Source organism: Arthrobacter sp. TMT4-20 (genome assembly GCF_054510775.1).
Genome location: NZ_JBTNDW010000005.1, coordinates 57,672 through 115,342, shown reverse-complemented (window position 1 = coordinate 115,342; position 57,671 = coordinate 57,672). Strand labels below are relative to the sequence as shown.

At 64.1% G+C, this 57,671-nt stretch carries 46 protein-coding genes and 1 tRNA gene (1 of these 47 only partly in view); 30 read left to right on the top strand and 17 right to left on the bottom strand.

What is annotated here, in order from left to right; all coding sequences use genetic code 11:
• Positions 1 to 183 carry the beginning of a TIGR03089 family protein gene (locus ACX80Z_RS06810; protein WP_459315365.1) on the bottom strand. 546 nt of this gene lie to the left of the window's left edge, so the window shows 183 of its 729 coding nt (coding positions 1-183); it begins with the start codon at positions 181 to 183; its stop codon lies off the left edge, out of view.
• A 331-nt stretch (positions 184 to 514) separates the two neighbouring features.
• Between ACX80Z_RS06810 and ACX80Z_RS06805 the strand changes: the two genes are divergently transcribed.
• From ACX80Z_RS06805 to ACX80Z_RS06795, 3 genes are read left to right on the top strand one after another with little or no spacing between them, the layout of a single operon-like run.
• Complete coding sequence (locus ACX80Z_RS06805) at positions 515 to 1,099, top strand: WhiB family transcriptional regulator (protein WP_459315364.1); 585 nt, start codon at positions 515 to 517, stop codon at positions 1,097 to 1,099.
• Complete coding sequence (locus ACX80Z_RS06800) at positions 1,045 to 4,728, top strand: glycosyltransferase (RefSeq protein WP_459315412.1); 3,684 nt, start codon at positions 1,045 to 1,047, stop codon at positions 4,726 to 4,728. Before ACX80Z_RS06805 ends, ACX80Z_RS06800 begins: the two co-directional genes overlap by 55 nt.
• Complete coding sequence (locus ACX80Z_RS06795; RefSeq protein WP_459315363.1) at positions 4,725 to 6,386, top strand: DUF5719 family protein; 1,662 nt, start codon at positions 4,725 to 4,727, stop codon at positions 6,384 to 6,386. Before ACX80Z_RS06800 ends, ACX80Z_RS06795 begins: the two co-directional genes overlap by 4 nt.
• Positions 6,387 to 6,419: 33 nt before the next feature.
• Here ACX80Z_RS06795 and ACX80Z_RS06790 read toward each other — a convergent pair whose 3' ends face one another.
• Entirely contained in the window at positions 6,420 to 6,734 is a 315-nt protein-coding gene (locus ACX80Z_RS06790; protein ID WP_051317646.1) for a metallopeptidase family protein, read from the bottom strand.
• A gap of 373 nt (positions 6,735 to 7,107) precedes the next feature.
• Between ACX80Z_RS06790 and ACX80Z_RS06785 the strand changes: the two genes are divergently transcribed.
• The 4 genes from ACX80Z_RS06785 (at position 7,108) to ACX80Z_RS06770 (ending at position 10,717) form a co-directional block, all read left to right on the top strand.
• A complete protein-coding gene (locus ACX80Z_RS06785; protein ID WP_024476376.1) occupies positions 7,108 to 7,491 on the top strand; it encodes a DUF3499 domain-containing protein in 384 nt (127 codons plus the stop codon).
• A gap of 80 nt (positions 7,492 to 7,571) precedes the next feature.
• Positions 7,572 to 7,796, top strand: a complete 225-nt coding sequence (locus ACX80Z_RS06780; protein ID WP_019483636.1) for a Trm112 family protein — start codon at positions 7,572 to 7,574, stop codon at positions 7,794 to 7,796.
• Between the two features lie 38 nt (positions 7,797 to 7,834).
• Positions 7,835 to 9,325, top strand: a complete 1,491-nt coding sequence (gene ahcY / locus ACX80Z_RS06775) for an adenosylhomocysteinase (protein ID WP_019483635.1) — start codon at positions 7,835 to 7,837, stop codon at positions 9,323 to 9,325.
• 132 nt (positions 9,326 to 9,457) lie between these two features.
• Complete coding sequence (locus ACX80Z_RS06770) at positions 9,458 to 10,717, top strand: L,D-transpeptidase (RefSeq protein ID WP_459315361.1); 1,260 nt, start codon at positions 9,458 to 9,460, stop codon at positions 10,715 to 10,717.
• A 28-nt stretch (positions 10,718 to 10,745) separates the two neighbouring features.
• On the opposite strand, the gene ACX80Z_RS06765 is transcribed toward ACX80Z_RS06770, so the two are convergent.
• Entirely contained in the window at positions 10,746 to 11,549 is an 804-nt protein-coding gene (locus ACX80Z_RS06765; RefSeq protein WP_459315360.1) for an RDD family protein, read from the bottom strand.
• An 81-nt stretch (positions 11,550 to 11,630) separates the two neighbouring features.
• Here ACX80Z_RS06765 and ACX80Z_RS06760 point away from each other — a divergent pair, with 81 nt between their 5' ends.
• A complete protein-coding gene (locus ACX80Z_RS06760; protein WP_459315359.1) occupies positions 11,631 to 12,623 on the top strand; it encodes a stage II sporulation protein M in 993 nt (330 codons plus the stop codon).
• Positions 12,624 to 12,863: 240 nt separating this feature from the next.
• Here the strand turns inward: ACX80Z_RS06760 and ACX80Z_RS06755 are convergent, their stop codons facing one another.
• Positions 12,864 to 13,172, bottom strand: a complete 309-nt coding sequence (locus tag ACX80Z_RS06755) for a hypothetical protein (RefSeq protein ID WP_459315358.1) — start codon at positions 13,170 to 13,172, stop codon at positions 12,864 to 12,866.
• 85 nt (positions 13,173 to 13,257) lie between these two features.
• Here ACX80Z_RS06755 and ACX80Z_RS06750 point away from each other — a divergent pair, with 85 nt between their 5' ends.
• Positions 13,258 to 13,971: a TIGR01906 family membrane protein gene (locus tag ACX80Z_RS06750; protein ID WP_459315357.1), complete on the top strand. Its 714-nt coding sequence runs from the start codon at positions 13,258 to 13,260 to the stop codon at positions 13,969 to 13,971.
• A 153-nt stretch (positions 13,972 to 14,124) separates the two neighbouring features.
• On the opposite strand, the gene ACX80Z_RS06745 is transcribed toward ACX80Z_RS06750, so the two are convergent.
• Positions 14,125 to 15,645 (bottom strand): dolichyl-phosphate-mannose--protein mannosyltransferase, encoded by a 1,521-nt coding sequence (locus ACX80Z_RS06745; RefSeq protein ID WP_459315411.1) that lies wholly within the window; start codon positions 15,643 to 15,645, stop codon positions 14,125 to 14,127.
• A gap of 251 nt (positions 15,646 to 15,896) precedes the next feature.
• Between ACX80Z_RS06745 and rsmI the strand changes: the two genes are divergently transcribed.
• Positions 15,897 to 16,799 carry a 16S rRNA (cytidine(1402)-2'-O)-methyltransferase gene (gene rsmI, locus ACX80Z_RS06740; RefSeq protein WP_459315410.1) on the top strand — a complete coding sequence of 301 codons (903 nt, stop codon included), beginning with the start codon at positions 15,897 to 15,899 and terminating at the stop codon, positions 16,797 to 16,799.
• A 191-nt stretch (positions 16,800 to 16,990) separates the two neighbouring features.
• Positions 16,991 to 18,472, top strand: a complete 1,482-nt coding sequence (locus ACX80Z_RS06735; protein WP_019483628.1) for an NAD-dependent succinate-semialdehyde dehydrogenase — start codon at positions 16,991 to 16,993, stop codon at positions 18,470 to 18,472.
• Positions 18,473 to 18,491: 19 nt separating this feature from the next.
• Here the strand turns inward: ACX80Z_RS06735 and ACX80Z_RS06730 are convergent, their stop codons facing one another.
• The 3 genes from ACX80Z_RS06730 to ACX80Z_RS06720 are packed head-to-tail and all read right to left on the bottom strand — an operon-like array spanning position 18,492 to position 23,331.
• Positions 18,492 to 20,828, bottom strand: coding sequence for a transglutaminase TgpA family protein (locus tag ACX80Z_RS06730; RefSeq protein WP_459315356.1), 2,337 nt, complete (start codon positions 20,826 to 20,828; stop codon positions 18,492 to 18,494).
• Positions 20,825 to 22,354 (bottom strand): DUF58 domain-containing protein, encoded by a 1,530-nt coding sequence (locus tag ACX80Z_RS06725; RefSeq protein WP_459315355.1) that lies wholly within the window; start codon positions 22,352 to 22,354, stop codon positions 20,825 to 20,827. Before ACX80Z_RS06725 ends, ACX80Z_RS06730 begins: the two co-directional genes overlap by 4 nt.
• Positions 22,355 to 22,362: 8 nt before the next feature.
• Positions 22,363 to 23,331, bottom strand: a complete 969-nt coding sequence (locus tag ACX80Z_RS06720) for an AAA family ATPase (protein ID WP_459304464.1) — start codon at positions 23,329 to 23,331, stop codon at positions 22,363 to 22,365.
• 262 nt (positions 23,332 to 23,593) lie between these two features.
• Between ACX80Z_RS06720 and ACX80Z_RS06715 the strand changes: the two genes are divergently transcribed.
• The 3 genes from ACX80Z_RS06715 (at position 23,594) to rsmA (ending at position 26,957) form a co-directional block, all read left to right on the top strand.
• Positions 23,594 to 24,523, top strand: coding sequence for a TatD family hydrolase (locus ACX80Z_RS06715; protein WP_459315354.1), 930 nt, complete (start codon positions 23,594 to 23,596; stop codon positions 24,521 to 24,523).
• A gap of 252 nt (positions 24,524 to 24,775) precedes the next feature.
• Complete coding sequence (locus ACX80Z_RS06710; RefSeq protein WP_459315353.1) at positions 24,776 to 25,978, top strand: transglycosylase family protein; 1,203 nt, start codon at positions 24,776 to 24,778, stop codon at positions 25,976 to 25,978.
• A gap of 94 nt (positions 25,979 to 26,072) precedes the next feature.
• The gene (rsmA, locus tag ACX80Z_RS06705) at positions 26,073 to 26,957 is read left to right on the top strand and encodes a 16S rRNA (adenine(1518)-N(6)/adenine(1519)-N(6))-dimethyltransferase RsmA (protein WP_026041189.1); all 885 of its coding nucleotides are present in this window, start codon (positions 26,073 to 26,075) and stop codon (positions 26,955 to 26,957) included.
• 148 nt (positions 26,958 to 27,105) lie between these two features.
• On the opposite strand, the gene ACX80Z_RS06700 is transcribed toward rsmA, so the two are convergent.
• From ACX80Z_RS06700 to ACX80Z_RS06690, 3 genes are read right to left on the bottom strand one after another with little or no spacing between them, the layout of a single operon-like run.
• Positions 27,106 to 27,693 (bottom strand): DUF3618 domain-containing protein, encoded by a 588-nt coding sequence (locus tag ACX80Z_RS06700; RefSeq protein WP_019483621.1) that lies wholly within the window; start codon positions 27,691 to 27,693, stop codon positions 27,106 to 27,108.
• Entirely contained in the window at positions 27,690 to 28,139 is a 450-nt protein-coding gene (locus ACX80Z_RS06695; RefSeq protein WP_019483620.1) for a phage holin family protein, read from the bottom strand. Before ACX80Z_RS06695 ends, ACX80Z_RS06700 begins: the two co-directional genes overlap by 4 nt.
• Entirely contained in the window at positions 28,139 to 28,969 is an 831-nt protein-coding gene (locus ACX80Z_RS06690; RefSeq protein ID WP_019483619.1) for a hypothetical protein, read from the bottom strand. Before ACX80Z_RS06690 ends, ACX80Z_RS06695 begins: the two co-directional genes overlap by 1 nt.
• A 144-nt stretch (positions 28,970 to 29,113) precedes the next feature.
• On the opposite strand from ACX80Z_RS06690, the gene ACX80Z_RS06685 reads away from it, so the two are divergent.
• The 3 genes from ACX80Z_RS06685 (at position 29,114) to ACX80Z_RS06675 (ending at position 32,197) form a co-directional block, all read left to right on the top strand.
• Positions 29,114 to 30,088, top strand: coding sequence for a 4-(cytidine 5'-diphospho)-2-C-methyl-D-erythritol kinase (locus ACX80Z_RS06685; RefSeq protein WP_459315352.1), 975 nt, complete (start codon positions 29,114 to 29,116; stop codon positions 30,086 to 30,088).
• A gap of 63 nt (positions 30,089 to 30,151) precedes the next feature.
• Positions 30,152 to 31,960, top strand: coding sequence for an ATP-binding cassette domain-containing protein (locus tag ACX80Z_RS06680; RefSeq protein WP_019483617.1), 1,809 nt, complete (start codon positions 30,152 to 30,154; stop codon positions 31,958 to 31,960).
• A 99-nt stretch (positions 31,961 to 32,059) separates the two neighbouring features.
• Positions 32,060 to 32,197, top strand: a complete 138-nt coding sequence (locus ACX80Z_RS06675) for a hypothetical protein (RefSeq protein ID WP_459315351.1) — start codon at positions 32,060 to 32,062, stop codon at positions 32,195 to 32,197.
• Positions 32,198 to 32,352: 155 nt separating this feature from the next.
• Here ACX80Z_RS06675 and ACX80Z_RS06670 read toward each other — a convergent pair whose 3' ends face one another.
• Positions 32,353 to 33,978: an HNH endonuclease signature motif containing protein gene (locus ACX80Z_RS06670; protein WP_459315350.1), complete on the bottom strand. Its 1,626-nt coding sequence runs from the start codon at positions 33,976 to 33,978 to the stop codon at positions 32,353 to 32,355.
• Between the two features lie 384 nt (positions 33,979 to 34,362).
• On the opposite strand from ACX80Z_RS06670, the gene ACX80Z_RS06665 reads away from it, so the two are divergent.
• The 3 genes from ACX80Z_RS06665 (at position 34,363) to ACX80Z_RS06655 (ending at position 37,053) form a co-directional block, all read left to right on the top strand.
• Positions 34,363 to 34,434 (top strand) — tRNA-Gln (locus ACX80Z_RS06665).
• Between the two features lie 91 nt (positions 34,435 to 34,525).
• Complete coding sequence (glmU, locus tag ACX80Z_RS06660; protein ID WP_019483223.1) at positions 34,526 to 36,076, top strand: bifunctional UDP-N-acetylglucosamine diphosphorylase/glucosamine-1-phosphate N-acetyltransferase GlmU; 1,551 nt, start codon at positions 34,526 to 34,528, stop codon at positions 36,074 to 36,076.
• Positions 36,073 to 37,053 carry a ribose-phosphate diphosphokinase gene (locus ACX80Z_RS06655; protein WP_019483222.1) on the top strand — a complete coding sequence of 327 codons (981 nt, stop codon included), beginning with the start codon at positions 36,073 to 36,075 and terminating at the stop codon, positions 37,051 to 37,053. The genes glmU and ACX80Z_RS06655 overlap by 4 nt, the downstream gene beginning before the upstream one ends.
• Positions 37,054 to 37,083: 30 nt before the next feature.
• On the opposite strand, the gene ACX80Z_RS06650 is transcribed toward ACX80Z_RS06655, so the two are convergent.
• Complete coding sequence (locus tag ACX80Z_RS06650) at positions 37,084 to 38,397, bottom strand: UDP-glucose dehydrogenase family protein (RefSeq protein WP_459315349.1); 1,314 nt, start codon at positions 38,395 to 38,397, stop codon at positions 37,084 to 37,086.
• A gap of 332 nt (positions 38,398 to 38,729) precedes the next feature.
• Between ACX80Z_RS06650 and ACX80Z_RS06645 the strand changes: the two genes are divergently transcribed.
• The 6 genes from ACX80Z_RS06645 to sufU all read left to right on the top strand — a co-directional run bounded on the left by ACX80Z_RS06645 (position 38,730) and on the right by sufU (position 47,641).
• Positions 38,730 to 39,353, top strand: coding sequence for a 50S ribosomal protein L25/general stress protein Ctc (locus ACX80Z_RS06645; protein ID WP_019483220.1), 624 nt, complete (start codon positions 38,730 to 38,732; stop codon positions 39,351 to 39,353).
• A 19-nt stretch (positions 39,354 to 39,372) separates the two neighbouring features.
• Positions 39,373 to 39,960 carry an aminoacyl-tRNA hydrolase gene (gene pth, locus ACX80Z_RS06640; RefSeq protein WP_459315348.1) on the top strand — a complete coding sequence of 196 codons (588 nt, stop codon included), beginning with the start codon at positions 39,373 to 39,375 and terminating at the stop codon, positions 39,958 to 39,960.
• Between the two features lie 365 nt (positions 39,961 to 40,325).
• Positions 40,326 to 42,968: a helix-turn-helix transcriptional regulator gene (locus tag ACX80Z_RS06635; protein ID WP_459315346.1), complete on the top strand. Its 2,643-nt coding sequence runs from the start codon at positions 40,326 to 40,328 to the stop codon at positions 42,966 to 42,968.
• The gene (locus tag ACX80Z_RS06630) at positions 42,961 to 45,651 is read left to right on the top strand and encodes a LuxR C-terminal-related transcriptional regulator (RefSeq protein ID WP_459315345.1); all 2,691 of its coding nucleotides are present in this window, start codon (positions 42,961 to 42,963) and stop codon (positions 45,649 to 45,651) included. The genes ACX80Z_RS06635 and ACX80Z_RS06630 overlap by 8 nt, the downstream gene beginning before the upstream one ends.
• Before the next feature lie 221 nt (positions 45,652 to 45,872).
• A complete protein-coding gene (locus tag ACX80Z_RS06625; protein WP_459304251.1) occupies positions 45,873 to 47,189 on the top strand; it encodes a SufS family cysteine desulfurase in 1,317 nt (438 codons plus the stop codon).
• Positions 47,189 to 47,641: a Fe-S cluster assembly sulfur transfer protein SufU gene (sufU, locus tag ACX80Z_RS06620; RefSeq protein WP_116778597.1), complete on the top strand. Its 453-nt coding sequence runs from the start codon at positions 47,189 to 47,191 to the stop codon at positions 47,639 to 47,641. The genes ACX80Z_RS06625 and sufU overlap by 1 nt, the downstream gene beginning before the upstream one ends.
• A 3-nt stretch (positions 47,642 to 47,644) precedes the next feature.
• Here sufU and nhaA read toward each other — a convergent pair whose 3' ends face one another.
• Genes nhaA through ACX80Z_RS06605 form a run of 3 tightly spaced genes read right to left on the bottom strand, consistent with a single transcriptional unit; the run spans position 47,645 to position 49,758 of the window.
• Positions 47,645 to 49,000 carry a Na+/H+ antiporter NhaA gene (nhaA, locus tag ACX80Z_RS06615; RefSeq protein ID WP_459315344.1) on the bottom strand — a complete coding sequence of 452 codons (1,356 nt, stop codon included), beginning with the start codon at positions 48,998 to 49,000 and terminating at the stop codon, positions 47,645 to 47,647.
• 20 nt (positions 49,001 to 49,020) lie between these two features.
• Positions 49,021 to 49,242: an SCO4848 family membrane protein gene (locus ACX80Z_RS06610; RefSeq protein WP_019483606.1), complete on the bottom strand. Its 222-nt coding sequence runs from the start codon at positions 49,240 to 49,242 to the stop codon at positions 49,021 to 49,023.
• An 18-nt stretch (positions 49,243 to 49,260) separates the two neighbouring features.
• Positions 49,261 to 49,758, bottom strand: coding sequence for a DUF2505 domain-containing protein (locus ACX80Z_RS06605; protein WP_024477523.1), 498 nt, complete (start codon positions 49,756 to 49,758; stop codon positions 49,261 to 49,263).
• Between the two features lie 167 nt (positions 49,759 to 49,925).
• Here ACX80Z_RS06605 and mfd point away from each other — a divergent pair, with 167 nt between their 5' ends.
• From mfd to ACX80Z_RS06585, 4 genes are all read left to right on the top strand, one after another.
• Positions 49,926 to 53,594, top strand: coding sequence for a transcription-repair coupling factor (gene mfd / locus ACX80Z_RS06600; RefSeq protein ID WP_459315343.1), 3,669 nt, complete (start codon positions 49,926 to 49,928; stop codon positions 53,592 to 53,594).
• Positions 53,595 to 53,815: 221 nt separating this feature from the next.
• Positions 53,816 to 54,835 (top strand): deoxyribose-phosphate aldolase, encoded by a 1,020-nt coding sequence (gene deoC, locus ACX80Z_RS06595; protein ID WP_019483603.1) that lies wholly within the window; start codon positions 53,816 to 53,818, stop codon positions 54,833 to 54,835.
• Between the two features lie 9 nt (positions 54,836 to 54,844).
• Positions 54,845 to 56,344 (top strand): aldehyde dehydrogenase family protein, encoded by a 1,500-nt coding sequence (locus tag ACX80Z_RS06590; RefSeq protein WP_024477521.1) that lies wholly within the window; start codon positions 54,845 to 54,847, stop codon positions 56,342 to 56,344.
• Entirely contained in the window at positions 56,341 to 57,219 is an 879-nt protein-coding gene (locus ACX80Z_RS06585; protein ID WP_459315342.1) for an aldehyde dehydrogenase family protein, read from the top strand. The genes ACX80Z_RS06590 and ACX80Z_RS06585 overlap by 4 nt, the downstream gene beginning before the upstream one ends.
• A gap of 107 nt (positions 57,220 to 57,326) precedes the next feature.
• Here the strand turns inward: ACX80Z_RS06585 and ACX80Z_RS06580 are convergent, their stop codons facing one another.
• On the bottom strand, positions 57,327 to 57,602 hold the full coding sequence (locus ACX80Z_RS06580; RefSeq protein WP_019483600.1) for a hypothetical protein: 276 nt from the start codon (positions 57,600 to 57,602) through the stop codon (positions 57,327 to 57,329).
• Positions 57,603 to 57,671: the final 69 nt, after the last annotated feature.

The window sequence follows — 57,671 nt, the reverse complement described above, 5'->3', positions numbered from 1 at the left end:
GCCAGCGGTGGCGTCCAGTTCTTCGACCAGGAGGTTGGAGGTCTTGGCCACCCAGTTGTCCAGTACTCGGCCGGAGAGCTCGATCCGCTCACTGCCCGGCCCATACCAGATCAGGCGCGGAGCCGACGGGTTCACCGTGCGGAGTTGATTCATGAGCTGGGGGACTGGTGTGGCTGAATCCATGACCGGTTGGGGCCTTCCTGGCGAATTTTATTTTTCCGTATTTTCTGGCTGATTTTCCTGGCAGGGACGAATCGCCAGTGCCGCGGGGGACACGCCGCCGCCATCGTGACAAACTCTCAGCGTGGCGTGAACGGGTTCCCGGGAAACAACTCTATAAGATTCCTCCCAGCGCTTGACTGAATACGTATTACACGCGTGTAATTAGGTATCGGAAAGTTCCAGCACATCGGATACTTGGGCCGCATGCCTCTCGCAAAACACCTTTTTGCTCAGCAGTCGTGCCTGAATCCACCACAGTAGCTGCTGGAGCGGCAACACCGGGAGGGCTGACATGGGACAGGCAGAGAAGGTCCACGACCGTACGACCATCGAGGCACAGGCATCGGCTCGTTACGGATCACGTGGGGTGCCGAGCGACTGGTTTGTCGATCCGGCGGACCCTGATGCGGCTGAACGTTACCGGCGTAGCACCGAGAGCTCGCTGGAGGATCAGGCCACTGCCTTCCTGACGGCGCACGAGGCCCTGGCTGATGACCCCAGCGAAGTTGAACTGCCTGATGCGCCAGCCGATCCGATGCCCTCCGATCTATTGGCCCCCGAACGCATCTCGTCGCCGTCGAGGCAGGCACCGGCGCGCGGCGACCAGTCGGTGTGGATTGGGCTCCCCGGGATTGGCCAGGACTTCGACGACGAGGGTGAGCTCGGCTGGCAGGCTGACTCGCTCTGCGCGCAGACAGACCCTGAAGCGTTCTTCCCTGAAAAGGGTGGTTCCACCCGCGACGCCAAGAAGGTTTGCGGTGCCTGCAACGTGCGGTCGCAGTGCCTTGAGTATGCACTCGCCAACGACGAACGTTTCGGCATCTGGGGTGGGCTGTCCGAGCGCGAACGGCGCCGGTTACGAAAGCGAGCGGTCTAATTCTGCAGCACCCCCGCGTCACAGCCGTTGTGGTTACCCACAACGGCTCAGCTTTTCTTCCAGCCACCATCGCGGCACTTAGAGCACAGCGGTACCAGCCCAACTTCGTCGTCGGCGTCGACGCCGGGTCCACTGACGATTCGGCGTCGATCCTGCAGTTGGAGCTTCCGGTCGGCAGCCCAGTGGTCGGCTCGGCGGCGAGAGCCGGTTTTGGTGCAGCAGTCCGGGTAGGTCTCGCCGAGGTTCCCTCGCGATCCACCGCCGACGACACCCACGAGTGGATCTGGCTACTCCATGACGATTCGGCGCCCGAGCCGAACGCCCTTGATGAACTCCTGCTCGCCGTCGAGCGCGCTCCCTCGGTCACGGTGGCCGGTTCGAAACAGGTCGAATGGGACAACCGTCGAAAGATCATCGACGTCGGTCTGTCCATCAGCCGCTGGGCCGAACGGGTGACCTTGATTGACGTCGATGAACTTGATCAGGGCCAATACGATTCGCGGAGCGACGTCTTTGCCGTCAACTCAGCGGGCATGCTGGTCCGCCGTGATGTTTGGGAGGCGCTCGGAGGTTTCGACCCGGCGCTCCCCGGTACCGGCGACGACGTCGACTTCTGCTGGCGTAACCGGCTGGCCGGGCACCGCGTGGTGGTCGTTCCCAGCGCGGTCATGCGCCACGCCGAACCGCGTCTGCATCCCACCGCCGGCCAGCGCGCCGCCCGCAAGGCTGAGGTCTATCTGCGGTTAAAGCACGCGACGCTGTGGAAGATCCCGTTCCTCGCGGTCGGCGCGGTGATCGGTGGGTTCGGCCGGCTCCTCATGGGCCTGTTGGCCAAGGACCCGGGGTATGGGTTCAGCCAGTTGTTCGCGAGCATCGCCGCAGTGCTCCGCCCGGTTGACCTGTTCAGGTCCCGGCGCCGGGTAGCCCTCACGAAGAAGCGCCCTCGCAGTGTGGTGCGGGCGCTGCGCACAAGCCGCCGTGAAGTCTGGTCCCACCGCCGCTCGGTGCTAGAGGCCTTCTCCGCTGAGGGTCATCTCAGCGAGCAGGCCATTGCCGACGAGCAAAGCACCTACATCCCGTCAGGCGACGCCGCCGAAGATTTCAGCTCACTCGTCGCACCTTCCCGCACCTGGGTTGGTGTCGGAGCGGTTGCCGCAGCGCTGGCCCTTGCCGCTGTCTCAGTGGTCGCGCTGTACCGGTTCATCGGTGCTCCCGCGTTGGCCGGGGGAGCACTCCTGCCGGTCTCCACCAGCATGGTCGATATCTGGCAAAACGCCTCGACCTGGTGGATCACCCTGGGTTCAGGCATGTCGGGACACGGTGATCCCTTCGGCTATGTGCTGTGGCTGCTGGCCGCCCTCGGCCTGGGTAACGGAAACGCTGTGCTGGTCACCCTGATGCTGCTGGCCCTGCCACTCGCCGGGCTGTCCGCATGGTTCGCCACCGGAGCGTTGACCTGGAGCAGGGGACTGCGCTTTTGGGCCGCGTTTTTCTGGGCAGCAGCACCAGCGCTTCAGGTGGCGCTGGGCAGTGGCCGGCTGGGTGCGTTGATCGCACACCTGCTCCTGCCACTGGCTGGGCTGGCCCTGCTCCGTGCAGTCGGGGCCGCTCGGGCGCCGCAGCTGGGCGCCCACCTGCAGCCTGGCGACAGGACGCATCCCAGTGCTGTGCCAAGTTTTCCCGCTCACGACGCCGACGACGCGTATGCCCGTCGTCGCCCCGTCGAGGTGATGCTGAAACCAGGCATCAACGGGGTGCCCAGTTGGACCGCCGCGGCTACTGCAGGGCTCCTGCTGGCGGTGATCACAGCTGGCGCGCCTTCGCTGCTCCCACTCCTGGCGGTAGGGGTACTCGGCGCGATGCTGTTGCTGCGTCGCCGGGCGAAAACCCTGTGGTGGTCCTTACTGCCACCCCTGGCTCTGTTCGTTCCGTTCATCGCCTCAACCACAAACCAGCTACGGGCCGTTCTGGGCGATCCGGGTGTGCCGGTTCCCTTCGTCGGGGCTGAACTGTGGCAGCAACTGCTGGGCTACCCGGTTGCCTTCGAACCGCTGGCCCCGATCGCAGCGCTGCCCTTCCTTCCTGACGGTCCGTGGGCGTTGCTGGTAGCACTGCTCGTTGGCGGGCCGGCAATCCTGCTGGCCGTTGCAGCCCTGTTTATCCCCGGCCGCGGGACCGCGATGGCTTTGGGGCTCTGGCTTCTTGGCCTTGGAGCATTGGTGCTCACCACTGTCCTGTCTTTTGTCGCAGTGTCAGTGGGGTCCTCGGCGCTGATCACCCCCTTCACCGGCCCTCTCGTCTCGGTGTTGATGCTCGCCATCGCCGCAGCCGCCGTGATCGGGGGAGACAAGGCGATCTCCGCCCACCAGCTACGGACCGCTCGTCGCGCCCGGGCCGACGCCACCGCACCGCGACGACGGACCGGCCCTGCGCTAGTGGCCGCCGCCGTCCTCCTCGCACTCGGTCCGGCGGTGAGTCTGGCGCTTTGGGCGGTGCCGTCACCAGCCGACAGCGTTGCTGCCGCGACCACGGATCCGGCCGCCGGCGCAAGCGATTCCGACCTGCCGGGTACCCGCTTCGGCGCCGACATGCTGGTCGCACCCAGCACCGAACGCACTCTGCCCGCGACCGCTGCCGACCGTGGGAACAGTTCAGAGCGCACCAAGTCCCTGGTCCTGAACGTCGACGGCAGCAATAACGTCAGCGCCGCCCTGATGCGCAGCGGCGGCACCACCCTCGATCAGCTCTCGCAGCTCTATTCGGCCCGCGGCCTGTACGGCCCACTGGGGTCCGCAGACCTCCGCGAGGACGACGAGGCGACCGCCGCCATCAGAAGCACCGTCGCGGTCATCGTGGCTGGCTCCGGGTACGACCCACGGGAGGAGCTCAGCCAACTGGGGGTGGGGTTCGTGGTGTTGCAGCAATCGGACTCGGCGGCGGAAGTACTTGCGGGTCAGATTGACTCAGTGCCCGGACTCGTCGCGGTAGGAAATACCAACTCCGGTTGGCTCTGGCGCGTGGTACCCCCCTCGAGTGAGGAAAACGTGGCAGCGCCTGTGACCCCCACGGTTGAAGGCTCGACCACCGGAGCGCGCGCGCGGATCGTGGAGGCCGACGGAACCACCTCAGTAGTAGTCGATTCAGGGCCCGCGACTGTCACCTCGATCATTCCGGCTGGCTCGGCGGACCGCACCCTGGTGCTGGCCGAACGCGCCGACGCCGGCTGGCAGGCCACCCTCGATGGGCGTGTCCTTGACTCAGTTGAATCCGGCTGGTCCCAGGCATTCGCCTTACCGGCAGACGGCGGCAGGGTCGAAGTCAGCTACGAGACACCCTGGGAGCCGTGGGCTGCGATTGGCTCTGCCCTCGTGATCGGACTCACCGTTCTGCTGGCGATCCCCATGCCATCGCGGCCACGATTCGTGCGGGCCTACCCCGGGCGTCGCGGCCAGCCGGTCGCACTGGTCCCGCCTTCGGCCGATGAATCTGAGGATGAAGCGGCGGATACCGTGTCCCCGGCGGACGGTGGATCACCTCACCTCGGCGAGTCATCCAGCCCCGGCGAAACAGCCCGGCTCGGCGAAACACCTGACGAAGTATCGATACTCAGCGGAAGGGGACGGTCATGACCGAACCGGGAGCTGAAATCGAGCCGGCGTCACGACCGCGGATCAAGCGGCGGCGGGCCGGTGCCGGTACACTGCGGCGGGCTGTCGGAATAGGCGCGGGAGTTCTCCTGGTCGGTACCAGCGGCGCGCTGGTGGCCGGCGTCGCCGTCCTCGACCCAACGGGTGCTGCGGCCCAATTCCCCATCCCGGTCGCTGAGGTGCCAGCGGGCGAGTACACGGGCGTCTGCCCGGCGCCGCCGCGGCTACTCGAAAGCGATGCGGCGCTCGCTGACCCGGAGTTCAGTCCTGCATCAGAGTCGGCTTCCACTACGGTCAGCGGCATGGTGCTGAGCAGCCTCGGCGGGAACCTGCCTGGCAGCATGCTAAGCCCGCTGGGCTCAGGTGAGGCCCTGGCCACCATCGCGACAGGTGAGTCGGACGAATCCGGGGCAGGCGCGGTCCCGGAGGCCGTGACCAACGAGGACGGGCTGACCAACCGGACGGCGGGGGTCCTTACCGACCAGACAGCCGACGGGGTCAGCGTCTTTTCGGCGCAACCGGTGGGCAGCCAGCCTGCCACCGCCGGGGCGGTCACGAGTTACACCGCCACTGACGGTGATTTGGGTGGCCTGGCGATTGCCCACTGTAGAGCGCCCAGCAGCGACTTCTGGATTCTTGGCGCGTCCACCACGGTGGGCGCCACCGCAGTCCTGAATCTCTCGAACCCGTCGGGCACCCCTGCCACGGTCGACCTTGAGCTGTACGGGACCGATGGGCCGGTCGAGTCGGGGGGTACCCGCGGGTTACTCATCGCTCCCGGCGCCACCGAGTCGATCGTGCTCGCTGGTCTCGCCACCGATCAGGACCAGCTGGCGGTCCGCGTGCTGAGCGACGGCGGTCGAGTGACCGGCAGCATCCAGCAGAGTGTCTTGCGGGAACTCATCCCCGGCGGTGTGGAGCTTCTCCAGCCAGCGGCTCCTGCAAGCAATACCCAGGTCATCCCGGGGGTGCGGGTCCAGGATGAGGATATTGCCGACGAGATCAGCGCCCAGGACGGCTATGAGGCTGCCACCCCAGCAGTCCAGATCGTTGTCCCGGGCAGCACCGACGCGGTTCTGAATGTCAGGGTCTACGGTTCGGGGGGCGAGGTTGAGCTTCCGGACGGGGGAGTGCTCACCGCAACTGCCGGTGCCGTCACTGGTGTGTCGCTCGAAAGTCTTCCGTCCGGTGACTACACGGTCGAGGTCACCTCCGACGTGTTGATTTCCGCCTCAGCCAGAGTAAATCGGGGTGTGGAGGCCGGGGAACCCGTCGATTTCGGGTTCGCCCCATCCGGAGCACGCCTCGGCAACACCCAGGTGGCAGTGTTCCCCAGCGGGTCCCGAGGCGCGCTCGCGTTCGGTGCACCCTCGGGTCGGTCTGAGGTTCAGCTCACTCCGGTAAACGAAGACGGAACTCTGCAGGCCGAGCAGACAGTCAGCGTGGCTGGCGGCACCACAGTGAGCGTGGAAGCAGCGGATCTCGGGGACGACGTGGTGGCGGTCCTGATTGGGGCGTCGGGTGATCCGGTGTACGGCGCCCAGATGCACCAGATGGATGGCGAAGCAGGGATCTCGGTGACATCGCTACCTCCCGGCAGCGCCGGGCAGCTCAGTGTGCCGGTCAACCTGGGATACTGAGTTCTACACTGGCTCGGATCAGGCGCCTCAGGATCAGGCGCGGGAACGCCCGTAGGCTGGGTCCACGGCTTCGGGCGTCATCCCCAATAACTCTGCGGTCTGCTCCACTACCACGTCGTGGACCAACTCGTTGGGAGCAATGAAGCCACCCGCGGCCAACTCAACCGGGTGCCGGTAGATGATGATGGTCGGCGGCCGGTTTGGGGCGGCGGGTATGGCGGTGCCGAGCAGGCCGCGCAGCGATTGCGCGGTCATCGTTTCGAGATTCGCCGGAATGTCCTGGACCACCATTTGCAGATCGAGGATGCGCTCTCCCCATAGTCGTTCCAACCGCTGGGCCGATTCCATCACCCATTCGTCGAACCGTTCAGATCGGCTGCGCGAGCCGGGAAGGTGCGGTGGGATCATCGGCCCGCGAAGGCCCCGGCCGTGTCTGTTTCTCCGACGTCGGCTGAAACTCGGGCCGCGATGGGCGGACCCTCTGGCATCGTCTGGGTCGGTCAACTGCACAGAGAATGTTGAACTGTCCCGCATGTACTGACTGTAAACCCATTGGGCCCCAATGTAAGGTTTTGATGGGCCAACCGGGCCCTTAAATTCGAGCGGTGCCTAAAACAGGATCGGAATGGGACGCAGCGGGTCCGGTGAGCCGAATCAACGCCGCGCTGACCTGTGCCATGATCCCCGCCTTTGAAAGGCCGAGCGGGTAGGCTCACTAGTCGTGGGATCCCTTCGAACTTGTTCACGCTCTGCCTGTGAGCGCGCCGCCGTCGCGACGCTCACCTTCGTGTACTCCGATTCCACTGCGGTCCTTGGTCCACTGGCCACCTACGCTGAACCCCATTGTTACGATCTGTGTACCTCCCACGCCGAACGACTGACCGTTCCCCGGGGCTGGGAAGTAGTCAGACTCGCCCTGCCATCGACGCCGCAGGAACCCCACCCCGACGACCTCGTTGCCCTCGTCAACGCCGTCCGTGAAGCTGCCACCGACCGCAACCAGGACACTGGCCCCGTGATCCGCGGCAACAAGGGAACCCTTGAACCACCCGCTGGTGCAGCCGGCGCACGACGCGGGCACCTGCGCATCCTCCGCGAACAGTAGAATCCTCGCGGACAGAAGCCGAGGCGGTCCCGGGGCAAATCACGGTTCTGCCTCCGCCACGCCCGCGATAAGCTTGGTTCATGAGCCCCATATCGCCTGATCTGCTTGCTGTGGTCCGCTGTCCCGTCACTGGCTCAGCGCTGGTTGAAGAAGGGGAGTTCCTGGTTTCCTCTGTGACCGACAGCACAGGAAACCCGGTGCAATACAGCATCGACGAGGGCATCCCGGTGCTCCTCCGCCCCGAACTACTAGTAGCAGCCACCGAGGCCGGCTCCGACGAGCACGACGGGCCAGTCGCAAATTAGTCCCAGTGCAGCACCAACGAACAGGAATGCGCCACACCATGACCTTTGACTTCAAAGTTGCCGACCTCTCACTCGCCGAAGCGGGGCGCCACCAGATCCGCCTGGCCGAGCATGAAATGCCAGGACTCATGGCTTTGCGCCGTGAATTCGGTGACAGCCAGCCGCTCAAAGGCGCACGCATCGCCGGCTCCCTGCACATGACGGTTCAGACCGCAGTGCTCATTGAAACCCTCACCGCGCTCGGCGCCGAGGTCCGGTGGGCCTCGTGCAACATTTTCTCCACCCAGGACGAAGCTGCCGCGGCGATAGTCGTTGGCTCGGGCACAGCAGACCAGCCCGCCGGCGTACCGGTCTTCGCCTGGAAAAACGAGACCCTCGAGGAGTACTGGTGGACCACCACCCAGATCCTCAGCTGGCCGGGCGAGCAAGGCCCCAATATGATCCTCGACGACGGCGGCGACGCCACACTGCTGGTGCACAAGGGCGTTGAGTTCGAGGCAGTCGGTGAGGTTCCCGCCGGACCGTCCGAGGATGACATTGACTACTCCCACGAATTCTCGGTCGTCCTGGACGTCCTCCGCGGCACCCTCGCCGATGACCCGCAGAAATGGACCCGGATCGCAGCAGACATCAAGGGTGTGACGGAAGAGACCACCACTGGCGTGATGCGGCTTTACCAGCTGGCACAGCAGGACAAGCTGCTGTTCCCGGCCATCAACGTCAACGACTCGGTCACTAAATCCAAGTTCGACAACAAGTACGGCATTCGGCACTCCCTACCCGACGGTCTCAACCGTGCGACCGACGTCCTCATCGGAGGAAAGGTCGTCGTCGTGTGCGGGTACGGAGACGTTGGAAAGGGTGCCGCTGAGGCACTCCGTGGCCAGGGTGGACGAGTCATCGTCACCGAGATCGACCCGATCTGCGCGCTTCAGGCCGCGATGGACGGATACCAGGTGGCCCGGCTCGAGACGGTGCTGGCACAGGGTGACATTTTCATCACCACGACCGGCAACAAGGACGTCATCATGGCGCACCACATGGCCGGGATGAAGCACCAGGCCATCGTTGGAAACATTGGCCACTTCGACAATGAGATCGACATTGCGGGTCTGGCGAAAACCCCCGGCATCCGCAAGGTCGAGATCAAGCCCCAGGTACACGAATGGGTCTTCCCGGCCGATGAGGCGACCGGCGCGGCCGAGCACACCATCATCATGCTGTCCGAGGGCAGGCTGCTGAATCTGGGCAATGCCACCGGGCATCCCTCCTTCGTGATGAGCAACTCGTTCGCCAACCAGACCATCGCCCAGATCGAACTGTTCACCAAATGGAAGCAAAACGATCTCGAGGGAAACCGCGAGTACGCCAACCAGGTGTATGTCCTGCCCAAGATCCTCGATGAGAAGGTGGCCCGGCTGCACCTCGACGCGATCGGCGTCGAGCTAACCGAGCTCACCAAAAGCCAGGCAGAATACCTCGACATCGAGGCATCGGGTCCTTACAAATCAGATCACTACCGCTACTAGCCGCTGGCTTGACGTGGCTGTGACCTAGAGCTTGGCCAAAAATGGCTGCCCCACACCGTAAAATCGGTGGTGGGGTGGCCATTTTTTCAGCAGGATTGTGGGTAGGACAAGATGACTGAAGGTCAGCAGGGTATGAGCAGGAGCCGAAAAGGGTGGGTCATCGGTGGGGTGGCGGTGACGGCTGTCCTGATCGCGGCCGGCGCCGCAGTAGCTGTCGCCCCCAACTGGGCCGGGACCGAAAACGTGCCAGCCGCAACCTCCTCACCCACCGCAACCTCCTCACCGAACGCCACCGTGCCCGAGGCGACGCCGTCCCCAACAATCACGGTAGCGACAGCATTTGAGTTCGGGGCGATTCCCGCCGACAACGCCGAAGAGGTCAATCCGATCGCGGTGCCCGAAATCCGGGTTGAAGACGCGGTCATCGAAAGCGTGACGCTCCGTTCAGCAGACGGCGGGCAGCCAGTTGAAGGCACACTCAGCGACGGCGATTCGGTGTGGACGGCCAGCGAGCGACTCGAGTTCGCCACCACCTACGACTTCGACTTTGTGCTGGCCGACGCCGCTGGGAATACCGCCACCGAATCGCAAAGCTTCACTACCGTGATGCCCGCCAACGAAGCCGATGCGGGTATCTACCCGTTGGACGGCACCACCGTGGGAACGGGCCAGCCAATCGAGATCAACTTCAGCGAGCCGGTGATTAATCGTGACGATGTGGAGTCAGCGATCACCATTACGAGCTCCAGCGGCCAGGCCGGGGCCTTCCATTGGCTCAGCGACACCATCGTGCGTTACCGCGCCGAAGAGTTCTGGGCACCCAACAGCACCATCACCGTCGACATGAATCTGTTTGGGGTGGACTACGGCAACGGCATGATCGGTAACTTTGATAACCAGATGACCATCAATACCCACAACACCAAACTGGCGGTTGTCGACAACGAGACCAAGATGATGGACGTCTATATTGATGGGGCCCTGACCCGAAGCTTCCCCATCACTCTCGGAACGGAGGACTGGCCGTCGACGATCGGCTACCACGTGGTGATGGAGCAGTATGAATCCACTAAATTCACCGCCGAGTCAATTGGGCTGGAGCCCGGGGACGACGCCTACTATGAGCCCACAGTCGTCAATCATGCAAGCCGGATCTCCAACGGCGGTGCTTTCGTGCACGAAGCGTTGCCTGCCGCCCAGGTTGCACTGGGTAACATCAACGTCTCCCACGGGTGCATCGGAATGTCTCCTGAGGGAGCCAAGTACTTCTACGACACCTTCGGCCCAGGTGACGTTGTTCAGATCAAGAACACCGGCTACGGCCCGATGTTCATCTGGGACGGCTTCGGCGACTGGAACACCCCCTGGAGTGAATACAGCAACCAGCCGTAACCATCGGGGTCCCAGCACGCCTGACGGATTACTGGCTGAACGGCAGCCGGTGTAGCCGCTCGGCAGCCTTGGCGGTGCGTGCACGCTGCCGCATCAGCCTTCCGAGGTCCCGCTCCCGACGTTCGGCGAGGACCGCGTTGAGGAAGTCCTCGGGGTGGGTGCCTGCGGGGGGTAGCGGAGCGACGTAAACGGACACCTCGGTTGCCAGCTCGGTTGCCAGCGTCTGTCGCGCCATCAGGGTCAGGCGGGGCGCCTGGCCGATGAATGCCGCTACCCGCCGTGCCAGGGGATCCGGAAGTTGAAGAAGATCCGCGGTGGCAAGCCAGCCCGTGAGATGCGGGGGAGTCACAGCCCGGGTCCGGGGTTTCTCCACCACCCGTTCATGCATGGAGTAGGTGCCCGCCAGCAGGTCACCCAGCCGCTTCGAGCGCTCATTGAACACCGCTACCAGGAATGCCAGGGAACCCACCAGCAGGTAGATTTCGAGGACGGCGAGCATCCCGCGAATGAAGGCATGCCGGAATCGGATGGCGCCGCCGTCGTCGCGCACTATCCTCAGCCCCATGACCAGTCGGCCCAGCGATTTGCCCCTGGTCAGGGTCTCGACGGTCACCGGGACCACGAGCACGACGAAGATGACCAGGACCAGGACCAGCGCCTGGCTCAACGCTGGGTCAAGCGAACCCCCCAAGGTGCCGCTGACCCCCAGAATGATCGCCAGGGCCAGAAGGGCCTGGGCGATGATGTCGATGAGCAGGCTGATGCTGCGGGCGCCGAAGGACGCGGGACGCAACTCCAGGACTACTGCCTCACCTGTCACCACCGAACTCATTGCACATCTCCCTGGTCGACCGGGCCCCGGTGGGCCCTTCATCCTGAAGCTTATCGGCCGCGGCCCGGCTAAGCTGAAAGGGTGGACGTTGATGCTTTCGTTGAGGTGAACCGCCCGGATTGGGAGCGGCTTGATGAGCTGGTCCGCCGGCGGAAGCTGTCGGGGGCCGAGGCCGATGAACTGCTGGTGCTCTATCAACGCACCTCGACCCACCTGTCGATGATCAGGTCAATCGCCCCCGAGAGTGCCCTGTCGGGCGCCTTGTCAATGCGGCTGTCCCGAGCTCGGACCCGATTCACCGGCGCCCGCTCCAACTTTATGGAAGACGTCGCAGGTTTCTTCGTCGTCTCCCTCCCCGCGGCCTTCTACCGGGTGCGGTGGCTGACCGTCGTCGTCGGCGTGCTCTTCATCGGGGTGGCCTGGCTGTACGGTGCCTGGGTGGTTAATACTCCGGGAGTCATCGCGGCGATGGGCGGCGACGAGTTCGCTGAGCAGTACGTCCAGGAAGATTTCGTCAACTACTACTTCGAGAACCCTGCGGCATCCTTCGCGGGCCTCGTGTGGACCAACAACGCCTGGATTGCGTTGCAGGCGGTGGCCTTCGGGGTGACTGGCGTCTGGGGGCCGTGGATCCTGTATCAGAATGCCCAGGGCGTCGGCATGGCTGGTGGCACCATGGCTGCCTACGGTGAATTGGACACGTTCTTCATCTACATCCTGCCCCACGGCTTTATGGAGCTGACGGCCATCTTCATCGCAGCCGCGGCAGGGTTGCGCATCTTCTGGTCCTGGGTGTCGCCGGGGTCCAGGACCAGGGCCAACGCGCTCGCGGAGGAAGGCCGATCGCTCATCACCGTTGCGCTTGGCCTGGTGCTCGTTCTTTTCATCTCCGGGCTGGTGGAGGGGTTCGTTACGCCCAGCCCGCTCCCCGCCTGGCTGAGGATCAGCATTGGGTTCCTGGTGTTCGCCAGCTACTGGGCCTATACGCTGCTGCTGGGACGCCGGGCGGTGAACGCCGGATATACCGGGGATCTTTCGAGCCTTGACCGGGGCGAAACGGTTCGCACTGCCTGATTTGTTGGTGCTGGCAGGTCCAGGACTTTGGTCAGCCGCCCGACGTCGGACCGGCCTCCACAGGATCCGAGGGGCGCGGCGGTACGCTCGTTCGTAAGTACTTGCGCAATTTCTAGGAGATAACCCAGTGGCTGAAAACGACGAGACCAAGCAGCACACTGAAGCTGACGTGCCAGCCGGGGAGTCCGCCCCGGAGACGACAGCGATTCCGGTGGAACCGGCTGGTGAATCGGGCATTGCTCAACGGAGTTCACTACCGATGCGCAGGGCGAGCACGATGCCGGATCTCAGCCGCTTCGACGACACGGAGCCGGCCAGGGGTGCAGGTGCGACAGGCCCCGCTGCGGCAGCAACTGCCGAACAGAGCGACCCGGAGCCGGCCAGTGATTCTGTCGGTGACAGCCCCGAGCCCAGCAGCCCCGCTACCAGGAGCTCCGTGTCGGACCAGCCTGAGTCCAGCAGCTCCGCTACCAGCAGCCCTGTGTCGGACCAGTCTGAGTCCAGCAGCCCCGCGACCAGCGGTACCGTCGACGATCCCGCGCCTGACACTGCGGCTCTGTCGGCTCGCCCGTCTGAGGCAGAAGCGAAACGTCGGGCCGCCGAACGGGATGAAGCATTCACCAGCAAACCCGTCATGGCGCGGGTATTCCAGGTCCTGATCGCCGTGTTCTTCCCGATCATGCTCCTCGCGGCGGCGATCCGGGCGGTCACCTCACCTCTCTTCCTCTGGGTGGAGTACCACCGGCCGGGCTTCCCGGCCGACAGCTTCGGCTTCAGCACCGACGACCGAATGACCTATGGGTCGTACACCGTCGACTACATCCTCAACTGGGCGTCGCCGCGCTACCTCGGAGAGCTGGTCAATTCCGACGGCGACCAGCTTTTCCTGGACAGCGAGGTGGGGCACATGCTCGACGTCAAGGTGGTCCTGGTGATCAGCTTCGCCGTCGCGCTCGCGATGTTCGTCTTCACCATCGCCGCCTGCTGGTACCTGGCGCGCACCTATCCCGGCGGTGTCCGCAGAGGCCTGTTCGCCGGGGCCCTCACAACCCTGATCCTGATGGTTGCACTTACGGTGACTGCCATCCTCGGCTGGCAGACCTTCTTCACCCAGGTCCACGCCCTGTTCTTCGCCGACGGCACCTGGACCTTCAGGGCCGACGACACCCTTATCCGGCTCTTCCCGGCACAGTTCTGGATGGACGCAGCAATCACTGTCGCGGCGCTCGTCCTCATCGTCACGGTGGTCACCCTCGTGCTCACCTGGCCCACAAAGGGCCGACGCGACAGGTCGCGGCTCGCAGGTGAGGCCGCCCAGCAGCGTCGCCTGGATTCGTTGGCGCTCTAGCGAGCCAGTCACCGCCGAGAAGCGAGATTTGGTGGGCTGGTGGTCCCCCAGGTCGCCAGAGCTAACCCTTCAGCGGGTGTGGTGGAGGTTGACGGGTTCGAGGCCGGAACGGCGCGGGCTGAACGCCACACGCAATCAGCCCCTTGCCGAGGATCAGATCCAGCTGGGCATCCACATGCGAAGCCGCCACTGGTCATAGGGGATGAGCTCGGCCGTCCAGATCGGCAGGAAATAGGCGGAGAGCAGCACGGCCGCCGCCACGAACCCGCCGACCACCATCAGGCCCGTCCGGCGGCGCGCGGGAGGGGCCCAGGAACGGCCGAGGATCAGGCCCAGGCAGTAGACGAGGGCCAGGATGAGGAAGGGCTGAAAGGCGATGGCGTAGAAAAAGAAGGTGGTCCGTTCCGGGTAGAGGAACCACGGCAGATACCCTGCCGCGACACCGGCGAGGATGGCGCCAGCGCGCCAATCCCGCCGTCCCACCCAGAAGAAGATCAGCACGATGAGGGCGATTGCCGCGGACCACCAGATCAGTGGGTTGCCTACTGAAGTTACCGCACGGGAGCAGGCCTCGACTGCGCACCCCTGGTCGGGACCCAAATCACCCTTGTAGTAGAAGGACACTGGTCGGCCCATCACCAACCAGGACCAGGGAGTGGACTCGTACGGGTGTTCGGAGCCGAGACCCTCGTGGAAGGTATACGCCGCCCGGTGGTAGTCGGCGAGCGACCGGATCGACGCCGGGAGCCACTCCCACGCTGGGGCTGGGTGGTCTGCTGCCCACTGGCGGTTGTACGCGTCGGTGGACAGGAACCAACCCGTCCACGTGGCCAGGTAGGTCAGGGCAGCGAGCGGTACGAGTGAGGTAAAAGCCTGAACCCCGTCCCTTAGGACAGCGCCGGTAATCCACCGCTGCACCCCGACAACCCTGCGGGCGTTCATGTCCCAGAGCACGGTCATCAGGCCGAACACCGCGATATACGGAATTGCTGACCACTTGGTGCCCAGAGCCAGGCCAAGACTGAGACCAGCCACAATCCGCCAGGGTCGCAGCCCGAGCCACGGACCGTACAGCAAGTCGGCGGCCGACGGTCGAGCGCCGCCCGGGGCCGCAGCCGCCAGCACCGACAGCTTCGCCGCTAGTTTCCGGCGTGCGTGGTCCCGGTCCAGCAGCAGCGCGCCAAACGCTACCACCAGCCAGAACATCAGGAACACATCAAGGAGTGACGTCCGGGAATGCACCAGGTGATGCCCGTCGACGGCGGTGAGCAAGCCGGCAGCTGCACCGAGGATCGGGGAACCGAAAAGCCGCTGAGCGATGAGAGCGATGAAAAGTATGGACAGCGTGCCCACCACAGCGGCGGAGAAACGCCAGCCAAACGGGTTATCACTACCGAAAAGGAGCATCCCCATGGCGATCATCCACTTGCCCACCGGTGGATGCACCACATAGTCGGGGGTGCCCAGGATGACCCCGGTATTGCCGCTGTTGAAGTCGGCGTCGGGGTCCTCGGGCCATTCCCGCTCGTACCCGGACAGCAGGTAGGAGTAGGCGTCCTTGACGTAGTACGTTTCGTCGAAGACCAGGGTCTCCGGTTCGCCAAGTCTGACGAACCGGAGCAACCCACCGATCACCATGACGGTCAGCGGTAGGAGCCACGCAAGAATTCCCATCGGGAGGCGCTCGCCGAGTAGCCGACGTCGCAGCACCACCGCGTCATAGGCGGTGCGCGGAGAGTGAACCCAGCCGTGAGCCGCCGGAACCCCGGCAGCCGACGGCGGGGAAACGGCAGTATGGCTCACCTTGCTTATGCTACCGCCAGGGTGGGCCAGCGGCGCTGGCGCTGCGGGTCTACGCTGGAACGGTGAATACCACTGGCAACACCCACGATGATAGCGACGCTTCGCCCCTGGAATCCGACGCGATCTCCTCTGACGAGGACGCATCCGAAGAATTCGAGACAGCGGCGGATTTCGCCGCACAGGGCACTCCCGACGGCGGCCGGATTGTCCTTGCCGCAACCCCGATCGGGAACGCGAACGACGCGTCAGCACGTCTGGTCTCGCTGCTGCAAACTGCTGACATTGTCGCCGCCGAGGACACCAGGCGGCTGCAACGGCTGCTGAGGGCACTTGAGATCAGGGTGCAGGGCAGGATTGTCAGCTATCACGAGCACAACGAGGTGGCCCGGACGGCTGAATTGCTGGAACAGGTGGCGGGCGGAAAGACCCTGCTCATGGTCACCGACGCCGGGATGCCGTCAGTTTCCGATCCCGGGTATCGGCTGGTGGAGGCCGCGATTGCCGACGGCATCGAGGTCACCATGGCTCCGGGCCCGTCAGCAGTGCTGACCGCGCTTGCCCTGTCAGGGCTCCCGACGGACCGATTCTGTTTTGAAGGATTCTTGCCGCGCAAGACGGGGGAGCGGAACTCGCGCCTGGCTGAGCTCGCTGACGAACGGCGGACCATGGTGTTCTTCGAGGCACCCCACCGCCTCGAGGTGATGTTGAGGTCGCTGCACCAGGTCCTGGGGGCGGACCGCCCGGCGGCGGTGGCGCGGGAGCTCACCAAACGTTATGAGCAGGTGCTCAGGGGCTCACTAGCTGAGCTGCTGGACTGGGCGGAAACCACTGAGGTCAGGGGCGAGATCGCCGTCGTCGTCGGTGGCGCACCACCGGCCGCACCCGCCAACCCGGCGGACCGGGTGGCCGCAGTAGCCGCTCTGGTGGATGAGGGGATCCGGTTGAAGGATGCCGTGGCGGCAGTCGCCGAGGAATCGCGGATCAGTAAGCGGGAGCTCTACGCTGCCGTGATCGCCGCGCGCTGATCGCCGCATCATGACCGGGGTCTGCCGCTACCCACCTGGATATCGTTGTGCATCTGGACAGCGCAGGACGGGTGACGCCGTGCAGGCTGGCATGGACAGGCCTCCAATCCCGGGTCTAGCGTGGTGCTGGTCGGCCAACGCGCCGATTTCTCGCGATTCCCACCCCGCAAACCCTCTTGGAGGCACCGACTATGGCAGTTACCACCCAGCGTGAGCAGGAACTTTTGGCCCAGGTTCCCACCGGCCTGCTGATAGGCGGTAGCTGGCGGGACGCCTCGACCGGGAAGACCTTCGACATCGAGGATCCGGCCACCGGGAAGATCCTCAAAACCATCGCTGACGCCAGCCCCGCCGATGGCATGGCGGCCCTGGACGCGGCCGCCGCCGCGCAGGAGAGCTGGGCTCGTACCGCCCCCCGTGAACGGGGTGAAATCCTGCGGCGTGCCTTTGAGCTGGTTACCGCCCGCGCGGATGACTTTGCGCTCTTGATGACGATGGAAATGGGGAAGCCCCTCGCAGAGGCACGCGGCGAAGTGACCTACGGCGCGGAGTTCCTGCGCTGGTTCTCTGAGGAAGCGGTGCGCGCGACGGGCCGGTACTCCACCTCACCCGACGGCAAGACCCGGATCCTGGTGAATAAGAAGCCCGTCGGTCCGTGCCTGTTGATTACGCCGTGGAACTTCCCCCTGGCAATGGCTACCCGCAAAATCGCGCCGGCCATCGCTGCCGGCTGCACCATGGTGCTCAAGCCCGCCAACCTGACACCGCTCACGTCGTCGTTGTTCGCCGCGGTTCTCGAAGAGGCTGGCCTGCCCAAGGGCGTGCTCAACGTTGTCCACACCTCCGACGCCCAGGGCGTCACCGGGCCGCTGATCGACGACAGCCGCCTCCGCAAGCTGTCCTTCACCGGGTCGACCCCGGTGGGCCGCAACCTGCTGGCCGCAGCGGCGAAGAACGTGCTGCGCACGTCGATGGAGCTCGGCGGCAACGCCCCATTCGTGGTCTTCGAAGACGCTGACGTCGACGCCGCAGTGGCGGGCGCGATGCTCGCGAAGCTTCGCAACATGGGTGAAGCCTGCACCGCAGCCAACCGGTTCATCGTCCACGAATCGGTGGCGGCTGAGTTCGCCGAGAAGTTCGCTGCGAAGATGAAGACGCTCGAAACGTCCCGCGGCACCGAGGAAACCTCGACGCTCGGCCCGCTCATCGATGAGAAGAGCCGCACCAAGGTGCACGAACTGGTCACTTCAGCACTCGACGACGGAGCCACCTGCCTCGTCGGTGGCGCGCCGGTGGATGGCCCAGGGTACTTCTACCAGGCGACCGTCCTGACCGATGTGGCACCGGGATCGCGGATCCTGCAGGAAGAGATCTTCGGTCCCGTCGCGCCAATCATCACCTTCGCCTCGGAAGACGAGGCAGTCCGGCTAGCCAATGACACCGAGTACGGACTGGTTGCCTATGTGTTCACCCGCGATCTGAACCGCAGCTTGCGCATCGGTGAGCGGCTCGACGTCGGGATGCTCGGCCTGAACGCTGGCGTGGTGTCCAACGCCGCGGCGCCGTTTGGGGGAGTGAAGCAGTCCGGGCTGGGCCGTGAGGGTGGTTCCGAGGGGATCGAGGAGTACCTCTACACCCAGTACGTCGGCATCGCTGACCCCACCGCTTCCTGACGACTCGCTGAGGTCATGGTCAGGAGTCGTTGGAGAGGGACCTGGGCAGCCACCGAGCCCTGAACCTCACGGTGCGGCTACTGCGTTCCCGGAGGGACCGGACGACGGACTCGATGTCCTCCCACCCGGCGTGCACGAGGAGGTCCGGATGGGCGTACTCCTCAGTCTCGTAGGCGCGGCTGAGGCGAGCCAGGGCGGTCGCCGCCGCATCATCAATCCCGGTGCTGGCCGCTAACCGGGTAGCGAAGGTTCGCGGGGTGTCGGTGGGCAGCGCCGGGTGGCCATAGTCGGCCGCAAGGTCGGTGGCTTCGGCCCAGGCCAGTGTTGCCGCCCCCCTGGATCCAACGGCCGCGTTGAACTTGCGACGGCGATTCCGGCTGCGCATGATGCGCAACAGGAACGGCACGATGAGCAGGAGTGCAGCGACCACCAGTGCCGCTGTGATCAGAGCCGAGGTCTCCCTCGCCCGGTCAGGATCGGCTTCTCCGGCCGGCTGGCCGTCGGCGCCCATCGGGGGGTCCACCGGCGTGCCCGGTTCGAGCGGCGGATTGCCGCCCGGTGTCAGGTCGTCGGTATTCGGCACCGGCGATCCGGGGGCAAAGGCCGTCTGCGCGTAGTCGGGAACCACGCCGCGGGAGGGTGTGGGCTCGAATTTCACCCAGCCGACGCCGTCGAAATAGAGCTCAGGCCACGCATGGGCGTCCTGGGAGGTCACCGTGAACTCGGTCAGCTCAAGCCCGTCGGGTCCCTGCACCGATCCTCCGGTCGCATCGCCGGGCGCATAGCCGACAGCCACCCTGCTGGGAATGCCCGCCAGACGGGCCATCACCGCCATTGCACCGGCATAGTGGACGCAGTACCCGGACCGGGATTCGAGGAAACGGGCGACGACGTCGAGACTGTTCCCGTCATACCCGCCGTTGACGGGGGCGTCGACCGAATAGGTGAAGGCTGGCCCCCGCAGATAGTTCTGGATGGCCAGAGCCTGCTGATAGGGGTTGGCGATGTCGTCGGTCAGCTCCGCGGCCGTGTCCCTGATGATCCCGGGAGTGGTGTCCGGCAGGGCCAGGAACTGGGCGTCGACAGCCCCCTCGGGGACCGGGCCAATATCCTCCAGCACCTCGCGGGAAAGTTCCGGCTCAGCGCTGCGGACGTCGTACTGTTGCTGGGCGGTGGACCCGTTATCGGTGGCAATCACGCTGAGGTTCAGCGGATCCCAGGACCAGCGGCCCGAAAGGTTGGAGAAACCCACCGGAGCATAGGGGGCGAGGAGCCAGGGGCTGGTGAACGAATTAGTGGTGATCCGGGTGGTGGTGACTACTCCGGTGTCGATGGAAGCTCTCACCTCGTCGGTTCCCATGTTCTCCACCCCGGGTTCCCTGAGGCCGTACCGCTGGTCCGGTTCCCACCGCTGCCCGTCGAAGTCCTCGAGGGTGACAGCCCGGAGGTAGAGCGCATCCGGGGAGTCGGTGGCATAGGTAATCCGGCCGTAGCCAGTGGGATTCCGTAAATCATTTCCCAGGGTCACGACCGGATTTAGCCCGGTGGCGGTACCCCACAAATTGACCTTGGCACCCTGGGGGAACGCCCCCACATTGAATCCCGGAATGGCCAAGGGGACCAGCACCGTGACCGCCAGGGCCGCGGCGCCGATCGACAACCCGCGGGCCAGCCGGCCGCCCGAGGCATCGTGGGACGGACCGGCTGCCTGCTGGCTGTCCCGCCATTGGGCGCAGCCGAGGATCAGAAGGAAACCCACCACCGCCGCCACGAACCCGGGAATTCCAACACTTTGTTGCCGCACGACGGCGGGAATCACCAGGACGGCGAGCAACGCCAGACCGCTGATGGCGGGCATTCTGAGGGTGGTGGCCAGCGTGTCGGTGAGAATCGCGATCAGACCCAGCCCCGCGCAGATGACCATGAAAATGCCGGTCCCGGGCAGTACCGGCGCCACCTGTGACACCACCGTGTTCTCGGCATGATTCAACAGGACCGCCAGCCGCCCGGCCGAGCCTTCGCCGGGGAAGACCCCGAAGACGTTCTGGGTGGGGAAGAACTGCCAGACCAGCGATCCCACGAGGGCCAGGATTCCAGCGACCGGGACCAGCGCACCCGGTAGACGGAGGCTTCTGGCAACACCCATGACCAGCAGCACACCGCCGACGGTGAATGCCACCGGGTTAAGCCAGGTCCATCCCAGCACCACCGAATTCAGGTTCAGGGAGGTCAGCATGACGGCGACAAATACTGCTGCCGTCGAGACCCAATGCCGCTGGTCGGTCCGAAACCGTCGACCGGGCTGCGGCGCCAACCGCTGCGGCGAAAGCGCGGGGCGGGGCAAGGTAGAGGTCACGGTTGGCCGCCAGGCGATGTGGTCGTGGAGCGGACCGCGCCCCGCACCGTGTCAGCTTTAATAGTGCCAGCCCCGACGGTGTTAGCCCCGACAGCGCCAGCCCCGACAGTGGTTTTTGCTGTTGATGCGCTGGCCCCGACAGGGGAGTCGAAGTAGGTCCAGGCAGCTGCCAGATCGGCGGAGGGCGACACCGCCACCGCGTGCCAGCCGGCAGCACGCAGGATTTCCATTACCGGATGCAGGTCCTGGGGCCGGTCAGCGACCAGAATTGCAAACGAGGTGGACCCGTACTCGGCGGCAGCGGCCAGGTCCCGTGCCTCGGCGACGGTGATGGCGCCAAGGATAGCGATCAGGGGGCCGCGGTTCCGGTAGGAGGCGAGCTTGTCCATCATTGGGTCACCAAACGGCTGACGTCGTGCAGACGGTGCTGTGCCGGTGTTGACGGGCGATGGGCTGCGCCGCGAGTGCCGCCGGCTAGTAGTCCGTTTGGACAGATCGGGGAAGAGCTCCAGAGCGGCCAGCCCCTCCGCAACGTTATGGATCCCCGTCTGTCCTGCGTGTTCCTCGTCCTCCGGCCATGGAGCGGACACCGACGATTGCAGGGCTGGGGCGCCGGTCTCATCCACAAACCGCAGGGCATAGTTGCGTTCGAGCAGGTGCGCGGTGATGGACATCGCAGCGATGATCGCCCATTCGAAGCCCGGAGCAGATCGCAGCGACGTGCCATCATCCTCCCGGTCGGCACCGAATGCGCCGATCACCCCTGAGCTGTACCTGATCTGGCGTTGTTCGAGGATGAGGGTTGCCTCGGGCGTGGTGACCGACTCTTCCTGGCGCACCATCAACTCATTGTGTCGTGCGGTCGCTGCCCAGTGGACCCGGCGCATCGGATCGCCGGGCCGATACTCGCGGGTCATGATGTCGTCGTCGCTGGGATTGGCGTTGCGTCGGGTTGCAGCGAAACCATCGGCGCCCCGGGCGCCGGTCAACGGCGAATGGGGCAGCTCCACCGGGGCGGGGGTGACCACCAGCCGGTCGGTGCCGCCCAGGGTATGGAGTGAGGTGCCGAGCCCAAAGGGATCGGTAAAGGCGGCGGTGACCGGTCCGACGTCGAACACGCCCCGGCCGGAGGAGCGCAGACGATACTCGTACACGCTGGCGCCCCGGGTTGGATGACGGGACGGGTAGTGGAACTCGGGGGACTCACCGAACCGGGCGGGCAACATTTCCTGCATCACCATGCTCCCGCTGACCGGGCCGCTGGCTGCGACCGACAGGGTGACGGTCGAGGTGAAGCCCGTCTCCATGGTCTGCGGGGCGAACTTCCGCTCGACCGTGAAGCGGGGTTTGATCAGGCGCAGCATCAGGACCGACAGGAGCGGGAGGCAGATCAGCAGCACGCCGAGGGACAGCAGGTCCCGGCGGCCGAGGAACTGTGCGAACAGGAGCGCAGTCACCCCCGCGATCACCAGTCCCCAACCACGCGGCGTAAGGACCCGGGACGGCAGTCTGGCGAGCAGTTGCATCCCGCCGCCTATGCGCGAAGGTAGGAGTTCGCCGTCGTGCGTTCCACTGGAACCTTCGACAGGATGCCCGCCACCACGCTCTGGGGGGTTTCTCCCGCGCTCAGTGCCTTGCGGTCCAGGATCAACCGGTGGGATAACACTGGTTCAGCGACGGCAGCAATGTCATCGGGCAGCACAAAATCCCTGCTCTCCAGTGCAGCGCCGGCCTTGGCAGCACGGAGCAACTGCAGGAGTGCGCGCGGGCTGGCGCCAAGCCGCAGCAAGTGATGGTCCCGGGTCGCCTGACCGATCGCCACCGTGTAATCGCGCACCGTGGGAGAGACATAGACCCGGCGCACCTGTTCCATCATCGCGGCAACGTCCGCCACATTCGCCACGGGACGGACCGCTTCCAGCGGAGAGACGGACTGGTGGTTCTGAAGCATCTGCAATTCGGCGCTGCGGTCCGGGTAGCCCATTGAGATACGGGCCATGAACCGGTCCCGTTGCGCCTCGGGCAACGGGTAGGTCCCCTCCATTTCGATCGGATTCTGGGTTGCCACCACCATGAAGGGTTCACCCAGCCGGTAAGTCCCACCATCAACAGTGACCTGGTGCTCTTCCATACATTCGAGGAGGGCTGACTGTGTCTTCGCTGAGGCGCGGTTGATCTCGTCACCGATCACGATGTTGGCGAAAACGGGGCCGCGCCGGAACTCGAACCGGTGGGTGTCCTGGTTATAGATCGACACCCCAGAGACATCGGACGGCAGCAGGTCCGGCGTGAACTGGATCCGGTTGACTGAGCAATCGATGGTGCGGGCCAGTGTTTTCGCCAACATGGTTTTACCCACTCCGGGCACGTCCTCCAGCAACAGATGACCCTGGGCCAGCAACACGGTCAGCGCCAGCCGCGCCGCGGCGGGCTTGCCGTCAATAACCGTGTTGATCGATCCCAGGATCTGGCCAGCGGTTTCGTCGAAACGCTGCGCGGTCATCGCTGGAGCGTCGCCCAAGGTGGGGGAGTCCTCCCGCCCGGTCCTGCCATTGGGTGAGACGTACTGGTTGTGGGCGTCCATGCGAACCTTCCGCGTACACTGCACGCCAATGTGCAGTTGAGTCGGCCAGCCCTGGTCAGTCACCCCGGCGGTTGTTCGGTCCGTGGAGTACGCAGCAACTGCTTTGTTACAGATTACTAGGACAACTTGGTGTCGTGGAGATAAGTTCCTCAGCCAATGTGCCGGTGGCTAGGGTTGGACTATGCCTTCTACAGCTATTCCTCCGGCCTACCGCCCCGTCTCACCCAGTCCAACCGCCGACGGCGACGCTCCGGTTGGTGCCGGTCGCGAAGACAAGCGGAGCTACCCGCCAGCGCCCGAACCCTTGCCGGTGCCGGTGATGGACAATCACACCCACCTGGACTTCCGCGGCGGTCTCCCGTTGGTCAGCGTCGCAGCAGCTCTTGATGCTGCTGCCGCTGTGGGCGTGTGCGGCGCAGTGCAGGTGGGGTGCGATCTCGAGTCATCACGATTCACTGTTCAGGCCATCGATCAGGAACCCCGCCTGCTGGGGGCGGTAGCGATTCACCCCAACGATGCCCCGCTGCTCGCGGAGCGCGGAGGCCTCGACGCCGCGCTAGCGGAAATCGAAGAATTGGCTACTCATCCCCGGGTGCGGGCCATTGGGGAGACCGGCCTGGACTACTACCGGACTCCCGCTGCGGGGATCGACAGCCAGCAATATTCTTTTCGACGGCACCTCGATATCGCCAAACGGCTGGATCTCACGCTCCAGATCCATGACCGGGACGCACACGACGACGTCGTTTCCACCCTTCGCAGCGAGGGTGCGCCGGACCGGGTGGTCTTCCATTGCTTCTCCGGTGGCGCCGATCTCGCCAGAATCTGCAACGACGCCGGGTGGTACATGTCCTTCGCCGGGACGGTGACCTTCAAAAATGCAGACAATCTCAGGGAAGCGCTGCGTATTGCCGATCCGGCGCTGGTGCTGACCGAAACTGACGCTCCGTTCCTGACGCCGCACCCGTTCCGCGGCCGGCCAAACGCACCGTATCTGGTGCCCTACACGGTCAGAGGGATGGCGGATGTGCTTGACGCCGACCTGGCGACACTGTGCCAGTCGATCGCAGATAACACCCGGCGGGTGTATGGAGAGTGGGAGCTCGGCTAACCAGTGTGGGACTGGCCCGACTTGCCCGTTTATCTCATTTCGGTTACGGTGAGCATTTATTAGCCGGGGTCGGGGAAGGCTTTCCGTCTAATACAGTTCTTTTGCGGGATTGGCTGGTCGCTGCCGTTCGGGCGACCAGATCTCCCGCCACTAGTGCATGCCTTCACGGCAGTGACGTACCCGGGCCACCGGTGTGCCAATTTACTGCCGTGTTTCCCCCGTGCCCGGATGAAGTCGACCGTAAGGGACTTTGTGGCGAGCAGAAATCGTTGGATCAAGACGGCCGGCCAGGGGATAGTCATGATGTGTCTGGTGCTTGGACTCGTCGCCTTTGTTGGCAACAACAAGTCGATAGTCCTCAACATCGACGGCCAGGCAAGTACCGTTCAGACCTTTGGCGGAACCGTCGGCGAAGTGCTAGCCAACTCCAACGTCGTCGTTACCGAGAACGACCAGGTCACCCCTTCGCTGGCGGCAGCCGTCGAGGATGGTTCGGCCATCCAGATCACCAGGGCCACGGCGATCGACGTCGTACTCAACGGAGCGGACACCGTTGTTCACACCACCGGATCGACGGTAGGGGACGTAGTCAACGAGCTGGGGGTCGCCGATTCCTCAGCAATTTCAGCTGACCTCGAAACCCGCCTGACTACGCTCAGCTCCGAACTGGAAATCTCGACCCCCAAAAGCGTGACTGTGACCGTCGATGGTTCGACGGCAACCCATACATCCACCGTAAAATCGGTTCAGGACCTGTTCGACGAAGCGGAGATTGTCCTCGGTGACGAGGATCGGGTCAGCGTTCCGGTCACCTCCTCCCTCGTCGACGGCCTTGGGCTGAAAATCACCCGAGTCGACAGCGACCACCGCGAGACCGTCACCGAAAGCATCAGTTTCACTACCGACGAGGTCCACGACGACACGCTCGATGTGGGCGAGCAGCGCGTTACCAGGGCCGGTGTCGACGGCGAGCGGACCAAAATCTTCACTGCCGTGGTGATCGACGGTCGGGAGGAGAATCGCGAACTCCTCAGCGATAAAGTCACCCTCGAACCCGTGACTGAGCTACTTGCCATCGGCACGCGGGAGCCCAAGCCAGAGCCCAAGCCAGAGCCCGAGACCAAACCGGAGCCGGAGCCGGAGCGCGTGGAGGTGTCGGCACCTGTGGATGAGCCTGAGCCCGCCGGATCAAGCGGCCCCGCCCCAGCCGGCGGGGACTGGCAGGCGCTGGCCCAGTGTGAGTCCGGGGGGAACTGGTCCATCAATACCGGAAACGGCTACTACGGTGGACTGCAGTTCAGTGCCCCGAGCTGGCTGGGTGCGGGTGGTGGCAAGTATGCCCCGCTGCCGCATCTCGCGTCGCCAGCGGAGCAGATTGCCACTGCTGAAGTGCTCAAGCAAAACGGCGGTTGGGGCCACTGGCCTTCCTGTTCGGCGAAGCTCGGGCTTGGATAGCACCTCGGGTAGCGGCCTACGGGCAACCAAACACCAAAATCGGGTTCCCCAGGCGGGGCCCGCTTTTGCGTGGCGCCCGACTACCATGGCTTAGGTGACTCAGCCCCCTAACCCCCAGCCGGTCCAGCCCCTATTCGGCGCCGGTGATGTCCGCCGGTTGGCCGCCGACCTGGATTTGCGGCCCACCAAGACCCTCGGCCAGAATTTCGTCATCGACGGCAACACTATTCGGCGGATCGTCGCGGCAGCTCATATTGACCCGGGAGAGACGGTCCTCGAGGTGGGTCCTGGCCTCGGATCTCTGACGTTGGGCCTTCTCGACGCTGCGGCCCGGGTGGTGGCGGTGGAAATCGACCCGGTGCTGGCCGGGCGCCTACCGGACACGGTCGCCAGGTGGCGGCCGGAGACTGCAGCCAATCTGGACGTGGTGCTCGCTGACGCGATGCGGGTTACCGAACTGCCACACCCGCCCACCGCGCTGGTGGCGAATCTGCCATATAACGTCGCAGTGCCGGTGGTCCTGAACCTTTTGGAGAACTTCCCGTCGCTGCGCCACGGACTGGTCATGGTGCAGGACGAGGTAGCCGATCGGATGGCAGCGGGCCCCGGTTCAAAAACCTACGGGGTACCCTCGGTCAAGGCTGCCTGGTACGCGACCATGCGCAAGTCGGGCGTCATCGGGATGAATGTGTTTTGGCCGGCGCCGAAGATCGCCTCCGGGCTCGTCGGGTTTGTCAGACACGAGCCGCCGGCGACGTCGGCCAGCCGCCGTGAGGTTTTCGCCGTCATCGACGCGGCGTTTGCCCAGCGGCGTAAAACATTGCGCGCCGCCCTCGCCGGGTGGGCGGGCAGCCCGGTCCTCGCTGGAGAGGCCCTTGCCGCTGCCGGCGTAGACCCGAGTCTTCGGGGTGAAATGCTCGACATCGCCGCGTTTGCCCGTATCGCCGAGGCGAAACCCGTGCAGTCGACCGCTCCGTAATCGAGTCCGTACGTGGTGCTACCCCGGGGATCGTGCTCGTGCGTGGCGCTAACCCCGGGGTCGAGTCAACAGATATGACCGGTTTTCCGACGGATTTCGGCTATTTGTGTTGACTCGATCCCGGGGTTTTTGGGACGGCTAGCGCCCGCTAGGAGCGGCTGGCTTCGTTTTGAACGTTGTCTTTCGCGTCCTGGGCCGAGCCTTTGACGTCGGCGGCTGCCGACGTGCCTTCTTCCTTGACAGTGTTCACTGAACTGGCGGCTGTCTCCTTGACCGAATCCATCGCCTCCTGCGCTGGCTCCTTCAGATCCTCGACAACTGTCTTCGCCGCGTCGGTGACGCTGCTGGTGAGAGGCTCAGCCTTCTCCTTCAGCGCCGTTGCAGCTTCCTTCTCCTTCTCGCTCGCCGGGATCAGCGATGAAATGAGCATTCCAGCGCCGAACGCGATCAAGCCCGCTGCCAAGGGGTTACCCCTGGTCTTGTTGCCCAGCTGATGTGGTGCATCCTGGACGGCATCGCCGGCGTTGTGGACTGCCGACTTCGTTCCGCTGGAGGCCTGGTCGGCCGAGCCCATTACGGAGGTCTTGATTCCTCCAACAGCGCTCCGCACTTTGTCGCCCTGGCGTTGAGCGATGCTGGACGGGCTTACCTTGTCGGCGACGGCGTCGACGTCGGTGCCAAGGTCGCGACGGGTGCGTTCAATATCTTCACGAATCTGTTCTGGTGTCTGGCTCATGGGGTAGGTTCACCTGGTTTCAGAGTGGGGGGAATGTCTTTGACGGTTTCGGCTGTCGCGGGCATGCCGCGCACGCTTTTCAGTTCTTTTTTGCCGGTCAACGCAAGCACGGCGGCAATGATGCCCCAGATGACTGCGACGATCACTGCAGACCAGCCAAGGCCAACGAGGCCGTCCAGCGCCCACATCAGCGCGAGCGACAGGAACAGCAGTACAAAGTGTCCGGCGATAGCTGCGCCACCGAACATCCCTGCACCTTTGCCGGCCTTGGTTCCGCTTTCACGGAGTTCGGCTTTCGCCAACTCGAGTTCCTGGCGCATCAGCGTGGAGAGGTCGCGGCTGACATCACTGAGTAGAGACCCCAGGGATTCGTTGGCGGCCCGGTCCTCGGCCTCGGTGCGCGGCGGCTCGTATGATGGGGGCCCTCCGGTGTGTGTTCCGCTCATCAGCGCAAGTCCCTGTCCAGTGGCCCGTCCTGGGTGCGCCGACCGGGCTCAATGACCGGTTCTGCGGCCAACGGGTCGCTCAGGGGATCGCTGAGGTCATGTCCCGAAGCGCCAGTTCCGCTAGCAGCTACTCCCGTAGCACTAGTAACCGGGGTGGCGGCGGTGGGCGAGCTGAAGTTATTGGAAGTATCACGCTGTGCTGGAACCGTCGGCGGGTACTCGGGCGCCGGGTTGGCTGGCGTGGCGTTCTGATCGTCGGATCCCGCCCCAGCCAGGCCTCGGGTGAGGCGACCAGCGAGCAGACCTGCTCCGGCGGCCATCATCAGGAACGTCCCTGGCCGACGGCTGGCGAATCCCTTCACTTCCTCCAGGAGGGAGCCTGGGTCCCGGCCTTCAAGCCAACCTGCGACGTCGCCCGAGCGCTGGGCAGCCTGGCGAACGAGGCTGTTGGCGGGTCCACTCTGGTCGCCATTGTCGGCCATCGAACCGAGCTCATCACTGATGGAGCGTAAGCCTTCGGCGGCCTTCTGCTGGCTGGCACCGGCCTGTTCCTTGAGATCAGACCCCAGCTCGCCGAGCAGGTTCTTCGCCTGTGTGCTGGCTTCGTCCGCAACATTCTTCGCTTCGGTGCCCGCGGTCTGGGCGACATTCTGTGCTGCATCCAAACCTTCGCGGCCCACCTCTTTCGCCTGGCCTGTCGCCTGGTCTTTTACCCCGGTGGAGCCGTTGCGTTCTTCGGTGGTTACGGACGAGGTCACCGAGGCGGACTGAACACGCTCTCCTGACGGCGCTGCCGTCAATGGGTCCTCTGACCAATTCTGGGTAGTCATAGTATTTCCTCCGGATAGTAATCCTGCTTACCTTCGCAATGTAAGCACGCTTACTAGTTTTCCGCAATGCTTTTACTTTCGTTTTTGCGGCCTCGACGGCCGCAGGTTTCCCGGTTCAGTGCCCGGTAGCCTAGGTTGGAGACTATGGAGGCAGGTAAAACGGCAGGACTATTTGGTGGCGTACCAGCCAGCGTCCGAGTCCGCGCGCCCGGAAAGATCAACGTCTCGTTTCGGGTTGGCCCGCTACGGGAAGATGGCTACCACAGTGTCGCCAGCGTCTATCTAGCCGTTTCCCTGTACGAAGAGGTCACCGCAACCGTCAGTGAAGAACCGGGCACAATTGTGACAGTCAACGGGCAGGGGTCACTCAACCTGCCGGTTGAGAGCATTCCGCTGGATGCCACCAATCTGGCCGCCCGCGCGGCCGCGCTGCTCGCCGATCTCAGCGAGAACTCAACCGGGTTATTGTTGGACATCACGAAGCGGGTACCCGTGGCAGGCGGGATGGGCGGTGGATCTGCCGATGCGGCCGCTACGCTGATCGCATGCGATGCACTGTGGAAGAGTGGCTTTTCCCGTGACGAGCTGGCTAACATGGCCGCGGAACTCGGCGCCGATGTTCCGTTCGCACTGGTCGGCGGCACAGCGGTCGGCGTTGGGGTGGGCGAGCAGCTAACCCCGGCGATTTCCAAAACCCCCCTCTACTGGGTGCTCGTGACCTCTGGCTATGGACTGTCTACGCCAGAGGTCTACCGGACTCTCGATGAGATTCGTCTGCGCGAAGGCACCGAACCGGGGGCGCCGCCCGAGATTGACCCACGGATTCTTGGGGCAATGCGGTCCGGCGATGCCCGGGCACTGGCGGATCTGCTGCACAACGACCTGCAGGCCGCTGCACTTGAGCTTTCCCCGGGACTTGCCGACATCCTGAAAACCGGGACGGGCGCAGGAGCCCTCGCCGGCCTGGTCTCCGGCTCGGGGCCTACCGTCGCCTTCCTTGCGGAGAGCGAAGAACATGCGGCGGCATTGGCCGGACAGCTTACGGATAGCGGCCTGAAAGCCACAGCCGTGCATGGGCCGGTCTACGGTGCCAGAATTGTGACCGACTACATCGCCTGACCTGCCACCGAAGCTGGGCCAGTTCAAGCCATTTTTTTCTCCACGATTAGGAAGCAGCACTCCTTGGCACATCTTCTGGGCGCTGAAAGCGTCAGCGTTACGTTTGCCACCCGCACAGTCCTTGACGGCGTTTCCCTCGGCATCGAGGACGGCGACCGCATCGGGATGGTGGGTCGCAACGGCGACGGCAAATCCACCCTGATGCGACTCCTTGCACAGCGAGCCACCCCCGATGAGGGACGTGTCACCCGACGACGCGACGTACACGTCGGGTATCTGGACCAGACGGACGTACTGGACGGTGACCTTAGCGTTGGTGAGGCCATCGTGGGCGACCAGGCAGACCATGAGTGGGCGTCGAACCCCAAGATCCGCGACGTAATGGGCGGTCTCGTCGCCGAGGTTGACTGGCATGCGAAGGTCTCATCGCTTTCTGGTGGGCAGAAGCGTCGGGTCGCGTTGGCGAAGCTCCTGATCGGCGATGACGACGTCATCATGCTCGACGAGCCCACCAACCACCTCGATGTGGAGGGCGTGGCGTGGCTTGCCCGCCACCTTGCCGAGCGCTGGCGTCCGACCGATGGTGGCCTGCTGGTAGTGACCCACGATCGCTGGTTCCTGGACGAAATCTGTACCCGCACGTGGGAGGTGCACGACGGCGTCGTCGACGGGTTCGACGGCGGCTACGCAGCCTATGTCCTGGCCCGCGCAGAGCGTGACCGGATGGACTCGGTGGTCGAAGGAAAACGGCAGCAGCTGGTCAAGAAGGAACTGGCCTGGCTACGCCGGGGCGCTCCCGCGCGGACGGCCAAGCCGAAGTTCCGCATCGAGGCGGCGAACGCGCTGATCGCGGACGTGCCCGAGCCCCGGGATTCGCTCGCGTTGAGCAAGATGGCGATGGCACGTCAGGGCAAAGATGTACTGGATTTGGAGAATGTTTCGCTGGCGTTGGGGGAGAAGACCCTCTTCGACGGAATTACTCTCCGGTTGGCTCCCGGGCAGCGGCTGGGCCTGGTGGGCGTCAACGGGTCGGGCAAGACCACCCTCCTGCGGATGCTGAACGGTGACGTCACTCCTGACGCCGGTCGGCTGAAGAAGGGCAAGACGGTTCAGACGGCAGTGCTCTCCCAGGAGGTCAAGGAGCTCGACGAACTCGAGCACCTGCGCGTCACTGAAGTGATCGAGCAGGAAAAGCGAGTGTTCAGCGTCGGCGGTCGCGAGGTTTCTGCCAGTCAGCTGGTGGAACAGCTTGGCTTCACCAACGAGAAACAGTGGACAAAGGTGAAGGACCTCTCGGGTGGCGAACGACGTCGGCTGCAGCTCCTTCGGCTACTGGTCGGTGAGCCGAACGTGCTGATGCTCGACGAACCAACCAACGACCTCGACACCGACACTTTGGCAGCGATCGAGGATGTGCTGGACGGCTGGCCGGGTACTCTCGTGGTCGTCTCGCACGACCGCTACCTGCTGGAACGAGTCACTGACTCCCAAATGGCGCTGCTGGGTGATGGGAAGCTCCGTGATCTGCCCCGCGGTGTCGATCAGTATCTGGAACTGCGACGCGCGGCTGAAGCCGGGTCGGGCGCTTCGCCCCTGAACTCCGATGAAGGGCAGAATGGCGCGGAGTCCGCTCCCAGGTACAGCTCCGAGGAGACAAGACAGGCGAAGAAGGACCTGACCCGCATCGAACGCCAGCTCGGCAAGGCGGCGGCGCAGGTCGAGAAAATTCAGCACCAGATGAATGATGGAGCTTCGGGAGACGTTGACTTCGACAAGATGGCAACGCTCAATAAGAAACTCCAGGTAGTTCAGGCCGAACAGCAGGATCTGGAACTGCAGTGGCTTACCGCTGCCGAAGTGCTCGGTAAGTAGGAATTCAAGTGTGAGTGAGTTCCCATTCAAGTACCATCTGCATAAATTGAAGTAGGCGTCAGGATTCCGGGTCCACCAGGCGGCGCCTACCTTGGGTGTATGACAGATGTAGCTGGATTACCTCGAGGTAGGCGTCGCGATAAGTACCGGATGCGTCACTCCGACAAGCTGGCGCTGGTGGGGGTTCTCGTCCTCACAGCGGTAGCTGCAGCTGTGTTCCTTTTCGCGATTCTGTAGAGGCCGACTAGGCAGCAGTACGGCGATAGCTGTAGCCATCACCCTGCTCCTGATCCGCACCGACCATCTGGTGGAGGATCCGATCCGCCGGTCCAACTGGCTCCGGGGCATGCGCGGGCGTATCCGAAGAGGTCCTCGGGTTCGTATAACCCGGGCTAGAAGGGCGGGGGTATGTCGGGTGGTGGTGCTGGTGGTGCTGGTGGTGGGTCGGCGGTGGTGAGGTAGGTTTCGCCGAGTGGTGAGATCGCGATGATGGTGCCGGGCTCGGGTTGTTGGTAGTGCCAGTAGCCTTCGGTTTTGAACATGTGGTGGCGTTTACACAGGGCCGCCAAGTTTCCGTAGGACGTTTTGCCGCCTTGGGACCAGGGGGTGGTGTGGTCGAGTTCGCAGAACACCGCCAACCGGTTACACCCCGGATGCCGACACGTCCCATCCCGGACCCGGACCGCATCCTTCAGGTCCTGCGGGACCCGGTACGTGGTCGCATCAGCGCCAAGCCTGGCCCCGGTAAAGGGGTGGGTGAGGATCCTGGTGAACGATGGTGCGTGCCCGGCGAGCTTCCGTGCTGTCTCAGGATCAATCGGACCGTAGCCTTCCAACTCACCCGGTGTGTCCCCGCCGAGGAGAGTCATCACCGGGACCGTGACAAACACCTTCGCCTGCACACCCCAATACGTGCTGGCCTCCCCCGGCTGACTAGCTGTTCCCAGCCCGCGCCGGTCTACACCAGCGGCAGCAGCGGGGTTAGCAGAGGGGTCGGGTGCATGACTCATATATCCGGTGGGTCCGGCGCTGGTGAGGACATCCACCAGAACATCGGCCCGGAGCTGGGTAAGGGTCCTGGTCTCGTCGGGGCCTTGCAGGTTACGGGCTGCGGTGTCGACGCGGTGGAAGATCCCGGCGGCTTGTTCGGTGGGCAGGAAGGCTTGGAGCCAGGCCATCCCGTCCTGGGCCGGGTCCAGATACACGCGACGGTCCTGGAGGGCTTTCCGGCGCCGCAAGGTAGTCGACTCGGGGTGTAGGGCTTCGCGTAGCCGTTGGGCTTGGCGGGTGAACTTCGCGACCGTGGTCTGGCAGGCCAGACCGATGAGGTGGGCTTCGAACGCGGCGGTAACCGCCGGGACGGTATTGGGGATGCTGATGGCTTCCTGCACGACGGCCGTGGCATGGCGTTGGGAGAGCCTGCCGTCCTCCAGGGCGCGCAGCGTGGCCGGGTACTCACGGGTCAGTAGTTCACTGGTATCCAGGAGAAACCCCGCGGTCCGTTCCGGGATGCGCAGCGCGGCGCTGATCTCCGATCCGGCCAGGGCATGAATACGGTCCAGGTCTTCGGCCCATGGGTGTTCCTCGGCCATCAGGTCATGAAGATGGGTGGCCGCTTTGGCTTCCTGCGCGTCGACCCAGGACCGCAACGCTGAGAGCGTCTTGAGCAGGTTCACGGTCTGCCCCGCGTTCAACGTCGCCATCGCCGCGACCGATACCTGGCCAGTCAACGGCACCGGAGCCCCCGAACCGGTCGAAGCGACCTCCAAAGCGACCTCCAAAGCGACCTCAGGCGCGGCAGGATCGGCGGGATTCGTTGGAGCCCCCGGCCCGGTCGGAGCGGTCCAGGTCGCTTCCCCGCCCAGCGGACCGCCCGGACCATACCCACCCGCACTCCCCGAAGCAGTGTTCGCGGACCCGCTCTCGAAGACGGAATCGCGGCCGGAACCGGGGCCAGAACCGGGGCCGGATTCGGGGGAAAATCCCGATCCGGGAGCAGAAGCGTCGCTGCCTTTCATACCTTTATTCCATCATCGCCCACTGACAAAATAGGGGTCGATTTAGGGTCACCCGAAAAACTTTTTCAACTATTTTTCGGGCCCACAGAACCAACACCGGACCGCCTCGTGGGCACCCGCTGCAACGAGAGCTGCAGCGCATCAAGGTGCACGAGTCCGCTGCAGTTCACTTCCCGGTGGGAGGGAAAATACTGTGTTAGGGCCCATGTGCAGGTTCCATGCTGGAAGGGATGGCCCGCAACCGAGGAAAGCCGGCGAGGTGACTCTGCCCACTTCGCCACGGACTGACCGGATGGGGGCTACCAAGTCGCAGGATGCCCCCGACTCGTGGCAAACTGGATAACCGCGCTTAGGGACGGAAATTAGTCAGTTCCTTCAGCGCAGTCCGCCCTGGTGTAATGGCAGCACCCCAGCCTTTGGAGCTGTGGGGTATAGGTTCGAATCCTATGGGCGGAACTGTCGGGCGGTAGTGCCGCGGGTAGTATTGCCGGTGTGAGCCTGTACTTTTCCGGTTGACAGAGAAACTACAGGCAGGAGTGTCTCCTCAATGGGTCCGCAGACCTCAAACACGCATCCCCAGGTATCAGACTCAGAGGCAGGCGCCCTTCGCCCGGCCGCTGTCATCGTGCTCGCCGCGGGCGCGGGTACCCGGATGAAATCCCGTACACCGAAGATCCTTCACACTCTGGGCGGGCGATCGATGGTGGGGCATGCCATGGCCGCGGCCAGGGGAGTGGTCCCCGAGGCAATGGCTGTCGTGGTCCGGCACGAACGAGACCTCGTCGCCAGCCACATTGCCAGCCTCGACCCGGGAGCGGTCATCGTCGACCAGGACGATGTGCCAGGCACCGGACGAGCAGTCCAGGTAGCGCTTGACGCACTTGACCGGGCCGCCGGGGCGCCCCTCGAAGGAACCATAGTTGTCACCTACGGAGACGTGCCGCTGCTGACAGCCGACACTCTCGCTCAGCTGGTTGAATCCCACTCGACCAAGGACAACGCGGTGACCGTGCTGACCGCCGTTCTTGAGGACGCTACCGGCTATGGGCGGATTCTGCGGGCCGCCGACGGCACTGTCACCGGCATCGTCGAGCACAAGGATGCCACCGACGCCCAGCGGTCCATCAACGAGATCAACTCGGGCATCTACGCGTTTGACGCGGCAATTCTGCGCAGCGCCCTCACCTCAGTCACCGCAGGGAATTCCCAGGGCGAAATGTACCTGACCGATGTCCTAGGCATCGCTTCAGACCGAGGCGGCAGGGTCGCCGCCGTCGTCTCCGACGATCCTTGGCAGGTAGAGGGAGCCAACGACCGCGTGCAGCTGGCAGCCCTCGGCGCCGAGCTCAACCGCCGCACCCTGACCCGATGGATGCGCTCCGGTGTGTCAATCATCGACCCCGCCACCACCTGGATCGATACCTCGGTGCAGCTGGCAGAGGACGTCACGATCCTGCCTGGCACCCAGCTTCACGGCGCCTGCGAGATTGCGCGCGACGCCGTCGTCGGCCCTGACACCACCCTCACCGATGTGGTGGTGGGGGAAGGGGCGACAGTGCTTCGGACCCATGGATCCGGTGCCGCTATCAGCGCCCGCGCCACCGTTGGCCCGTTCACCTACCTGCGACCCGGAACGGTCCTCGGCGAGGACGGCAAGATCGGGGCTTTCTACGAGACGAAGAATGTCATCATCGGTCGCGGATCGAAGCTGTCACACCTCGGGTACGCGGGGGACACCGAGATTGGTGAGGACACGAACATCGGCTGCGGCAACATCACCGCCAACTACGACGGCGTCAACAAGCACCGCACCACCATCGGCAGCAATGTCCGCACCGGATCGAACACCGTCTTCGTCGCCCCGGTGACAATCGGCGACGGCGCCTACACTGGCGCCGGCGCCATTGTGCGCAACGAGGTTCCGCCGGGCGCTCTTGCTGTCAACGTCGCACCCCAGCGCACCGTCGAGGGTTGGGTGCAGGCCAAACGCCCCGGCAGCTCAGCCGCAAACGCGGCCCAAGCGGCCGCTCCCGAAAAACTTGCCACCGGTGAATCCACCAGCAGCATCACCAGCACTGACGAAAGCGACCGTTCATGAGTGAGATCACCGCACGCGGCGAGAAGAAACTGGTCCTGGCCTCTGGCCGGGCCCACCCGGAACTTGCGGAGGAAATTGCTGCAGCACTTGGCACCGAGCTGCTGCCCATCTCCGCCTACGATTTCGCGAACGGCGAGATCTACGTTCGATCCGGCGAGAGCGTGCGCGGCACCGATGTGTTCGTCATCCAGGCACACCCGGCGCCGCTGAATAACTGGCTGATGGAGCAGCTCATCATGATCGATTCGCTGAAGCGGGCATCGGCCAAACGGATCACTGTTGTCTCCCCGTTCTACCCCTACGCCCGGCAGGACAAGAAGGGACGCGGCCGCGAACCGATCTCAGCGCGGCTCGTCGCCGACCTGTACAAGACGGCCGGCGCCAACCGGCTCATGTCCGTTGACCTGCACACCTCGCAGATCCAGGGCTTCTTCGACGGCCCCGTAGACCACTTGATGGCCATTCCGTTGCTCGCTGACTACATCCGCACCCGGGTCGACGCCGACAACGTCACCGTGGTGTCCCCGGACACCGGCCGGGTCAGGGTAGCCGAGCAGTGGGCCGAGCGGTTGGGCGGGTCACCGCTGGCTTTCGTGCACAAAAGCCGCGACCTCACGGTTCCCAACCAGGCCGTCTCCAAGCAGGTAGTGGGTCAGGTCGAGGGACGGACCTGTGTGCTGATCGACGACATGATCGATACTGGCGGGACCATTTCCGGGGCGGTCCAGGTTCTGAAGAACGCGGGCGCCAAGGATGTAATCATTGCCGCGACCCACGCCGTGTTCTCGGACCCGGCAGCCCGCCGTCTTTCCGAGTCCGGCGCCCGCGAGGTAGTGGTGACCAACACCCTGCCCATCCCATCCGAAAAGCGGTTCCCGCAGCTCACCGTGCTCTCAATTGCGCCGCTGATCGCGCGGGCAATCCGTGAAGTGTTCGATGACGGATCCGTCACCAGTCTCTTTGACGGCAACGCCTAGAGTCGACTGATTGGGGTATCGGGATGGCCGTTACGGCCGCCCGATACCCTGGTAGGTCCACCCGGCGGCCCGCCACTGGACTGGATCCAGAACGTTACGTCCGTCAAGAATGTTTTTGCTCGTTACCTGCGAAGCCAGGTCCGCCGGATTCAGTGAGCGGTACTGATCCCATTCAGTCAGGACCAGCAGGGCGTTGGCTTTGGTGACTGCCGCATTGAAATCGGGCTCGTAGGTTAGCTCCGGGAAACGACCCTTCGCATTACTCAGAGCCTCCGGATCGGTAACTGTCACGTCAGCGCCCTGAAGCTGGAGTTGGGCAGCGATACTGAGTGCGGGGGAGTCCCTGACGTCGTCGCTATTGGGCTTGAACGCTACCCCCAACACAGTGATCCGTTTCCCGAGGAGCGATCCGCCCACCAACTGGCGGGTCAGCTCGACGACCCTGATCCGGCGTCGGAGGTTGATGTCATCCACCTCCCGAAGGAAGGTCAGGGCCTGATCAGCGCCGAGCTCGCCCGCTCGTGCCATGAACGCACGAATGTCCTTGGGAAGACAGCCCCCGCCAAAACCGATGCCCGCGTTGAGGAACTTGCGGCCAATCCTGTCGTCCATCCCGATGGCGTCCGCCAGGAGGGTGACATCCGCTCCCGCTGCGTCGCATACTTCCGCCATCGCATTGATGAAAGAAATCTTGGTTGCCAAGAACGAGTTCGCCGCCGACTTGACCAGTTCAGCGGTGGCATAGTCGACAACCAGCCTCCTGGTGCCCAGCCCCATCGGTCCCGCATACACCTCATCAAGCAGCTCGGTGGCCCGATGCCCGTCCTCGCCGGACGGCACTCCGTACACCAGTCGGTCGGGGCTAAGGGTGTCCTTGACGGCGAAGCCCTCTCGCAGGAACTCAGGGTTCCACGCCAGGGTGGCTTCGGGAAACCTCTCCAACAGGTCATCGGCGAGCCGCGCAGCAGTACCCACTGGAACCGTTGACTTCCCAACCACCAGGTTTCCGGCCTCAAGCGCGTCAATGAGCGAGGAGAACGCAGCGTCCACGTATTTCAGGTCGGCGGCGTATTCGCCCTTCCGCTGCGGCGTCCCTACACAGAGGAAATGCACCTGCGAACCCCGGGAATCCGCGATGTTTGAGCTGAATTCTAGCCGGCCGGTTTGGAGGACTTCGTGAAGAAGCTCCGGCAGACCGGGCTCGAAAAAGTGGGACCGGCCAGCCTGGAGTTCGCTGATCTTCCGCTCGTCCACATCGATTGCGACGACTTCGTGTCCCAACTTCGCCATGCAGGCCGCGTGAACCGCGCCAAGGTACCCACAACCGATAACAGATATTCGCATGCTGATCCTTCGTACGGCCTAGGTGGGTTTCCTCGGGAAACCCGCCGGGAGTCCTCGATTTCAACGGTACGTGTCACACAATAGAGGATCATGAGGAACACCAGATGACGACGCCGGCTTCCGGGCTTCGGCGGCGTCCTTCCGGACGCTCGGGGTGCTGTAAGATTGAACGCGATGCCTAGGCGAGGGAGCATCCCGGTACATCCGGGAATTGTTCCGTGATCGACGGTGGCTAGTGACGAGAGTCCAACACTAAGCGTGTTGACTGTTTCTAGACAGATGCCGATCGTTTGCCCAGCAACGATCCACTACTCGTCAACACAGGAGACTCCATGTCTGACCTCACACTTCCCGCAGAAGTACGCACCGAATTCGGTAAGGGTGCAGCCCGCCGCGCACGCCGCGAGGACAAAATCCCCGCGGTCATCTACGGCCACGGCGCCGATCCCATCCACGTTCTGCTGCCTTCCAAGGCCACCACGCTGGCCCTGCGGACCTCCAACGCCCTGCTTACCCTCGACGTCGAGGGGGAAAAGCACCTCGCCCTCGCCAAGTACGTGGTCCGCAACCCGCTGAAGCGCATCGTTGAGCATCTTGACCTCCTGACCGTTCGTAGCGGCGAGAAGGTCACTGTTGACGTCTACATCCACGTCGAAGGCGAACTGGCACCGGGTGCAGTGATGAACCTTGAGCACACCTCGGTTGAGGTTGAAGCAGAAGCAACCCACCTACCGGATTCGCTGACCGTCAACGTCGAGGGACGCACCGTCGGTGAGCACATCCACGCTTCAGACATAGTACTGCCGAAGGGCGTCACTCTCCTGATCGAAGATGACACCCTGATCGTCAACATCAGCGAGCCGACCGTCCAGGACCTCGGCGAAGATGACGAAGAGACAGTTGCAGAAGGCGACGTTGTAGCTGCTTCCGGCGAGAAGTCAGAAGAAGGCGAGTAGCCACTTCTCCGGCGCATTCATGGCGACTGACTCCTGGCTTGTAGTCGGGCTCGGCAACCCCGGGCCCGGCTACAGCCATAACCGGCACAATGTTGGACAGATGGTTCTCGATGTCCTGGGCGCGCGGCTGGGCGGAAAGTTCAAAAGCCACAAAGCTCACGCCGCCGTGCTTGAGGGCCGGCTAGGTCTGGGCGGGCCGCGGTTGGTGCTCGCCAAGCCGCTGACCTTCATGAACCTGACAGGTGGCCCGGTGAACGCGCTCTGCCGGTTCTACGACATTCCCGCCGAGCGCGTTATCGCGGTGCATGATGAGATTGACATCGACTTCAACACGGTCAAGCTGAAGACCGGAGGCGGTGAAGGCGGACACAACGGGCTCCGCGACATTTCCAAGGCACTCGGAACCAAGGACTACCATCGGGTAAGAGTCGGAGTGGGTCGCCCGCCGGGCCGCCAAGACGCCGCCGATCACGTGCTCAGGGATTTCAGCCCGGTGGAAAAGAAGGATCTAGCGTTCCTCCTGGAAGATGCGGCCGACGCGGTGGAATCTCTCATCGTGGAGGGCCTTATCAGCGCTCAGCAGAAGTTCCATTCCGCTGGGAAATAGCGTATAAAGTATATTCACGACCACCGGTCAGGGACAGCCAAAGCCCAAACCGCGTCAGGCCTAGTAGGCCCCAAATACGGGGGCCGACGTTGGGCGGCCTCTGAGACTGGGCCACCCCCATCCCAACGTCGGTCCCTTTTTTTGCTGCCTTCGGTAGCTGGTCCTTTTGGACCGAGGTAAAAAGGTTCTCCTACATTCCCGTGCCATATTCCGTTCCCCGGCGTATCGTTGTCAACTAACGCATACGCCCGTCGAGGTGGACTCGGAGGCGCTAGCGGAAACCGGCGGTGAAGTGACACAACACCGTTAAACCTGTCGGGCTGGGACGACTCGCCGTGTCGGCCTGCACCATGTAGTGGGGCGCTATGTTTGGGGTGCAAGGAAGTTGGCCGCTGGTCGGCCGAAAGGACGAGATCACTTCACTGCTGACTGCTTTGCGGAATGAGCGGTTCAGGGGCGCGATCCTTACCGGTCAGGCCGGGATTGGGAAAACCTCCCTGGCACAACACATTGCCCGTCAAGCGGAGAACGGCTTTGCGCTGGTCTACGTTCGGGGTACGACCGGCGCCGCCGGAATGCCCTATGGCGCCCTGAACTTTGTGCTCAGCGAGTTGAGCGACGACGCCGTCGCCAACCCGCTGCTGCTGCTACGGAGATTGCAGACGCTGTTTTCGGTCCGCGACGACGGCCGCCAGACACTCATGCTGGTAGACAACGCTGAAGCACTTGACGGCTCATCGGCCATGGTGATAGCCCACCTGGCCAGAATCAATGCGGTAAAGGTACTGGTTGTGTGTCAAAGCCTCAGCGCCGCACCCGAAGAGTTCTGCGACCTGTGGAAAGACGGACTCCTAAAGCGTGTCGACCTGGAGCCGCTGGATCTCAGCGCCACCGCCGAGCTACTGACCGCCGGATTGGGAGGACCGGTAGCGCGGGCCGTCGTGGTTGATATGTGGCACGCGAGCGGCGGCAATCCGTTGTTCCTGCAGGCCACCAGCCGCGAGCAAAGGGACTCAGGATATCTGGTTAAGCAGGACGGAATCTGGGTCAACGGTGCAGAGAAGTCCCCTGCAGTGGGGCGATCCCTCACCGAATGGATTATCGAGCGCCTGTCCAGGCTGCCACCGCCGCAGCGCGCCGCTGCGGAGATTGTGTCGATCATGGGGGCACTTCCGCTAGAAATGCTCGCAGACTTCGTGGACTCCGACTCAATTGACTCACTGCTGGAATCCGGACTTATTGAAGTCAATCACGCGCTCAGTCCGGTCGTTCGGTTTGCCAACAGCCTGGTCGGGGACGTCATCGGCCAGCAGATGGCGGGCGCCCCCAAGCCAGAGCTTCTCACGACACTCGCAGCGTCAGTCCTCAGTCGCCCAATGCCAGCCATCAGCCGGATCAGGTATGCCCACTGGTGCCTGGAGAACGGTATCGAGATCGCGCCCGAAGCAGCGCTGGAGGCCGCACGGCTGGCAAATCGCCACTTCGACTCCGCCGGGGCGCAACGGTTCCTGCAGGCGGTGCCGCCCGCCGCACGATCAGCGGATTTCGCTATCGAGGAAGCCTGGGCATACGGAGTTCAAGGAAGGATCACCAGATCGGTGGACATCCTTGACCGCGAGATCGAAGTGGGCCACGAGCACCATGATCTTGACGACTGGGTAAAGGTTCGGCTCCTCAGATGTCGGCTGCTCACCCGGCTTCATGAGCGGTACACCGAAGTGGATGACCTGATTGCTGAGGTCCGCCAGCGTGTAAATGCCGAACTGGTGAAGGACACCCAGGGGGCGACCGATCTTCTGCTTGAGACCGAGCTGCTGGCAGCCGAACTGAGCGCTTACAATGGCAAATACCAGGACATTCTGGCTCCAGTCAACGACCTCCTGAAAAAGCATTCGACTATGCAGCCAACAATTCGGCACGAACTGTGTTCCTGGCTGGCTGAGGCACTATGTATTACCGGGCGCCAGGACGAGGCAATCCGGTTGTGCCAGTCAGTGGTGTCACATCTGGCTGACGACACGGATGATCCGCTCGTGGCCGAGGCAGCTCAGGCACGGATGTTCTCGGTGCTGCTGGTCTCCGGGAACTGGAGCCAGTGCGAGGCGATCCTGCACCATCACGACGAGCAGTCGATCGCGGGCAAATATGACGGGTCGTCGTCAGAACTGGCAGAGGGATGCCTCAATGCGTACGCGGGCCGAGGCGCCGAGGCGCTGACGAAGCTGCTTCCAGCCGTCAGCCAGCTACGTATTAGCGACCGGCACCAACTGGGGGTCCTGGCAGAGGCTGCAACTGCATACGCGTTCACTTTGGTGGGAGACCTTCCGGCAGCACTCGCCCACCTGAAACACGTTGACCTGGACGGGCACCGGTTGGACTGGCGGACCTTGCGGGCCACTCAATACTTCGCAGCACTCGCCTCAACCGCCACCCGTGATGATCTCGACGTGGCACACGACCTGCTAAGCATGGCCGATGAGGATCGGCAGCAGGGCAACAGGGGGCATGAGCTGTTCTTCCTCTGCCAGGCCGTCCAGCTCGGGCTCACCGAAGCTGCCGATCGGCTCGCCACGACTGGACGTGATGGGCAGGGCGTCTTTGCCCGGACGTGTGCATTTTATGGCAAGGGAGTAGCCTCGGGCGATACCGACCAGCTCCTCAAGGCTGCACGGTCTGCCGCTGACAGCGGCAATTATCGGCTTGCCCATGATGCAGCAGAGCTTGCTCGCACGCTGTCGCATGGCGCAGGGGACGACGAGGCGAGCACTGACACTGGCAGCATTTTTGCTGCTATCGGTCAGGTGGGGGCCGAAGCGCGCCAACGGTTACTGGACCAGCTCACTGAACGGGAACGGACTATCGCCCTGGAGGTAGCCAACGGAGCATCGAATCGGGACATCGCGGAAGCCCACACCGTTTCGATCCGAACTGTTGAAGCGCATATGCATCAGGTATACGCGAAACTTGGGGTAAAAAACCGTCACCAACTCCGGGCCATCCTTGGATAGCAGCGATCCGGAGGTCCGCTCCGAGCCCGGGATGAATCCGCTCGTGGGGCGGGAATCGCTAGTAGCGAGCATCATGCAATTCCTCGGCGACAAGCAGCATTTTGGCGTGCTGGTGGTGGGGGAGCCGGGACTGGGGAAAACGGCTCTCGCACGCCTATTGGTGAGCGACTCGGACGGCGGTGACGATGTCCTTAATATCCGGGCAAGACCTTCGCTGAAACAAGTACCGTTTGGGGCACTGGCGCCGTTCCTTGCCGATGTGTCGGCAGCGGAGGCTGGGTCACCCGTGGGAATCTACCGCAGGCTCCTGGTCCATCTAGGGAATCAGGCTGCAGGTGCAGCACTTCCTTTGGTGGTCGTCGATGATGCCCAGGACCTCGACGACGGCAGCTCGGTACTACTTGCCCAACTGGCTGCAACCCGCCGCGCCAAGGTGCTGGTCTTCTCCCGTTCCACACCGGGGCCGCCGTCCGAGTTTGTGGCGCTGTGGCGTGAGGGGTTACTCCCTCGGTTCGTCCTCGAACCGCTGACTACCTCGGAAATCCACGAACTGTGTCTCCGGGAGCTCGGTGCAGAGGTCCTCTCCAGCGTGAGCGCAGTTCTGGCGCGCACCACAGCCGGGAACCCGATGTTCCTTCTCGCCCTTCTCAGCGAAGGGACCCGGGACAAGTACCTGGTGTTGCGCAACGGGGTCTGGTGTCTCTCGGGTGAATTACCGCAAATCAACCTGCGGCTTACCGATCTGATCAAGGGCCAGCTCCGTGGGCTGACCGCTGAGGAGGCCGAGGTTCTCGAAACGGTCGCCCTTGCTGAGCCGATCGCTCTTGACGTACTGCGAAACTGCAGCGATGAACAGGCTGTCAGCAAGCTGTTAAAGGACCAACTCATCGCGATGCCCGGTGGGTCGGATCCCAGGGTAAGCCTTGGGCATCCCCTTTACGGTGACGTGATTCGTGCCAGGGTGCCAATTGGCCGCAGCCGCGCTATTCGGCGGCGGGTTCTCGAGTCCAGCGTGGGTCATACCAATTCCGTCGATGGTCTCCTGCGAAGTGTGTCGTGGGGACTCGATTGTGGCGCTGTGCTGGAGGACGACACGCTACTCCGGGCTGCGATCGTTGCCAATCGTCTCTTCAACCCGGAATTCGCCCTGCGTGCGGCCCGCGTGGTCCGGTCCTCAACGTTGAAGGCTAGGGCGTTGGTCGAGATTGCACGGGCCAGGATGACCCACGGGGAGTATGCCTATGCCCGCGAACTGGTCGATGAGGCGCTGGTTGCCTGTGACAGCCTCCGGCTGGCGAAAGAAGCAACCCTGCTTTCGGTCGACCTCAGGATGCGTGATGGCAGCCGACCGGCCGACATCCGAAGCGACGCGCGACGGTGGGAAACCCTGGTCACCTTGATTGAGAGCGCAAGGGGGGAAGACGCCGCCCCGTCGGCCGCTTTGTCACGTCTCGGCTGCCGGCTCCTTCACTGTTTCGCCCTCAACCTGGAAGGGCACTACTTCAAAGCCGAGAAGGATATTCGCGCAGTACTCTCAGCTGGCAACCGAGTTGAGGAGACGAATCTGGTGGCTCTCGCTCTGCTCGGGGAGGCCCAGTATTCTACCGGCCGCCCCGTGCTGGGGGCCGAATCGACCGCCACCGCACTGAAAATCGTCGCTGAAGGGGGACATTCCTACCTGGGCCATCGGGAGTTTGTGCTGGCCCGCCACGGAGCCGCCTTGACTCATGCGGGACGCTGGGGGGAGGTACGCGAGCTACTCCAGGAGTATTCGCAGTCGGCGAACGGGGGGCTGGCCTATTTTGGTGGGGTGCTGGAATTTTCGGACGGACTCGTTGCCCTGCGCCAGGGAAAAATGAGGACTGCCCGCAAACGGCTTATCCTCGCGGTAGAAGGCTTTCGTGAAACAGACATTGCCCAACTGTTGCCCCTGGCCACCGGGCTTGCTGCCTACGCGTGCGCGATGGTGGGCGACACCGCAGGCTCGCGGAGGTACGTTGCTGAATTCCAATCGATGCCCCGGGGGGGACCTGCCCAAACCTGGCTGCTTGGTGAAGCGTATTCCGCTGCAGGGAACTCCCTGTTTGTCGGCGCGGCGAGCAGCACCGTTGAACTACGCCGGATCGCCGGGGAAGCAGAGGCCGCGGGGATGCTGACATTGGCTGCCACCGCCCTGGAACTCGCCGTGCGGTTTGGGGATACCGGGTCGTTGGCCAGGCTGCAGGATGTAACGGCAGCTTTCGACGGCGGCGAAGGTGTTGTGCTGCACGCGATGGCGACGGCGATGCTGAGCAAAGATCCCGAAGCATTGGAAGGTGCGGCCGAGCATGCCCGGGCCTCCGGATACTTGTTGATCGCTGCAGAGTGCCTCGGGAAGGCGATCGAGTACTTGGTCCGTGACGGGCACATTCAACGTTCGCGGGCGGTCCAGCACCAGCTAAATGGGCTTACCGACGGGCTTGAAGGACTAAAGAGGTCGACCTTCTCTGAAGCGGCTTCCAGCACCAGACTTACTCGCCGAGAACAAGACATCGTCACATTGGCGTCGCTCGGTTATACGAACAGGGAAATTGCCTCCCAGCACGGGGTTTCAGTGCGAACAGTCGAGGGTCACCTCTACCGAATCTTCGCAAAGCTTGGGATCAGCCGGCGCGAGGATCTTCCCGAACCCGGGGCCACCTAATTTCCGAGCTGCGCGGTCCTTTCGCAGTTTCCTGGCTGTGACCCCGACGGTCATCCGACCGGTGGGCAGTCCAGGTGGTTTGCTGAGCGGCCAACCCGACCACTAGCCGTGAGAGAATTACCGTACAGCCGTATGTCCTAATGGTCTTGTTGGGTGGGACGGCTGAGTGGTCGCCCTACCCAGCAGCAGAGGTACCGCGCTGACCTGTAAGGAGTCTGATTGTGAATCCCGTTGCTATCCCCTCGTCGCTCCAGCTGGTTGAGGGGCCGTTGACCGACACCGAGGTGAGGCGGATCCGCAACGATTTCCCCATTCTGGACACCCAGGTCAATTCACGGCCACTGATCTACCTGGATACGGGTGCGACCTCGCAAAACCCGATCACCGTGCTCGAGGCTGAGCAGGAATTCTACGAGCAGCGCAATGCGGCGGTCCACAGGGGAGCCCACTCCCTCGCAGTTGACGCCACCGACGCCTTCGAGGCTGCCCGTGACACCATCGCCGCTTTCGTTGGCGCGGCGGTGGACGAGATCGTCTGGACCTCCAACGCCACGGAGGCCATCAACCTGGTGGCCTACTCGTTCTCGAACGCCTCGGCAGGCCGCGGCGGATCCGCGGCCGCGCGCTTCGTCATCGGTCCAGGCGACGAAATTGTTGTCACCGAGATGGAGCATCACGCCAACCTCATTCCGTGGCAGGAGTTGGCAGCCCGCACCGGTGCCACGCTCCGGTACATCCCGGTTGACGACGACGGCGCGCTTCGCCTGGACGAGGCGGCGACCATCATCAACCAGGCCACCGCAATCGTCGCCTTCACCCACGCCTCCAACGTGCTGGGCACCATCAACCCCGTCGCGGAGCTGGTGGCCCTGGCGCAGCAGCATGGGGCGCTGACCGTCCTCGACGCGTGCCAGTCGGTGCCGCACCTGCCGGTCGACGTGCACGCGCTCGACATCGATTTCATGGCCTTCTCCGGGCACAAGATGCTGGGTCCCACCGGGATCGGCGCCCTCTACGGGCGAGCCGAACTGCTCAACGCGATGCCGCCCTTCCTGACCGGGGGATCCATGATCACCACGGTCACCATGGAACGGGCCGAATACCTTCCCGCACCTGCACGGTTCGAAGCCGGCACCCAGCGGATCTCCCAGGCCATCGCCCTGGCGGCGGCAGCGAACTACCTTACCGAAACTGGCATGCAGCGCATCCAACAATGGGAAGAGACACTCGGCAAACAACTGGTCGACGGACTGAGCCAGCTGCCCGGGATCAGGGTCCTCGGACCGGCCGCGGGTGTGCAACGGATTGGGTTGGCGGCGTTCGACGTCGACGGCGTCCACGCCCACGACGTCGGCCAGTACCTGGATCATCAGGGCATCGCCGTGCGGGTGGGGCACCACTGCGCCCAGCCGTTGCACCGTCGGCTCGGCCTGACCGCGACCACCCGCGCCAGCACCTACCTTTACAACACCAGCGATGAAGTGGATGCCTTCCTGGCAGCCGTCGCCGGTGTGCGCCCGTTCTTTGGAGTCAAATAATGTCCGATGACCTGCAGCAGCTCTATCAACAGATCATCCTTGATCATGCCAAGGAGCGGCACGGTGCCGGGCTGTTGGAGCACGACGGCGTCGGGACCCTCGGAGAGTCCCACCAGCTGAACCCGGTATGCGGAGATGAGATTACCCTGCGAGCCATCCTCGCGGACGGTGTGCTGACCAGCGTCAGTTGGGACGGCGCCGGCTGCGCCATCTCCATGTCCTCGGCCTCGGTCATGACCGATTTGATGCAGGGTCTGGGCCGCGACGAGGTGATGGATCTGGTGGACGAGTTCAGGACCGTCATGCGCTCGCGCGGACGGGTCACACCCAACGAGGAAGTGCTCGGGGACGCGGCAGCCCTCGCCGGAGTCTCCCGCTATCCGGCCCGCGTCAAGTGCGCGATGCTGGCCTGGGTGGCGCTCGAAGAAGCGCTGCTCGCCGCGAACCGGTAACAGCTACTGGCGGTTCCGGTCCTCGAACAGGTCGGGGACGCCGTCGTCGTTGGCGTCGATTTGTTCGGCTTCCACGACCCGGCGGTAGTGTTTGTTCCGGCTGCGAAGGATCACCGAGGCGGCCAGCGCAGCAATCACCGAGGCGCCCAGGATGGCCACCTTCGCGTGGTCGTTGTGCTCTGATCCCTGCTCGAAGCTCAGGTCGTTGACCAGGAGCGACACCGTGAAGCCCACCCCAGCGAGCAACCCGACGCCGAGCAGGTCAATCCACCGCAGGTCGGGGTCGAGGTTCGCCCGGGTGGTTTTGGTCAGGGCGAACGTGGTCAACAGGATGCCGACCGGTTTACCCAGCACCAGCCCGGCAACGATCCCCAGCGTCACCGTGTCCCCGATCGCTGACATCAACCCTTCGGGCCCTCCGACGGCGACTCCGGCAGAGAAGAAAGCGAATACGGGCACCGCAAAGCCGGTGGACAGTGGACGGAACCGGTGTTCAAAAATCTCCGCGAGCCCAGGTTTGTTGGGGCGCGGCAGTTTGATGGTGCCGTCCTTGGTCTTACGCAGCACTGGAACCAGGAACCCCAGCAGGACGCCGGCAACGGTCGCATGGACTCCGGAGGCATGCATCAGGATCCACGTTGCCACACCGATCGGCAGGAGGATCAGCCAGGCGGCGGGGGTGTGTCGGCCGAAATACTTGGGGTTCTTCTGGGCCAGGAAACCGAACAGGGCCAGCGGGACCAGCATGAACAGCAGGTAGGTGAACTCCACGTCGTCCGAGTAGAAGAACGCAATAATCCCGATCGCCATCAGGTCATCGACCACGGCGAGGGTAAGCAGAAAGACCCGCAACGCACTGGGGAGGTGGGAACTGATTACCGCCAGCACCGCCAGGGCGAACGCAATATCGGTGGCCGTGGGGATAGCCCACCCCCTGAGCGACTCGGGGGAGGACAGGTTGATCGCCACGTAGAAGAGGGCCGGTACCAGGACGCCGCCGGCAGCGGCGGTCACCGGAACCACGGCCCGGCTGAACTTTCTGAGGTCTCCCGCGACGAACTCGCGCTTAAGCTCGAGACCCACCAGAAAGAAGAAGATCGCGAGTAGACCGTCTGCGGCCCACGCGCCAACGCTCAGCCGAAGGTGCCACGGCTCATAGCCGAACTCGAAGTCCCGGATTGCGAAGTAGCTGGCTGATGCTGGGGAGTTGGCCCAGACCAGTGCCACGACTGCTGCAATGAGCAACAGGATGCCGCCAACGGTTTCCTTGCGGAGAATCTCACTGATGCGCTGGTACTCGGGATAGCTCGACCGCCCGAGGACCTGTTTGGGGGGGTGAGGTTCCTGGTTATTGCTCACTTTTCGACCTATCCAACTGCTTAGCTAACCAGGGTGCGGATGCCGATCACCAGGGTGGCAAGGCCCAGGATCATTGAGGTGCTGATCAGCATGAAATGGACCTTGAGGAAACGGGTCGGGGCTCCCCGCTCGTCTTTCGAACGGGGGTCCTTGAAGATTCGCCGGAGGAAGGGTGGCCAGACGATCAAGGTCCAGACGCCGCTAAGAATGAGAATCAGGGCTAAAGGGGTGGGGAGTGACACGGGTTTTTCCTTCTCTGCCTAGCGGCGTTCAAGCCATTTGCTGGCTTCGGAGGCCTGAAGGTTAAGGGCTTTACCGATCATCGGCTCTGCCGCCGAGGCGATCTTCGCTCCCATGAATGGAATGGAAGAGCTCACGGTGCCGGTCAGCTCCACCCGGGTGGCCGCGTCGACGGCGACGAGGCGCTGCTCGGCGTCGACGGTGAGCGGAACGCCGGCGACGGTCATGGTGATCTTGGCAACACGTGACCCATCGGGCAGGGGCGCTGCCCACTGTTCGGTCTGCGTGACGGTAAGGCTGTCGCCGACAAACTTACGCGCCATCTCCGGGAGCCGCTTCGTGGGGAGGGTGCGGACAGCGGTCAGGGTGAAGGCAGCCGCTGTGTCACCGTCGACCGTCACTGATTTCAGGGTGCCGCCGACGTGCTCGCTGACATGCTTCAGGAAGGCCTCGTCGGTGAAGACTCCGGTCACTGTGGCAGCGTCGTAGGGCAGGGTGGTTGAGGCGTTCAGTGCCAAGGATCCTCCGAAGTTGAAAGGCGTTTTGCGTCCCACCCATCCTAAGGCCTGATCGGGCGCCACGGTCGGCCCGCAGGGTAGGCTTGGGGTATCCCCGGAATTCGACAGAATTTCGGGCTTTTGTGCTGGGTAGGACCGACCTGGGAGTCCCCAGCACCTGAAACTTTATGACCGAATATTTGCTGGAACTGACGGATCCTGTAGGAGAACCTTTGAGCCTGAACGGACTGCGCGCCGCACTGATCGAGGACACGTCCTTCGCCCGGGTGCGGATGAACGCATCACACGGCAGCAGCGAGCGAAACACCGACCTGCAGATCGGTGCGCCCGCCGGGCTGCGGGCTGCGCTCCTCGCCGAGATGGTGGACGGACTCGAGGCGTCGGTTGACTCCAGGCCAGCCGGCGACGACGCCCGGTCACCAGTGGTCCTGGCAGTGACAGCGACCGGCCGGGAAGCGGAGGACCTGGCGGCCGCGCTCAGGAGCTACCTGCCGGCGTCGGGCATTGAGGAGTTCCCCAGTTGGGAAACCCTGCCGCATGAACGGTTGTCACCCCGCTCCGACACCGTTGGTCGTCGACTCTCGGTGCTGCGCCGCCTCGCCCATCCCGAGGGTCAACCCGTACGAATCATGGTCGCTCCCATCCGGGCTGTGGTGCAGCCACTGGTCGCTGGTCTCGGTGAACTGTTGCCCGTCACCCTGACCGTCGGGCAGGACGCGGCGTTCACCGACGTGGTCAGGGCGCTCTCCGACGCAGCCTATGCCCGGGTGGACATGGTCACCCACCGCGGCGAGTTCGCCGTCCGCGGCGGCATCATCGATGTGTTCCCGCCCACCGAGGACCACCCCATCCGGGTCGAGTTCTTCGGCGACGAGGTGGAGGCGATGCGCTGGTTCGCCGTCGCCGACCAGCGGTCACTGGTGCGGGAGGAAGACGGCAGCCCGGCCGCGTTGTTCGCGCCGCCCTGCCGCGAAATCCTCATCACCCCATCGGTGATGTCCCGGGCCGCCCTCCTGAAGCCCGATCTGCCGGCGGCGGCAGCCATGCTGGAAAAGATTGCCGGCGGAATTGCCGTCGAAGGGATGGAATCCCTGGCACCGGTCCTGGTGGACTCAATGGTGCCGCTGGTGGGCGAACTCCCGGCCGGGTCGATCGCCGTCGTGATCGAACCGGAAAAGGTGCGCACCCGCGCCCACGACCTCGCTGCGACCAATGAGGAGTTCCTTGAGGCGGCCTGGGCAACAGCGTCCGACGGCGGCGCCGCGCCGCTGGACCTGGGCGGCACCCTGGGGGCCGACCTCCAGACCGCCAGCTTCAGGTCGCTGACCGACACCCGGTCGGCGGCCCTGGCCAACGCCGTCGCCTGGTGGTCCATCACATCCTTCGGTTCCGACGATTCGCTGCAGGAGCTGTTGCCCGAAATTGACACGTTCACCGTGCACGCACGCGAGCCACGCGGCTACCAGGGCGATGTGGCGGAAATGATGGACTTCCTCGGCAAACGGGTCAGAGACCAGTGGCGGGTGGTGGTCGCCACCGAGGGCCCCGGTCCCGCCGCACGGCTGGCCGAACTGTTCCATGACCATGACATCCCGGCGGCCCGGGTGGACTCGCTCGATTCGCCGCCGCAGCCAGGCATCATCGAGATCACCACAGCCTCCGCCGGCCGCGGCTTCGTGCTGGACTCGCTCAAGCTCGGACTGCTGACTGAGGCGGACCTGTTGGGCAGGACCACCGCCTCCGGCACCCGTGACATGCGCAAGATGCCGTCGAAACGCCGCAACGCCGTCGACCCCCTGCAGCTGCGCGAGGGCGACTACGTGGTGCACGAACAGCACGGCGTCGCCCGATTCGTTGAACTCCTGCAGCGCGCCACCGGCGCCGGCCCCACGAAGACCATCCGCGAGTACCTGCTGCTCGAATACGCGCCGTCCAAACGTGGTGCCCCCGGGGACCGGCTGTTTGTCCCCACCGACCAGCTGGACCAGGTGACCCGGTACGTGGGCGGCGACGCCCCGGCGCTCAGCAAGATGGGTGGCTCCGACTGGGCCAGCACCAAGTCCAAGGCCCGGAAGGCGGTCAAGGAGATCGCCGGGGAGCTGATCCGGCTGTACTCGGCGCGGATGGCATCGCGCGGCTTCGCCTTTTCCACCGACACCCCGTGGCAGCGCGAGCTTGAAGAAGCCTTCCCGTACATCGAAACCCCGGACCAGCTGACCACCATCAACGAGGTCAAGGCCGACATGGAACGCGAAGTGCCGATGGACCGTCTGGTCTCGGGCGACGTCGGCTACGGGAAAACCGAGATCGCCGTGCGGGCTGCGTTCAAAGCCGTCCAGGACGGCAAGCAGGTGGCGGTCCTGGTGCCCACCACGCTGCTGGTGCAGCAGCACAATGAAACCTTCTCCGAACGGTTCTCAGGCTTCCCGGTGCGGGTCAAACCCCTGTCCCGGTTTCAGAGTGCCAAGGAATCCAGGGAAACGGTTGAGGGGATCGGCACGGGTGCCGTCGACGTCGTCATCGGCACCCACCGGCTGCTTTCGGACCAGGTGCGGTTCAAGGACCTGGGCCTGGTGATCGTTGACGAGGAGCAGCGCTTTGGCGTGGAGCACAAGGAAGCGCTGAAGAAAATGCGCACCAACGTGGACGTCCTCGCCATGAGTGCGACGCCGATCCCCAGGACGCTCGAAATGTCGCTGACCGGCATCCGGGAAACATCCACCCTCGCCACCCCGCCGGAGGAACGCCACCCGGTACTCACCTATGTGGGTCCCTACACCGACAAGCAGACGTCGGCGGCGGTGCGCCGTGAGCTGATGCGCGAAGGCCAGGTGTTCTTCGTCCACAACCGGGTGTCCTCAATCGACCGGACCGCAGCGCACCTGAAAGAGCTGGTGCCGGAGGCCCGCGTCGCCGTCGCGCACGGCCAGATGAGCGAATCCCGCCTGGAACAAATCATTGTCGACTTCTGGGAGAAACGCTTCGACGTTCTGGTGTGCACCACCATCATCGAGACCGGCCTGGACATCTCCAACGCGAACACGCTGATTGTGGACCGGGCCGACAACTACGGCCTGTCCCAGTTGCACCAGCTCCGCGGCAGGGTGGGGCGCGGCCGGGAGCGGGCCTACGCCTACTTCCTTTACCCGTCGGAGAAGCCGCTCGGCGAGGTGGCTCTGGAGCGGTTGAAGGCCGTCGCGTCGCACAACGAACTCGGTGCCGGCATGCAGCTGGCCATGAAAGACCTCGAGATTCGCGGTGCTGGCAACATGCTCGGTGGCGAACAGTCCGGCCACATCCAGGGTGTTGGCTTCGATCTGTACATCAGGCTGGTCGGGGAGGCGGTTGCGGACTTCCGCGGTGAAGCCGAAGAGAAGACGGCCGAGATGAAGATCGAGCTGCCCGTCAACGCCCACCTGCCCCACGACTACGTGCCGGGGGAGCGGCTGCGCCTGGAGGCCTACCGCAAGCTGGCTTCCGCTGTGACGGACGAGGCAATCGACGGGGTGGTGGAGGAACTGGGCGACAGATACGGGGAGCCGCCCGCCCCGGTGGTCAACCTCATTGCGGTGGCCCGGTTCCGGGTGGCGGCGCGTGCCGCGGGCCTGACCGATGTGGCGCTGCAGGGAAACTTCATCAAGTTCGCCCCGGCCGTCCTGCCGGAATCGAAGGAGATGCGGCTCAAGCGCATGTATCCGGGGGCCTCGCTGAAACCGGCGCTGAACGCCGCGCTGATTCCGAAACCCAAATCCTCACCGGTGGGCGGACGGGACCTCGCCGACGCCGACATCCTCACCTGGGCCCAGAATGTGGTGGACGCGATCTTCACCGATTAGGCGTACCAGCGGGAAGGCCGGCGGCCAAGGCTGGCGACCAAGGCTGGCGGGCATCGCCGCGGACAGGGCGCGGTGGTAAAGTCGGACGCGACCATACGGGTATGACCTCCTGTCCCACAGCCCCTGGAAACCAGCCGTCAGCAGCGCTGCTGCGGGGACGATCTTCGCTGAGGGAACCGTCCCGCCATGGCACCGAATCAAAGTACGGAGAACACTCAACGATGGAAACTACTGCCACCGGGAGCACCGCGATCGCTCCCGCGTCACGTGCATTGGAAGTGATCGGCGGGGACCTGACGGAGAAGAGCCTGCGACGCTATCTGGAGGGCATTGCCGGCGTTGACGCGGTGGGCCTGGAAGCGCGCGCGGCGGCCCTCGGGACCCGGTCAATCAAGACGACGTCCAAGGCCTGGGCCCTGGACAAGATCATTTCCCTGATTGACCTGACCACTCTCGAAGGGTCAGACACCCCTGGCAAAGTCAGGTCGCTCGTCGCGAAGGCGTTGGTGCCCGACGCCGGCGATCTCTCCACCCCGCGGGTGGCCGCGGTGTGTGTGTATGGCGACATGGTGCCGTACGCGGTCGAGGCGCTGGGGAGGGCCCACGACGCCGACGCCCCGGGCCGTATCAATGTGGCTGCTGTTGCCACGGCGTTCCCGTCCGGGCGCGCGTCTCGTTCGGTGAAGCTCTCGGACACCGCGGACGCTGTCGCGGCGGGTGCGGACGAGATCGACATGGTCATTGACCGTGGCGCGTTCCTGTCGGGCCGGTATGGTCTGGTCTTCGACGAGATCGTTGCGGTGAAGGAGGCCTGCCGTCGCCCCGATGGTTCGTACGCGCATCTGAAGGTGATCCTGGAAACCGGTGAGCTGAATACGTACGACAACATCCGGCGTGCCTCGTGGCTGTCCATCCTGGCCGGCGGGGACTTCATCAAGACTTCCACCGGCAAGGTGGCCCCCGCGGCGACCCTCCCGGTGACGCTGTCCATGCTTGAAGTGGTCCGGGACTGGCACCGGCTGACCGGCGAAAAGATCGGTGTGAAGCCGGCCGGCGGGATCCGCACGTCCAAGGACGCCATCAAGTACCTGGTCACCGTCGCCGAGACCGTTGGAGAGGAATGGCTGGAGCCGGACCTGTTCCGCTTCGGCGCCTCAAGCCTGCTCAATGACGTGCTCCTGCAGCGTCAGAAGCTCACCAGCGGCAGCTACTCCGGCCCTGCCTACGTCACGATCGACTAAGGACTACCCATGACTTTTCTAGAGTACGCACCGGCCCCGGAGTCCACCTCCATCCTGGACCTCAAGAGCGAGTACGGCCTGTTCATCAACGGTGAGTTCGTCCCCGGCAACGGTGAGTCCTTCACCACGATCTCCCCGGCCACCGAGCAGAAGATCACCACCATCTCGTGCGCCAGCGAGGCCGACGTCGATACTGCCGTCGCCGCTGCCCGGCGGGCCTACGAAAAGACTTGGTCGAAACTCTCCGGCACGGACCGGGGCAAGTACCTGTTCCGTATTGCCCGGCTGGTGCAGGAACGTTCCCGTGAACTGGCCGTCGCCGAAACCCTCGACAACGGCAAGCCGATCAAGGAAAGCCGCGACGTCGACGTTCCCCTGGTGGCCGCGTGGTTCTTCTACTATGCGGGCTGGGCCGACAAGCTCGACCATGCAGGGCTGGGCCCGAACCCGCGTTCGCTGGGTGTGGCAGCCCAGGTGATCCCGTGGAACTTCCCGCTTCTGATGCTGGCATGGAAGATTGCCCCGGCCCTGGCCGCCGGCAACACCGTGGTCCTCAAACCCGCCGAGACCACCTCCTTGACTGCCATGCTGTTCGCCGAAATCCTGCAGCAAGCCGACCTGCCGGCAGGCGTGGTCAACATTGTTACCGGCGCGGGGGCCACCGGCTCGGCCCTGGTGAACCATCCGGACGTCAACAAGGTGGCGTTCACGGGGTCCACCGCCGTCGGCCGGTCCATTGCCCGTTCGACTGCCGGGACCGGCAAGAAGCTCACCCTCGAACTCGGCGGCAAGGGCGCGAACATCGTGTTCGATGACGCCCCGATCGACCAGGCCATCGAAGGCATCGTCAACGGGATCTTCTTCAACCAGGGGCAGGTCTGCTGCGCCGGATCACGCCTGCTGGTGCAGGAATCGGTGCATGACGAAGTCGTCGAACGTCTCAAGGAGCGCTTGTCCACCCTGCGGGTAGGGGATCCGCTGGACAAGAACACTGACATTGGTGCCATTAACTCGGCGTCCCAGCTGGGCCGGATGCGTGAGCTCTCCGACATCGGCGAGCAGGAGGGCGCCACCCGGTGGAGCCCGGCGAGTAACCTGCCGCAGCAGGGCTTCTGGTTCCCGCCCACGATTTTCACGAACGTGTCCACCAGCCACCGCATCGCCCGGGACGAGATCTTCGGACCAGTGCTCTCGGTCCTGACGTTCCGCACCCCGACGGAGGCGATTGCGAAGGCCAACAACACCCCGTACGGTCTCTCGGCAGGGATCTGGTCGGACAAGGGCAGCCGGGTCCTCGCGGTCGCCGACAAGTTGCGTGCCGGGGTGGTCTGGGCCAACACGTTCAACAAGTTCGACCCCGCGTCGCCGTTCGGCGGCTACAAGGAATCCGGGTACGGCAGGGAAGGCGGCCGCCACGGACTCGGCGCCTATCTGGCCCCCGCGGCTGGGCCCAAGTCATCGGTCGTCTCAGCCATCATGAACAAGACCCCCCTGGGAGGCTCCAAATGAGCGCTGCACGGCTAGGCGTACCCAAGACATACAAGCTTTACATTGGCGGCAAGTTCGTCCGCAGCGAATCGGGTCGGGTGTATGAGGTAGCAACCAGGAAGGGTGGCCCCATGTTGAACACGGTCAACGCCGCCAAGGGATCACGCAAGGACGCGCGCGACGCCGTCACCGCCGCCCGCGCTGCCGTGAGCGGCTGGGCCGGAACCTCCGGGTACAACCGCGGCCAGGTGCTGTACCGGATCGCGGAGGTCCTGGACGGGCGCCGGGCGCAGTTCGCCGAGGAAATCGCCGCATCCGAAGGGGTCTCCGATACGGCGGCGGCCGCCCAGGTCGACGAAGCCATCGACCTGTGGGTCTGGTACGCCGGCTGGGCCGATAAATACGTGCAGGTGGCAGGTAATGCGAACCCGGTGTCGGGCCCGTACTTCAACCTGTCCACTCCCGAGCCCACCGGCGTCGTCGCGGTCATCGCACCGCAGGGCGTTGGCTCGCTGCTCGGGTTTGTCCGCGCCGTCGCGCCGGTGCTGGTCAGCGGGAACACCGTGGTGGTGCTGGGCAACGAGCGTGCACCGCTGGCGGCCCTGAGCCTCGGGGAAGTCCTTGCCACCTCCGACGTGCCCGCCGGCGTCGTGAACATCCTCAGCGGTTCCCCCGCCGAGATCGCCCCCTGGCTGGCCTCCCACGCCGACGTCAACGCCCTGGACCTGCTCGGTGCCGAGAACCTGGACTGGGTGGACCTGCAGATCGCCGCGGCCGAAACCCTGAAACGGGTCCTCCCACCCGAGACCGGGCCAGACGCCGGAGCCCCCTCGATCGACCGGATCACGTTCTTCACCGAAACGAAGACCGTCTGGCACACCAAGGGTCTGCTCTAGCCGTCCCACCGCACAAAAAAGTGGCGGACCTGCAGGGGAGTGGTTGCTCAACCACTCGTCTGCAGGTCCGCCACTTTTTTATGGGTGGAAGCCGTGTATTTGGCCGGCTAGGCCTTGCGGTCGCCCTTGGCGAGGGTGGGTCCGGTATCGGAGCGTCCCAGGATGGACTGGGGGATCCAGAAGGCCAGGAAGAACAGCGTCAGGCAGACGGCGAAGGCCCAGACATTGTTTTGGTCGAAGAAGGCCAGGGAGCCGACGGCGCCGAGGAACAACACCATCATTACGGCGAATGTCACGAGGTTGTTGACCAGGTGGCCTTCGCCCGAGTGGGTGGGCTGCTTGCGCGGAGCGGTCCGCTCGGAGGACGTAGTGGTGTGTGACATGGAGTCTCCTCGAAATTGTGCAAAACGATACTGACTCAACCATAACTGGATTCAGCGCCCAGGGCGGCA

Bases quoted from the DNA above. Each gene is read 5' to 3' on its own strand.
- ACX80Z_RS06805 (WP_459315364.1), top strand. From the start codon at position 515: ATGGGACAGGCAGAGAAGGTCCACGACCGTACGACCATCGAGGCACAG.
- ACX80Z_RS06715 (WP_459315354.1), top strand. From the start codon at position 23,594: ATGCCTTCTACAGCTATTCCTCCGGCCTACCGCCCCGTCTCACCCAGT.
- ACX80Z_RS06655 (WP_019483222.1), top strand. From the start codon at position 36,073: ATGAGTGAGATCACCGCACGCGGCGAGAAGAAACTGGTCCTGGCCTCT.
- ACX80Z_RS06765 (WP_459315360.1), bottom strand. From the start codon at position 11,549: ATGAGTTCGGTGGTGACAGGTGAGGCAGTAGTCCTGGAGTTGCGTCCC.
- ACX80Z_RS06700 (WP_019483621.1), bottom strand. From the start codon at position 27,693: ATGAGCCAGACACCAGAACAGATTCGTGAAGATATTGAACGCACCCGT.
- ACX80Z_RS06770 (WP_459315361.1), top strand. From the start codon at position 9,458: ATGAGCAGGAGCCGAAAAGGGTGGGTCATCGGTGGGGTGGCGGTGACG.
- ACX80Z_RS06795 (WP_459315363.1), top strand. From the start codon at position 4,725: ATGACCGAACCGGGAGCTGAAATCGAGCCGGCGTCACGACCGCGGATC.
- ACX80Z_RS06635 (WP_459315346.1), top strand. From the start codon at position 40,326: ATGTTTGGGGTGCAAGGAAGTTGGCCGCTGGTCGGCCGAAAGGACGAG.
- ACX80Z_RS06585 (WP_459315342.1), top strand. From the start codon at position 56,341: ATGAGCGCTGCACGGCTAGGCGTACCCAAGACATACAAGCTTTACATT.
- ACX80Z_RS06580 (WP_019483600.1), bottom strand. From the start codon at position 57,602: ATGTCACACACCACTACGTCCTCCGAGCGGACCGCTCCGCGCAAGCAG.
- ACX80Z_RS06650 (WP_459315349.1), bottom strand. From the start codon at position 38,397: ATGCGAATATCTGTTATCGGTTGTGGGTACCTTGGCGCGGTTCACGCG.
- mfd (WP_459315343.1), top strand. From the start codon at position 49,926: ATGACCGAATATTTGCTGGAACTGACGGATCCTGTAGGAGAACCTTTG.
- ACX80Z_RS06685 (WP_459315352.1), top strand. From the start codon at position 29,114: ATGGAGGCAGGTAAAACGGCAGGACTATTTGGTGGCGTACCAGCCAGC.
- ACX80Z_RS06780 (WP_019483636.1), top strand. From the start codon at position 7,572: ATGAGCCCCATATCGCCTGATCTGCTTGCTGTGGTCCGCTGTCCCGTC.
- ACX80Z_RS06720 (WP_459304464.1), bottom strand. From the start codon at position 23,331: ATGACCGCGCAGCGTTTCGACGAAACCGCTGGCCAGATCCTGGGATCG.
- ACX80Z_RS06675 (WP_459315351.1), top strand. From the start codon at position 32,060: ATGACAGATGTAGCTGGATTACCTCGAGGTAGGCGTCGCGATAAGTAC.
- deoC (WP_019483603.1), top strand. From the start codon at position 53,816: ATGGAAACTACTGCCACCGGGAGCACCGCGATCGCTCCCGCGTCACGT.
- pth (WP_459315348.1), top strand. From the start codon at position 39,373: ATGGCGACTGACTCCTGGCTTGTAGTCGGGCTCGGCAACCCCGGGCCC.
- ahcY (WP_019483635.1), top strand. From the start codon at position 7,835: ATGACCTTTGACTTCAAAGTTGCCGACCTCTCACTCGCCGAAGCGGGG.
- ACX80Z_RS06670 (WP_459315350.1), bottom strand. From the start codon at position 33,978: ATGAAAGGCAGCGACGCTTCTGCTCCCGGATCGGGATTTTCCCCCGAA.
- ACX80Z_RS06735 (WP_019483628.1), top strand. From the start codon at position 16,991: ATGGCAGTTACCACCCAGCGTGAGCAGGAACTTTTGGCCCAGGTTCCC.
- glmU (WP_019483223.1), top strand. From the start codon at position 34,526: ATGGGTCCGCAGACCTCAAACACGCATCCCCAGGTATCAGACTCAGAG.
- sufU (WP_116778597.1), top strand. From the start codon at position 47,189: ATGTCCGATGACCTGCAGCAGCTCTATCAACAGATCATCCTTGATCAT.
- ACX80Z_RS06645 (WP_019483220.1), top strand. From the start codon at position 38,730: ATGTCTGACCTCACACTTCCCGCAGAAGTACGCACCGAATTCGGTAAG.
- ACX80Z_RS06725 (WP_459315355.1), bottom strand. From the start codon at position 22,354: ATGCAACTGCTCGCCAGACTGCCGTCCCGGGTCCTTACGCCGCGTGGT.
- ACX80Z_RS06790 (WP_051317646.1), bottom strand. From the start codon at position 6,734: ATGGAATCGGCCCAGCGGTTGGAACGACTATGGGGAGAGCGCATCCTC.
- ACX80Z_RS06695 (WP_019483620.1), bottom strand. From the start codon at position 28,139: ATGAGCGGAACACACACCGGAGGGCCCCCATCATACGAGCCGCCGCGC.
- ACX80Z_RS06745 (WP_459315411.1), bottom strand. From the start codon at position 15,645: ATGGGAATTCTTGCGTGGCTCCTACCGCTGACCGTCATGGTGATCGGT.
- ACX80Z_RS06690 (WP_019483619.1), bottom strand. From the start codon at position 28,969: ATGACTACCCAGAATTGGTCAGAGGACCCATTGACGGCAGCGCCGTCA.
- ACX80Z_RS06750 (WP_459315357.1), top strand. From the start codon at position 13,258: ATGGCGCGGGTATTCCAGGTCCTGATCGCCGTGTTCTTCCCGATCATG.
- ACX80Z_RS06590 (WP_024477521.1), top strand. From the start codon at position 54,845: ATGACTTTTCTAGAGTACGCACCGGCCCCGGAGTCCACCTCCATCCTG.